This is a genomic window from Cognatishimia sp. MH4019 (genome assembly GCF_020177595.1).
Classification (GTDB): domain Bacteria; phylum Pseudomonadota; class Alphaproteobacteria; order Rhodobacterales; family Rhodobacteraceae; genus JAHTBL01.
Map to the genome: position 1 here is coordinate 112,607 of NZ_JAHTBL010000001.1, position 57,671 is coordinate 170,277.

Genomic DNA, 57,671 nt, shown 5'->3' on the forward strand with positions numbered 1-57,671 from the left:
GGTGTTGCCGGTGTCGAAAGTCGTTTTGACGAGTTCCTGCGCGATCCGGTCAATGAAGGCGCACCGCTGGAGCTGTCGATTGACATGACCGTGCAGGCCGCGGCCGAGCGTGTGCTGTCTGGCGGCATGAAGCTGCTCAACGCCAAAGGTGCTGCATCCGTGTTGATGGATGTGCATACGGGCGAGATCATCTCGATGGTCAGCCTGCCTGATTTCGACCCCAACATTCGCCCACGCCCGCCCACCGAAGGGGAGCCGGGCGATAGCCCGATTTTCAACCGCGCGGTGCAGGGTCTTTATGAGCTTGGATCGACTTTCAAGATTTTCACCTCCGCCCAGGCGCTGGAACTGGGCCTGGTCAATCCCGAGACCATGATCGACACCAAGGGGCCGATGGTTGTCGGGCGTCACCGGATTCGCGATTTCCGCAATTACGGACCGGAGTTGAGCGTCACCAATGTGATCGTCAAATCCTCCAATATCGGCACGGCGCATATGGCGCTTGATATCGGGGCCAAGCGGCAGCAGGACTTCCTGCGCAGCCTCGGCTTTTTTGAGCCGACCGCGGTCGAGCTGACCGAAGGCCCCGGCGCACAACCGCTTTTGCCCCGGCAGTGGAAAGATATCTCGACCATGACAATCTCCTACGGTCACGGTCTTTCGGCCAGCCCGCTGCATTTGGCGGCGGCCTATTCGTCGCTTCTGAACGGTGGCACCAAGATCACGCCGACGCTGCTCAAGCGCGTCACGCCGCAAAACGGCCCGCGCATCATCTCGGAACAGACCTCTAAACTGTCGGCCTCCATGTTGCGTCAGGTCGTCACCAAGGGCACAGCCAGCTTTGGTGAAGTGCCGGGCTATCACGTGGGTGGCAAGACCGGCACCGCCGACAAGCCGCTCACCAACGGGCGGGGGTATTATGACGACAAGGTCATTTCGACCTTTGCATCTGTCTTTCCGGCCCATGATCCAAAATATGTTCTGATCGTCGCGCTGGACGAGCCGACAGAAACCTCCGGTCCCAAACCGCGCCGCACGGCAGGGTGGACGGCTGTTCCAGTTGCCTCGGAAATGACGCGCCGCATGGCCCCGCTTTTGGGGCTCAGACCAGAGATTGCACCCGCAGCACCGGCTAAGGTAACACTGACCTCGAACTGACGCGTGAACCGGGGGCCGGGCATGGGCAAGACCACATCTTTGACCGAACTGGGGCTGACCGCACAAGCGGGCCGCGACGTGCGGGTCACCGGCCTGACCGTTGATAGCCGCGAGGTGAAGCCGGGTTTCTTGTTCGCAGCCTTGCCGGGGTCCAAGGTCCACGGGGCCGAGTTCATTCAGTATGCGTTGCGCATGGATGCCGGCGCGATCCTGACCGATGCCGAAGGGGCGCAGATTGCGCGCGATGTGCTTGACGGATCAGAGGCCGCATTGGTGATCACCGAAGACCCGCGTCAGGCCCTGGCCGGGGCTGCCGCCCTGTGGTTTGGTCGCCAGCCAGCGCATATGATCGGCGTGACGGGGACCAACGGGAAGACCTCTGTCACCACCTTCACGCGCCAGATCTGGGTTGAGCTGGGCTACGCCGCCGCCAATCTTGGCACGACCGGCATCGAAGGCGCATACACCGCGCCGCTTGCCCACACCACGCCAGAGCCGGTGCTGCTGCATCGCCATCTGGCCGAGATGGCCGAGGCCGGCATCACCCATTGCGCGATGGAGGCGTCGTCCCACGGGCTTGATCAGCGCCGTCTGGACGGTGTGCAACTCATGGCGGCAGGCTTTACGAATTTCAGTCAGGACCATCTGGATTATCACGGCACGTTTGATGCCTATTTCGCGGCTAAGGCGGGGCTTTTCGCGCGCGTTCTGTCTCAGGACGGGATCGCGGTGATCAACATCGACGATCCCAAAGGCGTCGAGATGGCCCGCATCGCCGAAGCCCGTGGCCAACGCTTGATCCGCGTGGGCCGCGCCCCCCGGGCCGAGCTGCGCCTCACCGGCCAGCGCTTTGACGCCACCGGGCAAGAGCTGCTCTTTGAATACGAGGGTGCGCCCAAATCCGTGCGCCTGAATCTGATCGGTGGCTTTCAGGCCGAAAACATCCTGCTGGCTTGCGGTCTTGTCATCGCCTGCGGTGCCGAACCCGCACGTGTTTTTGAGACGCTGCCGCATCTTGGCACGGTCCGGGGCCGGATGCAGCTTGCCGCGACGCGCGACAATGGCGCGACGGTCTTTGTCGATTACGCCCATACGCCCGATGCGGTTGAGACGGCGCTCAAAGCGCTGCGCCCCCATGTGATGGGCCGTCTCATTGCGATTGTTGGCGCGGGCGGCGACCGCGATGCGGGCAAACGCCCCCTGATGGGGCAAGCCGCCGCCAAGAACGCCGACCTTGTGATCGTGACCGACGACAACCCCCGCTCTGAGGACCCTGCCACGATCCGCGCTGCCGTGATGCAAGGCGCGCCGGATGCCACGAATGTCGGCGACCGGGCCGAGGCGATCCTGCGCGGCGTTGATGCTTTGGGCGCGGGCGACGCGTTGCTGATCTGTGGCAAAGGGCACGAAACCGGCCAGACTGTGGGCGATAACGTGTTCCCCTTTGATGACGTCGAACAAGCCAGCGTCGCGGTCGCCGCACTGGACGGCGCGCTATGACCGCGCTTTGGACCGCTGCCGAGGCCGCCGCTGCAACCGGTGGAGAGGCGCGGGGAGACTGGTCTTGCACAGGCGTTTCCATCGACACGCGCACGCTTGAGCCGGGCGATCTTTTTGTTGCCCTGAAAGACGCGCGTGACGGTCATGATTTTGTCGCCCAAGCCTTGGACAAAGGGGCAGGGGCCGCGCTGGTCTCGCGTATCCCTGAAGGCGTGGCAGAGGACGCGCCGCTGTTGATCGTTGAGGACGTGCTGACAGGCCTCGAAGCCTTGGGCCGCGCCGCACGTGCACGCACCAAGGCGCGCGTCGTGGGCGTCACTGGCTCTGTCGGCAAAACCTCTACCAAGGAAATGCTGCGCGATGTGTTGCGCTGCCAAGGGCGCACTCATGCCTCTGTCGCCAGCTATAACAATCATTGGGGCGTTCCGCTGACGCTGGCCCGAATGCCTGCGGACACGGAATTTGCGGTGATCGAAATGGGCATGAGCAATCCCGGCGAGATCGCACCCCTCTCGCAGATGGCCCGCCCCCATGTTGCGATGGTCACCACCGTCGCTGCGGCGCATCTGGAAGCATTTGAGAGTATCGACGGCATTGCGGTCGAAAAAGCCTCCATCATGGCGGGTCTCTTGCCAAATGGGGTGGTTGTGCTGAATGCCGATGTCCCGACCCGCCCGACGCTTGAACATGAAGCCGCCAAATACGGCTTCCCGCCGGTCTGGTTCGGCCAATCCTCGAACCAGTTCACGCTAAAAAGCGTAACACTTCAGGGTGACCGCACCATCGTCCAAGCAAGCTGTCATGGCCAGCCGGTCCTCTTCAAGCTCTCTACCGCAGGTCGCCATTTCGCGATGAACGGGCTTGGTGTGCTCGCCGTGGTCGAAGCGCTGGGCGCAGATATCGCCGTTGCCGCGTTGGACCTTGCCCTTTGGGTGCCGCCCGCCGGTCGTGGCGCGCGCCTGATGCTGCAACTGGACCCGGTTGAGGCCGACGCCACGGTCGAACTGATCGACGACGCTTATAACGCCAACCCGACGTCGATGTTTGCCGCCCTCGAAGTGCTGGCCGCAGCACAGGTCGTCGACAATGTCGGGCGCGTCTCAAAGGGGCGCCGTATCGCCGTGCTGGGCGACATGCTGGAACTGGGCGCAGAAGAGGCGCAAATGCACGCTGCCATGGCCGCCGATCCCAGCCTTGAGGCGGTCAGCAAGGTCCACTGCGTCGGCCCACGCATGCGCGCCATGTATGACGCGCTGCCTGATTTCAAACGGGGCCGCTGGGTGGAAACGGCAGATGAACTGGCCGTCGACGCGCATCGCCTTGTCGACCCCGGAGACGTTATTCTCGTAAAAGGCTCGCTTGGCTCCCGCGTGGGGCGCGTTGTTGACGCACTCAAGAAATTGGGGCATCCGGTGGAGCAACCACAAGACCGAGGGGCCTGAAGGCATGTTATATTGGTTAACCGCGCTGTCGGACGGAGGCGATTTCTTCAACCTCTTCCGCTATATCTCCTTCCGCGCGGGCGGGGCGTTTCTGACAGCGCTCGTCTTTGGCTTCATATTCGGTCGCCCGTTGATCAACGTGCTGCGCAAGAAGCAGGGCAAGGGCCAACCGATCCGCGATGACGGCCCCGAAGGCCATATCGCCAAGGCTGGCACGCCCACAATGGGCGGGCTCTTGATCGTCGGCGCGCTGCTGACCTCGACCCTGCTGTGGGCGCGGCTTGATAATCCTTTCGTGTGGCTTGTTTTGTTCGTGACAATGTCCTTCGCGGCCATCGGGTTTGCCGATGATTACGCCAAAGTGTCCAAGCAGAACACCGCTGGCGTGCCGGGCAAGGTCCGTCTTGGCTTGGGCTTTTTGATCGCCGCCATCGCAGGCTATTGGGCCGCGCAATACCACCCGGAAGAGTTGGTCAACCAGCTCGCTTTACCGTTCTTCAAAGATGTCTTGCTGAACCTTGGGCTGCTCTTCATCCCGTTCTCAATCATCGTGATCGTTGGGGCTGCAAACGCGGTCAATCTGACCGACGGCCTCGACGGTTTGGCGATCATGCCCGTGATGATTGCCGCGGGCACGCTTGGTGTGATCGCCTACGCCGTCGGTCGCGTCGACTTCACCGAATATCTTGACGTGCATTACGTCCCCGGCACCGGCGAGATCCTTGTCTTCTGCGCAGGTATTTTCGGCGGAGGGCTTGGCTTCTTATGGTATAACGCCCCCCCCGCCGCCGTCTTCATGGGCGACACTGGATCGCTGGCTTTGGGCGGCGCGCTGGGCGCAATCGCGGTGGCCACCAAGCACGAGATCGTGCTGGCTATTGTTGGTGGCCTCTTCGTGCTAGAAGCGCTGAGCGTCATCATTCAGGTGCTCTACTTCAAGCGCACGGGCAAGCGCGTGTTCCTGATGGCGCCAATCCACCACCACTACGAAAAGAAGGGCTGGGCCGAGCCGCAGATCGTGATCCGCTTCTGGATCATCTCGCTGATCCTCGCCATGATCGGTCTGGCCACCTTGAAAGTGCGCTAGCATGAAAACCGCGCTCATCACTGGCGGCAATCGCGGTATCGGACGGGCGATCGCCGAAGGGCTCGCCTCTGATCACCGCGTGGTCATCGGAGTGCGCGACCCTGAAGCGGGGCAAACCGCAGCGCGCGAAATGGGATGCGAGGCTGTCCCCCTCGATCTGACCCAACCCGAGAGTTTCGAGCTGGCTTTGGCCGAGATTGGTGGCGTCGATGTCCTGGTCAACAACGCAGGCGTTTTGATCGACAGCAACCTGATCAACGATCCTGAGGGGTTTGAAACCTCGATGCAGGTCATGGTGCGCGCGCCATACCATCTGATCCGGCTCTGCATGCCGCATATGGCGCAGCAAGGCTGGGGGCGGATCGTTAATCTATCGTCGGGCTGGGGCGCATTTGCCGAAGGTCTGGAAGGGCCGGGGGCGTATGGTCTGGCCAAAGCCGCGCTCAATGCGCTGACCCATGCGCTGCCACGCGATCTGCCCGAAGGTATCAAGGTGAATGCCATGTGTCCGGGTTGGGTGGCCACGCGCATGGGTGGCTCTTCAGCGCCGCTGACACCCGAACAAGGCGCGGACACCGCGCTCTGGTTGGCGCGTTTGCCCGATGATGGGCCCACAGGTGGGTTCTTCCGCCGCCGCGCACCGATCCCGTGGTAGGCCCGTGATCCCCGTTCAAGGATATGACGGTCGCCGCGTTGCCGTCCTCGGGCTGGGCCGCTCTGGTCTGGCCGCCGCCCACGCCTTGCGCGCCGGCGGAGCCGAACCGCTTTTGTGGGATGACAGCGCGCCTGCCCGCGAGAAAGCCGAAGGGGAGGGCTTCACCCTCCATGATCTGCGCAAGCAAGGCGCGTTCGAGGATGTCGCGGCGCTGATCATCTCTCCCGGCATCCCGCATCTGTATCCGACCCCCAACAAGGTGATTGCTGCGGCCTATGAGGCAGGCGTTCCGGTCGACAATGATATCGGGCTCTTCTTCCGCTCTTTTGCGACCGAAGAATGGACCGGCTTTGACACCACGCCGCGTGTGATCGCCGTAACGGGCAGCAATGGTAAATCCACCACCTCGGCCTTGATCCATCACATCCTGTCCGAGGCGGGACGCCCGACCCAACTGGCTGGAAATATCGGGCGGGGCGTTCTGGATATCGAACCGGCCCATGATGGCGAAGTGATCGTGCTCGAGCTGTCCAGCTATCAAACCGAAATCGCCCGCGCGCTGACGCCTGATATTGCCGTCTTTACCAATCTGTCGCCCGATCATCTGGATCGTCACGCCGGGATGGGTGGCTATTTTGCAGCCAAGCGGCGGCTCTTTTCCGAAGGTGGCCCGGACCGCGCTGTGATCGGTGTGGATGAAGTCGAAGGGCGTTACATTGCGAACCAACTGGCCGAAGGACCCGGCGATGATCGGGTGATTGCGGTCTCGGTAGAGCGCAAACTGACCGGGCCTGGCTGGCAGGTCTTTGCGCGCAAAGGGTTCCTGTCGGAATACCGCAAGGGGCGGCAGACCGGCGCGATTGATCTGCGTGGCATCGCTGGATTGCCGGGCGCGCATAACCACCAGAACGCCTGTTCCGCCTATGCCGCGTGCCGCGCGCTGGGCTTGGGGCCGAAGGTCATCGAGGCCGCATTTCACAGTTTCAAAGGCTTGCCGCATCGCTCCCAACAGGTCGCTGAGCGGGACGGCGTGCGTTTTGTCAACGACAGCAAAGCCACGAATGTGGACAGCGCGGTCAAGGCGCTTGCCGCGTTCGAAAACATCCGCTGGATTTGCGGCGGTCTGGAGAAAGAAGGCGGCTTGTCGGGGTTGAGCGAAGGCTTTGCCCAAGTGCGCAAGGCTTATGTGATCGGACGCGAGGCAGAAGCCTTTGCCCGTCAGCTTGACGGGATCGAGGCAGTTGTGTGCGAAACGATGGAACGGGCTGTCGCCGAGGCCGCACAGGACGCAGAACGGGGCGACACAATATTGCTGGCTCCCGCTGCGGCGAGCTTTGATCAATATGACAGTTTCGAGACGCGAGGCGAGGATTTCATCCGTCTGGTCCGCGCACTGGACTAGACACAGGGAAAGCTTCTGAAAAAGAGTTTTGTAAAAACTCTTTAGCCTCCGGCGGGGATATTTTGAAAAAGCGAAACGAGGCGCGCTTAGGCGGGGCGCTGTTGGATCGCCTGGCCTGCTGCCCAGCCTGATGACCAGGCCCATTGGAAGTTATAGCCGCCCAGCCAACCCGTCACGTCGACCACTTCGCCAATAAAGTAGAGGCCGGGGATGTCTTTCGCCTGCATCGTTTTTGATGACAGCGCGTCGGTGTTCACACCGCCCAGGGTAACCTCGGCTGTGCGGTAGCCTTCGGAGCCGTTGGGTTTCAGTGACCAGCCCGTGATCGTCGCGGCCAGATGATCCAGCGCGGTATCCGCCAGATCCGCGATATTGCCTGAGAGCCCCGAGATGCCAGCCAGATGTTGCGCCAACCGTGCGGGCAGCAGATCGCCCAGCACGGTGCTGACTTGGCGGCGGCCATTTTCCTGACGTTTGGCTTTGAGCGTGGTTTTGACGTCCATTTCCGGTGCGAGATTGACTGTTACCGCGTCACCTTCGCGCCAATAGCTTGAGATTTGCAGGATCGACGGACCAGAGAGCCCGCGATGGGTCATCAGCAGACCTTCCTCAAAGCTGGTCCCATTACAGCTGACCCGCGCCGGGGCAGAAAGCCCTGCGAGCGGTTTGAGATCAGCCATGATGTCTTCGCCAAAGGTCAGCGGCACAAGGGCAGGGCGCGTCTCGATCAAGGGTAGGCCGAACTGTCTGGCGATCTGGTAGCCAAATCCGGTCGCACCCATTTTCGGGATTGATTTGCCACCCGTCGCGATCACCACGTTTGCGCAGTTCAGCGTCTCGCGCGTGCCATCCTGCTCAATTTCAACCGAAAACCCGCTTTCGGTCTTTGCGACCGACAGCACCGAGGTGCGCAGCCGCAGCTCAGCCCCGACCTTCTCCATCTCCGCCAGCAGAAGCGCGATGATGTCCTTGGCCGAGCTGTCACAAAAGAGCTGACCCAGCGTCTTTTCGTGATAGGCAATCCCGTGCTGCGCCACCAGATCAATGAAATCCCATTGGGTATAGCGGCTCAGCGCGGATTTGCAGAAATGCGGGTTCTGGCTGAGGAAGTTCTCAGGGGCGGCATACATATTCGTGAAATTGCAGCGTCCCCCGCCCGAGATGCGGATCTTTTCGCCGGGCGCTTTGGCATGATCAATCACCAGAACGCCCGGACCTGCATGGGCTGCACACATCATGCCTGCGGCTCCTGCGCCCAATATGATCGTCTGATATGCCATGACCGCCTTTTGAGGATCGCGCGCGAAGGCGTCAATCCGCAAACGCGGCGCAGTTTTCCTAGCCAAATCGGAGCTGCCTTGATAAACTCACTTCCAGACCCCGCAAAGGGGCGTGATTGAGGCAAGTTGGCGGTATTTATCCATGACTGAGATGGTCTATGGCTCTCTCCCATCGCGGGACGGCGAGCCCATTCTTCCCAAATGGTGGCGCACAATTGATCGTTGGACATTGTCCGCGATCCTGGGGCTGTTTTGCATCGGTTTGATGCTGGGCTTTGCAGCCTCCCCGCCGCTGGCGGCCAAGAACGGGTTTGAGCCGTTTCACTATGTGATCCGGCAGACGGTGTTTGGCGGCATGGCGCTGGTGGTGCTGTTGCTGACGTCGATGATGTCGCCGGCGGTGGTGCGCCGATTGGCCGTTCTGGGCTTTATCGTTGCCTTTGCCGCATTGGCCTTTTTGCCGGTCTTCGGAACGGATTTCGGAAAAGGCGCTGTGCGCTGGTATTCGCTGGGATTTGCGTCGATCCAACCCTCTGAATTCCTGAAACCCGGTTTCGTCGTGATGGCCGCATGGATGCTGGCCGCAAGCCAGGAAATCAACGGCCCACCGGGTAAGACCTTGTCGTTCGCGCTGACGATTATCATCGTGTTCCTTCTGGCGATGCAGCCTGACTTTGGCCAGGCTTGCCTGATCCTGTTCGCGTGGGGTGTGATGTATTTCGTTGCGGGCGCGCCGATGGTTTTGTTGCTGGGTATGGCGGGAATGGTGCTGTTCGCAGGCACCATCGCCTATTCCAATTCCGAACACTTCGCGCGCCGCATTGACGGTTTCCTGTCGCCGGATGTCGATCCGACGACGCAGCTTGGCTACGCCACCAACGCGATCCGCGAAGGTGGTTTCTTTGGCGTGGGCGTGGGGGAGGGCCAGGTGAAGTGGTCCCTTCCTGACGCGCATACCGACTTCATCATCGCCGTCGCCGCCGAGGAATACGGCATGATCCTGGTCGGCATCATCATCGCGCTTTATGCCACGGTGGTCGTGCGCTCGCTGATGCGCCTGATGAAAGAGCGGGACCCGTTCATCCGCCTTGCAGGCACTGGCCTTGTTTGTGTCTTTGGCATTCAGGCGATGATTAACATGGGCGTCGCCGTGCGCCTTCTGCCCGCCAAGGGCATGACCCTGCCCTTTGTCAGCTACGGCGGGTCTTCGCTTATCGCAGGGGGGATCGCGGTTGGCATGTTGCTGGCCTTTACGCGTAAAAGACCCCAAGGCGAAATCGGAGATATTCTCCTCAGACGAGGCAGGTAAACATGAGCAACGCACCGCTTTTGGTGATCGCCGCAGGAGGCACGGGCGGGCATATGTTCCCCGCTCAGGCCCTGGCCGAGGCGATGCTGCGCAAGGGCTGGCGCGTCAAGCTCAGCACCGATGCGCGCGGCGCGCGCTATACGGGCGGCTTTCCCCATGTGGTCGAGATTGAACAGCTTGCCAGCGCCACCTTCGCGCGTGGCGGGCTGCTGGCCAAGGCACTGGTGCCTTTCCGAATTGCGAGCGGTGTGATCGGAGCAACGCTCAGGATGATGCGTGACAAGCCTGCCGTCGTCGTTGGTTTTGGCGGTTATCCAGCCATCCCTGCCATGGGCGCCGCCACGCTGCTGCGCCTGCCGCGCATGATCCATGAACAAAACGGCGTGCTGGGCCGCGTGAACCAGCTTTTCGCCAAGCGCGTGGACCGCGTCGCATGTGGCACTTGGCCGACCGAACTGCCGGACGGGATCGAAGGCGTTCCCGTCGGCAACCCTGTGCGCGCCGCCGTGATGGAGCGTGCTGGGGCCGCCTACATTCCCCCCGGCGATTACCCGATGTCGATCCTGGTGATGGGTGGCTCTCAAGGGGCCACGATCCTGTCGGATGTCGTGCCGCCCGCGATTGCTGCCCTTCCCATGGAGATGCTGAAAAACATCCGCGTCAGTCATCAGGCCCGTGACAGCGACCATGAGCGTGTCGTCGAGTTCTACGCCCAGAACGGTATCACCGCCGAGGTCGCGCCGTTTTTCACCGACATCCCCACGCGCATGTCCGAAGCCCAGCTTGTTATCAGTCGGGCAGGGGCCTCGTCGGTCGCCGATATCAGCGTGATTGGCCGTCCGTCGATCCTGATCCCGCTCGCTGCCGCCATCCGGGACGAGCAAACCGCAAACGCGCGCGGATTGGTCGATGCCAATGCCGCGATCCTCATTCCAGAGAGCGCGCTGACCGTCCACAGTTTGGCCCAACAGATCGAAGCGGTCTTGTCGGACGAACATGCCGCCTTGCAAATGGCGCTTGCGGCGTTAGGAACGGGCCGCCCGGACGCGACCGACCGACTCGTCGCCATGGTCGAGGATTTACAGAGCGCCTAAGCGCCGAAAACAAGGAGCAGCACGATGGACGGAGACCCCAGAATGAACGCAGCGACGAAACTTCCCGGCGACGTGGGGCCGATCCATTTCGTGGGCATCGGCGGCATCGGCATGTCGGGCATCGCCGAAGTGTTGCTGAACCACGGCTATACGGTGCAGGGGTCTGACCTGAAGGCGTCCAAGATCACCGACCGCTTGAAAAAGCTGGGGGCTGTGGTGTTCGAAGGACAACGCGCCGAGAACCTTGAAGGGGCTGAGGTGGTGGTGATTTCATCGGCCATCAAACCCGGCAATCCTGAGCTGGACGAGGCCCGCCGCCTTGGCCTGCCCGTCGTGCGCCGTGCCGAAATGCTGGCCGAATTGATGCGCCTGAAATCCAACATCGCCATCGCGGGCACTCACGGCAAGACGACCACCACCACGATGATGGCCGAGCTTCTGGTCGCCGGTGATCTGGACCCCACCGTCGTCAATGGCGGTATCATCCACGCTTATGGCTCCAACGCGCGGATGGGGCAGGGCGAATGGATGGTCGTGGAAGCCGACGAATCCGACGGCACCTTTAACCGCCTGCCTGCGACCATCGCCATCGTTACCAATATCGACCCCGAGCATATGGAGCATTGGGGTGATTTCGACACCCTGCGTCAGGGGTTCCTCGATTTCGTCTCCAACATCCCGTTCTACGGTCTGGCCGTCTGCTGCACCGACCATGCCGAGGTGCAATCGCTGGTCGGCAAGATCACCGACCGTCGCGTCGTGACCTATGGCTTCAACGCCCAAGCCGATGTGCGCGCGATGAACCTGACCTATAAAGGCGGTGTGGCGCATTTCGACATCGCCCTGCAGGCCGAGGATATCGTGATCGAAGATTGCAGCCTCCCTATGCCCGGTGATCACAACGTGTCCAACGCGTTGGCCGCCGTCGCCGTCGCCCGCCATCTGGGCATGAAAGCCGAGGAAATTCGCGCAGCCTTGGCCTCGTTCGGAGGCGTCAACCGCCGCTTCACCAAGGTCGGCGATGTGAACGGTGTCACCATCATCGACGATTACGGCCACCACCCCGTGGAAATCACCGCAGTCCTCAAAGCCGCCCGCCAAGCCACCGAAGGCCGCGTCATCGCGGTGCACCAACCCCACCGCTACTCGCGCCTGCACGATCTCTTCGAAGACTTCTGCGCCTGTTTCAACGATGCCGATGTGGTGGCCATTGCCGAGGTTTTCTCGGCTGGCGAAGACCCCATCGAAGGCGCCTCCCGCGATGATCTGGTCGCAGGCCTGATCCGCCACGGCCACCGCCACGCCCGCGCGATTGTCTCTGAGGATGATCTGGAGCGCCTCGTGCGCGAACAGGCCCGCCCGGGGGACATGGTCGTCTGCCTTGGCGCGGGCACAATCAGCACATGGGCCAACGGCCTGCCGGAGCGTCTGTCCAAGTGAAGAATTTTCAGAAAATTCTGCCTAGAAAATTCTGAATTTTCTGACCCCGACATGTAAGGCGCGCCCATGAGCCTCTCCCTCATCCTCGCCGCCCTCTGGGTGCTGGCCGCGACCGTCGTCGCCATGCTGCCCATGAAGCACCAGTACGCCCCCGGCGTGATCCTGCTGATCGCCGCCCCCTTCGGCATCGCCTTTATCGGCGCGCAACACGGCTGGCTCATCGCCGCCCTCGGCACAACCGCCTTCATCTCAATGTTCCGCAACCCCCTGCGCTACCTCTATAAACGCGCAAAAGGCGAACACCCCGAGATCCCCAAATGACGTACAGCCTCATCGCCGCCTGCCTCTGGCTCCTCATCGCCAACATCGCCGCGATGATCCCCAGCAAAGACAACCACTGGTCTCGCGCCTACGCCTTGATCGCCGTCGGCTTCCCGATCGTCGGCTGGGTCTGGTGGGAGGCTGGTATTTGGTGGGCTTTGGGTGTGCTGATCGCCGGAGGCTGGCTGCTGAAATGGCCGGTGATTTATGCGTGGCGGTGGGTGAAACGGACGTTGGGGCGGTAGTGGGTTGTTGGCCCGCTGATTGCGATGCAAAGTGCAGATATGGTTGAGATTAGCGAAATTGTTGATGAAGAGAGCCTTCTTCATTGGTTAATTGAGCATCCGAAAGACGCGTCGATCTTAATAGCGCTGCGTTCTGCACTTCGCTCTTTGCCTGTATTTTGGGCTTGGATCTTCGCATCAAACTTACAAGAGAAAGATCCGCTATCGTTGCGGGTGCTGCGGTCTGCGCTCGCTTCGGCGGTTTTTGCAGCATCTCCTGAAAACACATCGATCAAGAACCGAGCCTTTGAAGCCTCGAAGGAGGCAGGGCGGTTTATGATTGGTGGTGCCTTTTCCCGCGGTGATGAAGGAGCGGTCCTTGCTCTTGCCGCGCAGCACGCAGGCGCTGCTCGTTCCGCGGTTTGTTCGGCTTACAGTGTTTTCCAAGACCCCACAGCGGAAGGTGATCCGTTTGTTATTCAGGTTAGTGCAGCTTTGACCATCAGATCTTTCTCTGAAGCTACGGCGCTGAACGTTTGGAAAGCAGTTCGATTTGATTGCACGGTCCATAAAGGAGGGAATGGCTTTGCGGCACCTCTCTGGCCAATGTTTCAAGACCCATTGCATTGGTTAGACCTTAAGAAACGTCTGCTTGAAGACAGCCAAGTTGATTGGTCATTCTGGGTAGACTGGTATGATGAACTGATGCATGGCAAGGTTCGTTCCAATAGCGAATGGGAGATGCTGAAAGAGATCGTGTTGATCGACAACGAGGACTGGGAACAAGGCCCCGCGCATATCAACCCGATGATTGCGGAAATTGTTGAGCGGTATGCAACGAAGACGCAATCCTCAGGTTCAATCACCCCGCAAGAACTTCTGACCGCTGCGCTTTTCGACTTCTCCTATGACTCGCTCGAGAATGTCATGCGGGCCATACCAATGCCTGATGATTGGAAACATCTGGATGACGAGGAAGCTCTCAAACGGTTCCTAGGGGACGCTGAGGAAGTTGAAGACAGCCTTAAGACTCTGAGCCGCGCTTTAGAGGCAGAAGGCGGTGCTCTTCAAGGTGCCGGGGGCGTGCGTACCTATCTTGACGAGATATGCTCGGAACTTGCGCGCGCCGAAGACAAAGGCACTTTGCGGGTTGGTAAGCTGCTTGAGTATGGCAGGTTTGTTGAGGCCGCCGCACGCCGTGATGATATCGAAAGAGAGTTTGGCGTTCTGCATGAGCCGCTGAACTCGATTTCAAAGGACCTTCAAGAACTCATCCGCTCTCATTTCGCGAATACGCTTGCGCGCTTTGCGGTTCTGAGGGAGCTGCGAATGGAAGATGCTGCCGACCCATGGGACGTGTTGCGCGATTTCCGAATACTCGTGGATCGCGTCCGATCTGGTGACGAAGGGCAACTTCCAGCCTTAGTGCGCGAGGACGTTGCCGTTCTGGACGATGTGCTAGATGGCATCGACCGGCTGACGCGCGACATTGACGGGGCAGCTAGTGACGAGGCGAAAGACAGTCTGAAGCGCGAACGAGACTTTCAGATGGCGAAGGTCGGTGCGACCGTTCAGACATATAAGGATCAAGCAGTTCAAGTGAGCGGGAAGGCCGCTGATGCTGCGGATACGACCTTGAAGGCCGTGAAACGCTTCGATGGGCTGTCTGATTTGGCGAGACGGATTTGGGATGGTGTGACTGGCGGTGGCGCGTAATCTCCCTTGATCCAACTCGATCCCCAAACTACCACCCACCTCATGACCACTCTCTCAACCCCACGCGGCATGCTCACGCCGAACCGTCCGCTCAAGGACCTCACTTGGCTCCGTGTTGGTGGCCCTGCGGATTACCTGTTCCAGCCAGCGGACGTTAAGGAGCTCAAGGACTTCCTCAAAGCGCTGCCCGCCGACACCAAGGTTTTCCCCATGGGCGTGGGCTCGAACCTGATCGTCCGCGATGGCGGCATCCGCGCGGTCGTGATCCGGATGGGGCGGGGTTTCAACGGCATTGAAATCAACGACAACGAAGTCACCGCAGGCGTCGCGGCCCTCGACGCCCATGTGGCGCGCAAGGCCGCCGACCAAGGCCTCGACCTGACGTTCCTGCGCACCATTCCCGGGGCCATCGGCGGAGCCATAAGGATGAACGCGGGGTGCTATGGTTCCTATGTGGCGGATGTGTTCCAGTCGGCTCAAGCGATCACACGCGACGGCGAAGAGGTGACACTGACCGCAAAAGACCTCAACTTTGCCTACCGCCAAAGCGATCTGCCCGAGGGCTGGGTCCTCACCCAAGCGACCTTCCGCGCACCCAGGGGCGACCCTGATGCCCTGCACGCCCGCATGGAAGCCCAGCTGAAAAAGCGCGACGAAACCCAGCCCACAAAAGACCGCACCGCAGGCTCCACCTTCCGCAACCCCGCCGGATTTTCCTCGACCGGCCAAGCAGATGACAGTCACGAGCTGAAAGCGTGGAAGGTGATCGACAACGCCGGACTGCGTGGTGCAACCCTTGGCGGCGCGCAGATGTCGCCCAAGCATCCCAACTTTCTTGTCAACACCGGCACGGCGACAGCGGCCGATCTGGAAAACCTTGGCGAGCACGTACGCAAAAGGGTTTACGAAACCAGTGGGATAGAGCTACAGTGGGAAATTATGAGGGTCGGTGAACCGACCCCGACAGGCACGAACGAATAAACAAGAAACGGGTCGCACAAGACGACCTGCGGTAAAACTGAGGCGCACACGGGATGTCGAGCAGGACACCCCCGAAAGTGGCGGTATTGATGGGCGGACCTTCGGCTGAGCGCGAAGTGTCTTTGTCCACCGGGCGTGAATGCGCCGCCGCTTTACGGGACGAAGGATTCACTGTGATCGAGCTGGACGCGGGTCCGGACCTGATGACGCGTCTTTCGGACGCGGCCCCTGACGTTGTGTTCAACGCGTTGCATGGCCGCTGGGGCGAGGACGGCTGCGTGCAGGGCCTCCTTGAGTGGCTGCAAATCCCCTACACCCATTCCGGTGTGCTGGCCTCGGCGCTCGCGATGGACAAGCAGCGCTCCAAGGATGTCTATAAAACCCACGGTCTGCCCGTTGTGGAGAGCGTGATTGCGCTCGCCAAAGACGTCCAAGCCGCCCATGTCATGCCGCCGCCCTATGTAGTGAAGCCCAATAACGAAGGCTCCAGCGTCGGCGTCTATCTGGTACACGAGGACGACCAGCCCCCACGCCTGAACGCTGAAATGCCGGACGCGGTCATGGTCGAAGCCTTCGCGCCGGGTCGCGAACTCACCACCACGGTCATTGGCGACCGCCCCCTGACCGTCACGGATATCGTAACCGACGGCTGGTATGACTACGCCGCCAAATATGAAGAGGGCGGGTCGCACCACGTTGTCCCCGCCGACATCCCGCAAGACATCTTCGACGCCTGCATGGACTATGCTGTCCGCGCCCATAACGCGCTGGGCTGCCGCGGCGTGTCGCGCACCGATTTCCGCTGGGACGAAAGCAAAGGTCTCAAGGGCCTGATCCTGCTGGAGACCAACACGCAACCCGGAATGACGCCCACATCGCTCACCCCTGAGCAGGCGCAGAAAACCGGAATGTCTTTCGGCAAGCTCTGCCGCTGGATGGTTGAGGACGCGTCATGCAACCGATGACCGCCAGCCGTCCTGCCGCGCCCCGCCGCGATCCCGCACCGTCCCGTTGGGCCTATAGGATGCACCGGCTCTGGCTGACACCGCTCTTCCGCGCGCTGCTCCGCGTGGGGGTCCCGGCCTTTCTGCTCGTTTTCACCGCCGGTGCCTATTTCGCCAACCCCGACAACCGCGAAAAGGCGGGCCTGATGGTGGCCGATCTGCGCAACCAGATCGAAACGCGCCCCGAATTCATGGTTAAACTGATGGCCATCGACGGCGCGTCCGAGCCGCTCGCCGAAGACATTCGCCGCGTCTTCCCGGTGGAATTCCCGATCTCTTCCTTCGATCTGGATCTGGCGCAAATGCAGCGCGATATTGAAGAGCTTGCCGCTGTGGAAGACGCCGCCGTGCGCATCAAGCCCGGCGGCGTTCTGGAGTTGCAGATCACCGAACGTATCCCCGCCATCGTCTGGCGCTCCCCCGAAGGCGTCAAGCTGCTGGACCGTGAAGGCTATGTCGTCGCCGACATTCCCGCCCGTCTCAGCCGCCCTGACCTGCCGCTGATTTCCGGCGAAGGCGCTGCCGACCACGCCACCGAAGCGCTTGAACTCCTCGCCGTCTCCGCCCCCATCGCTGACCGCATCCGCGGTCTGGTGCGCATGGGCGAGCGCCGCTGGGACGTGGCCCTTGATCGCGACCAACGCATCCTGTTGCCCGAAGAGGGCGCCGTGGCCGCGTTGGAGCGTGTGATCGTTCTGGATCACGCCAAAGACATGTTGGCCCGCGACCTTGCGGTCGTGGACATCCGAAATGCCAGCCGGCCAACGATCCGGCTGAATACAACAGCAGTCGAAGAACTGCGTCGCATACGCGACATCCAGACCGGGCAAAATGGGGCAGAATAGAAGATGACCGACCTTTACCAGACCCAACGGGCCATGAGGAACATGCGGCAAGCCGCCATGCAGCGCGGTGTGATTGCGATCCTCGATATTGGCAGCAGCAAGATCGCCTGTCTGGTGCTGCGCTTTGATGGTCCGTCGCAGTTTTCCGACGCCGATGGCATCGGCTCGCTCGCCGGTCAGTCCAGCTTTCGGGTGATCGGCGCAGCCACGACCCGGTCGCGCGGTGTCCGCTTTGGTGAGATTGACGCCATGCAAGAGACCGAACGTGCGATCCGCACCGCTGTGCAAGCCGCCCAGAAGATGGCCAACACGCGCGTCGATCATGTGATCGCCTGTTTTGCCGGGGCCCGCCCGCGTTCCTACGGCCTTGATGGCATGGTCGAGTTGGACGAAAACATCGCGACCGAGCAGGACATCGCCCGTGTCATGGCCTCCTGCGATGTGCCCGATTTTGGTGACGGGCGCGAGGTGCTTCACGCTCAGCCCGTCAACTTCGCCATCGACCACCGCTCTGGCCTCAGCGATCCGCGCGGGCAGATGGGCAACGAACTGGCCGTCGATATGCACCTGCTCACGGTCGATGAAACGGTGATCCAGAACCTGCTTTATTGCATCAAGCGCTGTGATCTTGAACTCGCTGGGCTTGCGTCGTCGTCCTACGTCTCCGGCATCTCGTCGCTGGTGGAGGATGAACAGGAACTGGGCGCAGCCTGTATCGACCTCGGCGGCGGGGCCACCGGCCTGTCGATCTTTATGCGCAAGCACATGATCTATTCCGACGCCGTGCGTCTGGGTGGGGAGCATGTCACCTCAGACATCTCCATGGGCCTGCAAGTCCCACCCGCGACCGCCGAACGGATCAAAACCTTCTACGGCGGCGTTGTCGCCACCGGCATGGACGACCGCGAGATGATCGAAATCGGCGGTGATACCGGCGATTGGGAGCATGACCGCCGCACGGTCAGCCGCGCTGAACTGATCGGGATCATGCGCCCAAGGGTCGAGGAAATCCTCGAAGAGGTCCGCGTCCGTCTGGACGCCGCCGGGTTCGAGCATCTGCCCAGCCAGCAGATCGTTCTGACCGGCGGTGGCAGCCAGATCCCCGGCCTCGATGGTCTGGCCTCCAAGATCCTCGGCCAGCAGGTACGCCTGGGCCGCCCGCTGCGCGTGCAAGGTCTTCCACAAGCCGCAACTGGACCCGCTTTTGCGTCTTCCGTTGGCCTGTGCCTCTTTGCCGCAAACCCGCAAGACGAATGGTGGGACTTCGAAGTTCCCGCCGAAAAATACCCGGCGCGATCGCTGAAACGCGCGATCCGCTGGTTCAAGGACAACTGGTAGACGCTAAATCTGGGGTGTTGAGCGAAATACCGCTGAAAACCCTTAAGAAAACACGACATTTTGCGTCAAAATCGTGTTTTTTGGGTGACGTGATGGGAATGTCACGCTAGCATTGGCGCTAATTCGGGGGTCAACCCCCTCAAAATGGCAGATAACAGGCGGACACATTATGACTTTGACCCTTTCGATGCCCGGGCAGGAAGACTTGAAACCCCGTATCACCGTCTTCGGTGTCGGCGGCGCTGGCGGCAATGCCGTCAACAACATGATCGAGAAAGAGCTCGACGGGGTCGAGTTCGTCACAGCCAACACCGACGCGCAGGCGCTGCAGCAGTCGATGGCACAAGCCAAAATCCAGATGGGCGTGAAAGTCACCGAAGGTTTGGGGGCAGGGGCCCGCGCAACCGTTGGTGCCGCCGCCGCTGAAGAAAGCATCGAACAGATCGTCGATCACCTTGCCGGCGCGCATATGTGCTTCATCACCGCTGGCATGGGGGGCGGCACCGGGACGGGGGCTGCTCCGATCATCGCCCAAGCGGCGCGTGAGTTGGGCGTTCTGACCGTCGGTGTCGTGACCAAGCCTTTCCAGTTTGAAGGCGGCAAGCGTATGCGTCAGGCCGAAGACGGCGTGGAGGCGCTGCAAAAGGTCGTCGATACGCTGATCATCATCCCGAACCAGAACCTGTTCCGTCTCGCCAACGAAAAGACCACGTTCACCGAAGCCTTCTCGATGGCCGATGACGTGCTTTACCAAGGTGTCAAAGGCGTGACCGACCTGATGGTCCGTCCGGGCCTCATCAACCTCGACTTCGCAGACGTCCGCGCTGTGATGGACGAGATGGGCAAAGCCATGATGGGTACAGGCGAGGCCACGGGCGAAGATCGCGCGATCCAAGCCGCCGAGAAAGCCATCGCTAACCCGCTGCTCGATGAAATTTCACTGCGCGGCGCCAATGGCGTTCTGATCAACATCACCGGTGGCTACGACCTGACGTTGTTTGAACTGGACGAAGCCGCAAACCGCATCCGCGAAGAGGTTGACCCCGACGCCAACATCATCGTCGGCTCGACCCTCGACACTGGTATGGAAGGCACGATGCGCGTCAGCGTTGTTGCCACCGGCATTGACGCCACCGAAAGCAACGCTGAAACACCGTTGCCGCGCCGTTCGCTGGCCGAGCCGCTGAAGCCGGTCGAAGACGCGGCCGAAGACGTCGCCGAAGCCGTTGAGGAAACGCCCGCCTTCGCACCTGCCGCTGCCGCAGCCCCCGCTGCCGCAACCGCGACCATGCCCGAGCCGTCCTTGCTGGACCGTATGGAGCCTGAACAGCCTCAGGCCGCACCCGCTCAGCCCGTGTTCGAGCCGCGCTTTGAAGCCCGGGCAGAGCCTGAAGCGACAGACGATCTGCCGCCCCCGGCCTACCAACCCCAGCCCGCCGCGGCTGAGGTTGAAACACCCGAAGCCGCCGCCTTTGTGGCGCCCAAAGCACCTCAGCCCGGCGCACCGTCTCCCCAGGCGATGGCGCGTTTGCAGGCCGCTGTTCAGAAGGTTCCGACCCAACAGGCAGCAGCTCCCGCGCCACAGCCTCAGGCCGAAGCCGACAAGCCGCGTTTCGGGATCAACTCGCTGATCAATCGTATGACGGGCCATGGCACCGAAGGCGCAGAACGCGCGGCCCCCGCGCCGATGCGCCAGCAACCGCCAGTGCAATCCTATGATGACGAGCCGGAAGCCGACCCCGAACAGGAGCGGATCGAAATCCCCGCCTTCCTGCGTCGGCAAGCCAACTAGAATACGTCACATTTGAAACATTAAAGGCCACCTTCGGGTGGCCTTTTCTTTTTATTGTCAATGACTTGCCAGGTATCAGCAAAAATATGCCGACGTGATTCTACATGTTTCAGCTCGTTACAAAGAGTGAGTTGAGACCCACCCGACCCGTAGATAGGTATGTTCTGCACCAGCGAAAAAATGTGGTGTGTCGACTTGAGGCAAACGTGCAAAAAACGCTCAAAACATCGGTGACATTCGAAGGCGTGGGGCTCCATAGCGGGGAACCTGTGCGCGCGACTGTGCACCCGGCCTCTGCCCATCACGGCATCTGGTTCAAACGCACCGATGTGACCGGTGCGGATCCTTTCGTGCCTGCCAAGTGGAACGCGGTCGAACAGATCTCGCTCTGCACGCTGATCCGCAATGGTGACGGTGTCTCTGTCTCCACGCTTGAACACATCATGGCCGCGCTCGTTGGCTGCGGCATCCATAACGCGTTGGTCGAGCTGAACGGCCCCGAACTTCCGATCCTTGACGGCTCTGCTGCGGTTTTCGTGCAGCGCTTCCTGGCCGCGGGCCTGCAGGCACAAGATGAACCTGTCGCCGCGATCCGCGTGTTGCGCCGCGTTGAGGTGACTGACGGCTTGGCCTCGGCCCGTCTTGACCCCGCCGATCACCTGATCATGGACTTTCGTATCGACTTTGAGGATGCCGCCATTGGCGAGCAGACCAAGACGCTCAGCCTGTCCAACGGCACATTCGTGCGCGAGTTGTGCGACAGCCGCACCTTCTGCCGTCATTCGGACATCGAATTTATGCACGCCAACGGCATGGCGCTGGGTGGCACCCTGGACAACGCGGTCGTTGTGGATGGCGACGCGGTGCTCAGCCCCGGCGGTTTCCGCTACAAGGATGAAGCTGTCCGCCACAAGATGCTCGACGCTTTAGGCGATCTGGGCTTGGCGGGCGCGCCGCTTATGGCGCGTTATACCGGCAACCGTGCTGGTCATGCCCTGACGAACAAGCTGCTCCATGCGCTTTTTGCTGATCCAACCGCCTATATTGTCGAGCAATGCACAGACCGTGAAAGCCGTATTCTGCCCGGTGTTGGCGTCCGCAAAGCCGACCTTCCTGCGATTGCCTGACGTTTTCCGCGTCAAAGGCGTTTTGCCCTCGTTTTTTCTGTGCTAAACCGCGAAGAACACGGTGGGGGATTGCAGTATCCTTCTGTCAGAATGAACGGGAAAAACAGTCTCATGACAGGCGCTTACGGGAAACTTCGGGGAACAGTGGCATTGCTGGGTGTGGTCGTTCTGGCCGCATGCGGTGGCGGCGGCAATCGCGAACAACCCCTCGAAAACTACTCCGCGGAAGAGATTTACAACCGCGCAGAGTTCGAACTCGCTCAATCCGAGCCCGAAGAAGCCGCGCGTTTCTTTGGCGAGGTTGAGCGTCTTTACCCCTATTCCGAATGGGCGAAACGCGCGCTGATCATGCAGGCCTTCGCCCATCACAAGAATCAGGATTACGAGCAAAGCCGCTCTGCCGCGCAGCGCTACATCGACTTCTACCCCGCCGATGAAGACGCCGCCTATGCGCAATATCTGCTGGCGCTCAGCTATTACGATCAAATCGACGAAGTGGGCCGCGACCAAGGTCTGACCTTTCAGGCGCTGCAAGCTCTGCGCACGGTGATCGAGCGCTATCCCGACAGCGAATATGCGCGGTCTTCCATTCTCAAGTTTGATCTGGCCTTCGACCATCTCGCCGCAAAAGAGATGGAGATCGGACGCTACTACCTCAAGCGCGGCCACTACTCCGCAGCGATCAACCGCTTCCGCGTTGTGGTCGAGGAATTCCAGACCACAACCCACACGCCCGAGGCGCTGCACCGTCTGGTCGAAAGCTACCTTTCGCTGGGTCTGACCGACGAGGCCCAGACCGCTGGCGCGATCCTTGGTTTCAACTTCCAAGCCACCGATTGGTATGAGGACAGCTTCAAGCTGCTCACAGGCCGCGGACTCGAGCTGGAAGCGGCGGGCGACAGTTGGCTGCGGCAGGTCTATCGGCAGGTGGTGCAGGGCCGCTGGCTCTGACCTGACCCAAGGGGGTGAGCGCTGATGCTGCGAGGTCTCGACATTCGGGACATGCTGATCATTGACCGGTTGGAACTTGCGTTTCAGCCCGGCCTCAATGTGCTCACCGGCGAAACAGGCGCGGGCAAATCCATCCTTCTCGACAGTCTTGGGTTCGTGCTGGGCTGGCGCGGGCGTGCCGAACTGGTGCGCGCCGGGGCAGAGCAGGGGGAGGTGACCGCCTGGTTCGATCTGCCTGACGATCACCCAGCGCAAGCCGTTCTGGAAGAGGCAGGCTGGTCCCGCTCGGACGAGCTGATCTTGCGCCGCGTCAATACCCGCGATGGCCGCAAGACCGCTTATGTCAACGATCGCCGCGCCTCTGGTGAAGTGCTGCGCGCCTTGTCTGACACGCTGGTCGAGTTGCACGGCCAGCATGATGATCGCGGGCTTCTCAACCCGCGTGGCCACCGCGTTCTGCTGGACGAGTTTGGCGGCCTTTCTGCGCAGATCAATGCAACGCGCAAAGCCTGGCGCGCCTTGGCCGACGCCCGCAAAGCGCTGGCCGCGCTGCAAACCAAGCTCGATGAACTCGCTGCCGAGGAAGATTTCCTCCGCCATGCCGTGGCCGAGCTCGACGCGCTGGCCCCCGAACCCGGCGAAGACGAAAAGCTCGACGCTCTGCGCCGCCTCATGCAAGGCGCCGAACGTATCCGCGAGGATGTGGGCAAGGCTCATTCCGCTTTGGGCAATGATGGTGCCGAAGGCCGGATGGGTGACGCGATCCGCTGGCTGGAAGGCGCGGCAGAGCAAGCGGAAGGTCAGCTTGACGCCCCCATCGCCGCCCTAGAACGGGCGCTCGTAGAACTCGGTGAAGCGACCATCGGGATCGAGACCGCGCTGGATGCGCTGTCCTTCAACCCGTCCGAGCTGGAAGACACCGAAGAGCGTCTGTTCGCGATCCGCGCCTTGGCCCGCAAGCATGACGTCCAGCCCGATGATTTGAGCGCCTTTGCCGAAAACTTGCGCACGCGCCTTGCCACGCTGGACGCCAGCACTGGCGATCTGGCCGAGATGAAAAGCGCGGTGCAAGCCGCTGAAACTTCTTATGAAACGGCCGCCACACGCCTGTCTGAGGCGCGCCAGAAAGCCGCCGCCAAGCTCGACAAAGCCATGTCCGCGGAACTCGCCCCGCTCAAGATGGACCGCGCCGTTTTCACCACCGAAATCACGCTTGCCGATCCCGGTCCGGACGGCACAGACGCGGTGGCCTTTACGGTCGCCACCAACCCGGGCGCACCCTCAGGCCCGCTCAACAAGATCGCCTCGGGCGGTGAGCTGAGCCGCTTTTTGCTGGCCCTCAAAGTATGTCTGACCAAGGCGACCTCCGGTCTGACAATGATCTTTGACGAGATCGACCGCGGTGTCGGCGGAGCGACCGCAGATGCTGTGGGTCGCCGATTGGCCGCGCTTGCCTCTGACGCTCAAGTGCTGGTCGTGACCCACTCCCCGCAAGTGGCAGCACTTGGCGGCCATCACTGGCGCGTTGAAAAGCGGGTCGAAAAAGACATGACCACCTCAACAGTTGTCCCGCTCACCGATCCTGACCGTGTGGACGAGATTGCCCGCATGTTGTCTGGTGACACAATCACCGACGAGGCCCGTGGCGCGGCACGGGCTCTCTTGGCGGGCTAAAATTCTTAGTTCCCGCGCACCAGTTTGCCGGGGTTCAGGATATTCTGCGGGTCCATTGCACGCTTGATCTGGCCCATCACGTCCCAGCCGCCGCCATGCTCACGCTCCATATACTTCATCTTGCCCATGCCGACGCCATGCTCGCCTGTCACAGTGCCGCCCATGCGCAACGCCCGGTCAACCATCCGGTCCGACAGGCGTAGCGCCTCCTCCAGATCGCGGGCGTTGCCGTCCTCGATCAGCAGGGCCGAGTGGAAATTGCCGTCCCCCACATGCCCCACAATCGGTCCCGTCAGGAACGACGCCTCGATATCCGCGACAGTCTCGTTGATCGCCTCGGCGAGCATCGAAATCGGCACGCAAAGATCCGTCACGAGCGCCCGCGCACCCGGACGCGAGGCCAGGATCGCGTAATAGGCGTTGTGGCGCATCTTCCAAAGCGCCGTTCGGTCTTCAGCTTTTGTGGCCCAGTCAAAGCCTTTGCCGCCCATCTCGTCGGCAATTGCCCCGAACATCTCGGATTGTTCGGCCACTGCGGCGGGGGTGCCATGAAACTCCACCATCAAATGCGGCATCTCCGGCATCGTGGCCCCTGCATAGCTGTTGAAAGCCCGCGCTGTGGCCGCGTCCACCAATTCGATACGCGCCATGGGCAGGCCCATCTGGATTGTCTGCATCACCGTGTTCACCGCCGCATCGACCGTCTCAAACGCGCAGACGGCGGCACTCACGGCCTCTGGCTGGCCTTGCAGCTTCAGCGTTAATTCGGTGATCAGGCCCAGCGTGCCTTCCGAGCCCACGATCAGCTTCGTCAAATCATACCCGGCCGAGGATTTGCGCGCCCGCGTGCCGGTGCGGATGATCTCTCCCTGCGCGGTCACAACCTGCAAGCCCATCACATTGTCGGCCATCGTGCCGTAGCGCACTGCGGTCGTCCCCGACGCCCGTGTCGCCGCCATCCCGCCAAGCGAGGCATTGGCCCCCGGATCGACCGGAAAAAACAGCCCCGTCGCGCGCAGCTCGGTATTCAGATCCTCGCGCGTGACGCCCGGTTGCACGACCACGTCCATATCTTCCGGGTGCACAGCCAGCACTTTGTTCATCCGCGAAAAATCCACACAGATCCCACCGCGCACCGCCAGTGCATGCCCTTCCAGCGACGTACCGGTCCCCCAGGGAATGATTGGGCAGTCATGTGTTGCGCAGCGCTTGACCAGTTCCGCCACCTCTTCCACGCTCTCCGGATAGGCCACTGCATCGGGCGGCGTGGTCGCGAAATGCGATTCCGAACGGCCATGCAAATCCAGATCGGACTTGGACCGGGTGAGCCGATCGCCTAAGACTGGTTCTAACGCGGTCAAAGCGGTCTGAATGGTCATGATTTCGATCCTCTCCGTCGCGATCTTATATTGCAAAGCAAGCCCTTAGGAAACCGCATGGCGGAGCCTGCCAAATCCCTTCTCGCCCAGCAACTCGACGATGCGCTGTCGGCCTGCAAGGGTGGCTGGCAGGTGATGAAGCACCGTGGGCCAAGCCAGATCCAGTTCTGGTTCATCGCACTGGTGATCGGGATCGCCGCAGGGTTCGCAGCGCTGTTCTTCCGCAAAGGGATCATTTGGCTGCAAGGCACGCTTTACGGCACGGATGACCCCAGCCATATCCATAGTTTTGCGGTGAACCTGCCATGGTATTGGGTTCTGCTGATCCCTGTTTGCGGCGGTTTCGTGGTCGGGCTGATCCTGCACTGGTTCACACCTGACGGTCGGGTCAGGTCGGTTGCGGACGTGATCGAAGGCGCCGCCCTGAACGATGGGCGGGTTGAGAAGAAAGCCGGTCTGGCCTCGGCGCTGGCCTCTATGATCACGTTGTCATCGGGCGGTTCGTCCGGGCGGGAAGGGCCGGTGGTGCACCTCGCAGGCGTCATCTCCAGCTACATCTCGAATTTTATCCGCGCCGACGGGATCACCGGGCGCGACCTGCTGGGCTGTGCTGTCGCCGCTGCCGTATCGGCCTCGTTCAACGCCCCGATCGCGGGCGCGCTTTTCGCGCTTGAGGTGGTGCTGCGCCACTTCGCCGTGCATGCCTTTGCGCCCATCGTGATCGCCTCGGTTGCAGGCACGATCATCAACCGGTTGGAGTTCGGAGACGTCACCGAGTTCGTCCTGCCAGTCTCCAACAACCTTGATTTCTATATCGAATTGCCCGCCTTCCTGCTGCTTGGCCTCACCTGCGGCTTGATCGCCGTCGTGCTGATGCGGGCGATCTTCTGGACCGAGGATATGGGCAGCTACCTGCAAGACAAACTGTCCTTGCCGCGCTACCTGCGCCCGGCCTTTGCAGGGCTGTTGCTGGGCATCATGGCGATCTGGTTTCCACACATCATCGGGGTCGGCTACGAGACGACCTCCCTCGCGCTGACCGGCGAGCTGGTCTTTCACGAGGCGATGGTCTTTGCCATTCTGAAAGTTGCCGCCGTGGCGATCACCATGGGCGGGCGCATGGGCGGCGGGGTCTTCTCGCCCTCGCTCATGGTCGGTGCGTTAGGAGGGCTCGCCTTTGGGATCGTAGCCACGGGCATTTTCCCCGACATCTCCGGGTCCGAGACGCTTTATGCGCTGGCGGGGATGGGGGCCGTAGCGGCGGCTGTCTTGGGCGCGCCGATCTCGACCACGCTGATCGTGTTTGAGCTGACAGGCGACTGGCAGACGGGCCTTGCAGTGATGGTGGCGGTGTCTCTATCTACGGCGCTTTCCTCGCGCCTTGTGGATCGGTCGTTCTTTTTGACCCAGCTGGAGCGGCGCAACATCCATCTGGCCGCGGGTCCGCAGGCCTATCTGCTGGCGATGTTCACAGTGGCCAAGGTCATGCGCAAAAAAGACCACCCGCGCGCCGCAAAGGACGAGGCCTGTTGGGAGCTGGTCGAGCAAGGCATTTATATCGACGGCAACGCGACGCTGGAACAGGCGATGCCGATGTTTGATACCAACACCGTGCGCTTCATTCCGGTGGTGACGCTGGGCGGCGAAGACAGCCCGCCCGAGCTTTGGGGCGCGCTGTTTCATGTGGATGCGTTGAAAGCCTATAACAGGGCGTTGGCGGCGACGGCTGCGGAAGAGCATTCTTGAACCGAAGCTGGGCAAGCGTTTTCTTGAAAACGCGTCGGGCGACAGGTGAATTGCGCAAGCTTTCTCCAATTGGAGAACGCGCCGCCCGATAGGTGAGTTGCACAGCAATTCACCGTTAGGGAAGCAAATCACCGTAAGCGGCCAGCCCTCCGACCAAGACAGAGCTGGGGGGATTTCATCCCCCCAGACCCCCCTAGGATATTTTGAAAAAGCGAAAGCTCAGACTTGCTCCACCGTGACGCGGTCGGTGTAGAAGGCCAAGTGCCCTGCGATGCGCTCCATGCCGTCGATGGGGGTCTCGTAGGACCAGACGGCGTCTTTGATCGGGCCGCTTTTCGCCTCGATCGTGTAGTAGGTTGCCTTGCCTTTATGGGGGCAGGTGCTGGTGCGATCTGACGGCGACAGGAAGGCCATCGCGAAATCCTCGCGCGGGAAGTAGATCACGGGCGGGGCGGCCCCTTCATGCAGCTCCAGCGCATTGCCGCTTTCACCCAGAACAGCGCCGCCTGCGCGCACCACCCAGGTGCCGTCTGCTTTGTGAATCTTGATGTGATCGGCCATATGCGTTCCCCTACCTGTATCTCGGATGTCTATGTGTGCGAGCTGTGTGACAGCGATATGTCAAACTGGCGCGGTGGCCCGTTCTAGCCAATCGCGCGCCTCAGCGCCAACATTATCGGCGATCTTGTCGAAAACCGTTTGGTGATAGGCGTTTATCCATGCGCGCTCATCGGGTGAAAGCATATCGGCGACGATCAGGCGGCGGTCGATGGGCACGAAGGTCAACGTCTCGAAATCGAGCATCTCGCGGGCATCTGCGCCCTCTATGGCAGGGGCCTTGCGCACGGTGATCAGGTTCTCGATCCGGATGCCGAACGCGCCTTCGCGGTAATACCCGGGCTCGTTCGACAGGATCATACCGGGTTTCAGCGCGACGTCAGAGATGCGTGAAATGCGCTGCGGGCCTTCATGCACGCTGAGATAGACGCCGACGCCGTGGCCGGTGCCATGGTCATAATCCAGACCAGCCGTCCAAAGCGGGAAGCGGGCGAGCGCGTCCAGATCGCGACCTGCGAGGCCCTTGGGAAAGCGCGCGCGGCTGATGGCGATCATGCCTTGCAGCACGCGCGTAAAGCAGCTGCGGTGAATGTCCTCAGGCGGGCCGATGGGAACCGTGCGGGTGATATCGGTCGTGCCGTCGATATATTGCCCGCCGCTATCAACGAGCAGCAACTCGCCCGGTTTCACCACGCGGTCGGTGTCTTCCGTGACGCGGTAATGCACGATCGCAGCGTTGGGACCGGCGCCACTGATCGTCTCGAAACTGATGTCACGGAGCGCATTTGTGGCGCGGCGGCGGGCTTCAAGCTCTTTGACGACAGCGATTTCCGTCAAGCTGCCAGGGGCCTGCGCGTCAAGCCAAGCGAGGAATTCGACCATCGCGGCGGCGTCGCGGAGATGGGCGGTGCGCGCGCCTTCAATCTCCGTCGCGTTCTTGCAGGCTTTGGGCAGGATGCAAGGATCATCGGCGCGGGCAATCTCGGCGGTGATCTGGGTGAAGATGCGGGCGGGGGCCGTCGCGGGATCAACGCGGATCGTGCCTTTGAGGGCCGCGAGGGCCTCCTCAAACTCCGCGACCGGGTGGAGACGGATATCGTCACCCAGATGCGCGCCCAGATCGGCGGCTTTGTCGCCGTGGACATAAAGGTCGAGAGTGGCGTCCTTGTGCAGGATCGCGAAGGCGTGGGCGACGGGGTTCCGCTCGATATCGGTGCCGCGGATGTTGAGCAGCCAGGCGATGCTGTCGGGCAAGGTCAGAACGGCAGCGTCTTGGCCCGCATCCTCAATATCAGAGGCGATACGCGCGCGCTTGTCGGCATGGCTTTCACCCGCAAATTCAAGTGGATAGGCGATCATTTTGCCGGAAGGCGGGGCAGGTTGATCCTGCCAGATGCGATCCACCAGATTGCCTATTGGCGTGAGCGTAATCTCTTGCTGGGCCAGCGCCTCGCGCAGGCGATCCACCTCGGTTTGCGTATGCAGCCAATCGTCAAACCCCACGGTCGCGCCAGTGGGCAAGTGCTGGATCAGCCAGTCGGCGAGCTTGGTTTCAGGCCATGGAACCGGCGTGAAGACGTCCGCGACTTGCGATTTGACCTGAACGCGGTAACGCCCGTCGATAAAAACGCCCGCGTGATCGGCGAGTATCGCAGCGAAACCAGCGGAGCCGGTGAACCCCGTCAGCCACGCCAAGCGGGCATCGCGCGGGGCGACGTATTCGCCTTGATGCGCATCGGCGCGCGGCACCAGAAACCCGTCCACACCTTCGTTTTTCATCGCGGCCCGCAGCGCGGCAAGGCGCGGGGGGCCGTCGTCAGGTGACGTGCTGGCGGTGAAGGTCTGAAACATCAGCTGGCCTTCTTCAGCCCCATGAGTTTCGCGCGCGCGCGTGGGTCACTGTCAAAGAGCGCGGCCAGTTGTTCGGTCATGGCACCGGCAAGCTGTTCGACATCGGTGATGGTGACGGCGCGGTCGTAGTAGCGTGTCACGTCGTGGCCGATGCCGATTGCGATCAGTTCGACCGCTTTGCGCTTTTCGACCATCGCGATCACATCGCGCAGGTGTTTTTCGAGATAATTCGCAGGATTCACGGACAAGGTTGAGTCGTCCACCGGCGCGCCGTCGCTGATGACCATCAGGATTTTGCGCGCCTCGGGGCGGTTGACCATCCGGCGGTGCGCCCATTCCAGCGCCTCGCCGTCGATGTTTTCCTTCAGCAGGCCTTCCTTCATCATCAGCCCCAGATTGGGGCGCACACGCCGCCAGGGTGCGTCGGCGGATTTGTAGATGATGTGTCGCAGATCGTTCAGGCGACCGGGTTGCTGGGGGCGGCCTTCGGCGAGCCATTGTTCGCGGCAGAGACCGCCTTTCCACGCGCGGGTGGTGAAGCCGAGAATCTCGACCTTGACCTGACAGCGCTCCAGCGTGCGGGCCAGAACATCCGCACAGATCGCCGCGATAGAGATCGGGCGACCGCGCATGGAGCCGGAATTGTCGAGCAGAAGTGTCACGACCGTGTCGCGGAACTCCGTGTCTTTTTCGACCTTGAAGGACAGGGGCGTCGTCGGGTTGGCAATCACACGGGCCAACCGACCAGCGTCGAGCATGCCTTCCTCGCGGTCAAACTCCCACGAGCGGTTTTGCTGGGCTTGCAGACGGCGCTGCAGCTTGTTGGCAAGGCGCGAAACGGCACCTTTCAAGGGCTCCAACTGCTGGTCGAGATAGGCGCGCAGGCGTTCCAGCTCGGCGGGTTCGGCCAGCTCTTCGGCCATGATCTCTTCGTCATTATCGGTTTGAAAGACGTCATAATTCGGGTCAGCGTCCGAAATAGGCGCAGGCTGAGGCGGCTCCAGCGGGCTTTCGCCCTCGGGCATCTCGGCCTCTTCGCCCATCTCGGCTTCGGCCATATCATCCAAAGTGACCGAGGCTTGGGAGGCGTCCTGCTGTTCCTCTTGAGACTGCTCGGGGGAGGCTTCCATATCCTCGTCGTCATTGTCATCTGACCCGGTACTGTCCGGCTCGGATTCGTCTTGTGCGTCTTCCTCGGCGGTGTCCTGATCTTCCACGTCGGTGCTGTCGGGATCGTCGCCCAACTGATCGCCATAGCCCAGATCTTCGATGATGCGCCGGGTGAGTTTCGCAAAAGCCGTTTGATCGGCCAGCGTGGCTTCAAGGTCTTCGAGCGTGCCGCCCGCCTGATCCTCGATAAAGCCCTGCCACAGCTCCATCACGTTGCGTGCGCCGGGGGGCAGGTCGCGACCCGTGGCGAGGTGACGGATCAGATAGCCTGCGGCGGTGGCCAGCGGTGCCTCGGAGGCCTCCTTGATCTGGTCATAGCCCCGGCGTTGCGCCTCATTGGCGATTTTGGCGTCGATGTTGCCAGCGGTGCCGGGCATGGCGTGCGCGCCGACGGCCTCGCAGCGGGCGGTTTCCATGGCGTCATAAAGATCGCGGGCCATCTGGCCTTGGGGCGCATAGCGATTATAGGTTGCCGCATTGTGGAACTTGTGGCGCAGCGCATAGGCGTCGGCAGTGCCGCGGGCCAGCAAGACCTCCTCGCGGGTCATGCGACGGGTGACTTGCGGCAGACGCACGGAATCATTGGTCTGACCCGGAGGATCGACCGAATACGTAACCGACAATTCGGGATCATCCGCCATCACCTTGGTGGCTTCAGCGAGCGCCTTTTTGAAAGGATCGGCGGGGTTGTCATTTTGTTGCATGCGCAGCGTCCGAAAGCGAGGTGTTGGCGCATAACCTAGGTCAAACCCCTGCCGAGGGCCAATGGAAAAGCAGGGGGTGGTTTCGCGTGCGAAACCGGGTTTTCAGAGGGCTTTCATTGAAAACATTGGAGGTTTTTTCGCGCAACTTAACATAATACTTGAGGGGCTTGCAGCGTACTGTTTTTAAACGCATTTTTTACGTTTCGTAAGGTGCTGTAGCGGGGGAAGAGGCGCTATCCCAGCAAGAAGCGGTCGCATTCGCGCAAGAACGCGTCTGCGGCTTCGCGGGCTTTCGCCTTGATGACGGCATCGTCGTAGAAGTCAGCGCGCATCAGCAGGCGGGACTGGGCGAGCTTGGCGTGGATTTGCCAATTCATCGCTTGTGCCTGTGGCAGGCCGTAATCCACCGCGTCGGGGATGGTCGCGGTCAACAACGCCTCGAAATCGCCGCGCTGGGTTTCCAGTTGTTCCGGGACCTGCCCGCCGATGGTGCGCTGGTGATCGACGAAGGCAGAGAGCCGTCCGGCGCAGGTTGCAAACACCTGAACCCGTTCTGACGGTGAGGTCGGCCACGGTTGCGTGCTGCCCATAACGGGTCCCAGTCCGATAAGACCCAGTATGAGCGCTATAGTTATTTTTCTGCTCATGTTTTCAACTTTACTGCTGAAAACATGTCTAACAATTAGGCTATTTAAGAACGGTTAACAGGTGTGACTAAATTGTATGCAAAGGTCTACTGTCGGCCCAAGCCGTTCACATGTCCCTGTGTGCGGTGAGGTCGCTTAACCGAGGCTCATGCTCGCCGCGCTTTCGGGCAGTTCTTCGTCAAAGCAACGCTGATAGAACTCGGCGACCGTCTGGCGCTCTAGCTCATCGCATTTGTTGAGGAAGGACAGCCGGAAGGCGTAACCGACATTGCGGAAAATCTCGGCATTTTGGGCCCATGCGATCACGGTGCGCGGGCTCATCACTGTGCTGAGATCGCCGTTCATGAAGGCGGTCCGTGTCAGGTCAGCGACGGTGACCATGCGCTGGACAGTCGTGCGACCTTCGGCAGTATTATAATGGGGCGATTTGGCCAGAACGATGGCGGCCTCGGCCTCGACCGAGAGATAGTTGAGCGTCGCCACAAGGCTCCACCGGTCCATCTGGCCCTGGTTGATCTGCTGGGTGCCGTGATAGAGGCCGGTCGTATCGCCCAAACCAACCGTGTTGGCGGTCGCGAAGATGCGGAAATTGGGGTGCGGCTCAATGACCTGGTTCTGATCGAGCAGGGTCAGCTTGCCGTCGACTTCGAGCACACGCTGGATCACGAACATCACGTCAGCGCGGCCCGCATCATATTCGTCGAACACAATGGCGCAAGGATTGCGTAAGGCCCAGGGCAGAATTCCCTCTTGAAAATCAGTGACTTGCTTGCCGTCTTTCAGCTTGATGGCGTCTTTGCCAATCAGGTCGATCCGGCTGATATGGCTGTCGAGGTTCACACGCACCGTGGGCCAGTTCAGGCGGGCGGCGACCTGTTCGATATGGGTCGATTTGCCCGTGCCGTGATAGCCTTGGATCATCACACGGCGGTTGTGCGAAAACCCGGCCAGAATGGCGAGGGTCGTGTCAGGGTCGAACTTGTAGGTGCTGTCGATCTCAGGCACGCGGTCTGTGCGCTCGGCGAAGCCTTTGACGACCATGTTGGTGTCAATTCCGAAGACCTCGCGAACAGAAATCTCTTCGGTCGGTTTTGCGCTGATATCTATCGTGCCGTCTGCCATGTTAGGTCCTTCCTGCGTGCCCTTTTGGGCCTCGGCCCGTGGTGCAACATATCGCGGACAAGGGCAAGGGGAAGGGGGCCGGTTGCAGAAACGAAAAACCTCTGCTCGGGCGGGTGCGGTTCCCTATTTTTGCCACGATTGGTCCGTATCGCGCTTTTGATGAGAAATGTACTGAGTTCCCATGTGAAAGGGCTTTCGCGCCGGTTAAGCCCAGGCGAAAGCAAGCTCGTGGCAGCGTGCTTTGTGGGCGCTGTGTTTGGCATGTTCCTGTCCTGGTCCGCGTTGGACACGCTGTCATGGCGCACGTCCGTGGCGCAGAACGACTGGACAACGCAAGAGCGGTGGCTGGTTTTCACCGGCACGGTCGTGCTGGGCGGGCTGGTCTTTTTCATGCGAAAACATTTTGGCCATGGTGGCATTGTCGGGCTGCTGCGCACGGGCATTGCCGGGCTTTGGGTGCTGTTTTTGGCGGGCGTCATTACCGGCACATTGAATATGCCGCTTTGGGGGACGACCTTTGGCGTTATCATCATCGCGGGCACCATCGCGAAGTCACCACTGGTGGCACTCAGCGGGGTGGGGGCGCTGGCGCTGGTACATTGGCTGTGCAGGCCCTGGCAGATCGAGCGTCGGTCGATCTTTGGCTATGGCGAGATGGAGTTCTAGCAGAGCGCGCAGGCAAGGCCCCGGATCAGGTCCGGGGCGCTTGAGTTACTTGAAACTGCGGCTTTCCTTGATCTGATCCCAGGCCCAGACGACCTCCTGCAACTTCTCTTCATCCGAGCGATCTCCGCCGTTCATATCGGGGTGCAGGATCTTGATCAGCGCCTTGTAGCTTTTGCGGATTTCGGCCTTGGTCCAGTGGTCCTTGGCTTCAAGGATTTCAATCGCGCGCCGCTCGGTCGGGGGCAGCTTGCGCGTGCCGGTGATGGATTTGCCGGGGTTGCGCGTGGCGTTGGCGCCCAGCACCTCATGGGCGTCATTCACGCCGAGACGTGCCCAGGCGCGCTGTTCGTCGGTCTGCTTGCCAAACGGTTTTGTCTCACGCTCCCAGACGCGGTCCTTATCCATCTGCTCGTTGAAGGCCTCGTCCGAGGTGCCGTCGAAGAAGTTCCATTTCAGGTTATACTCGCGGACATGTTCTTTACAGAACCAGAAGAAATCATCGAGGATATCGGGCGATTTCGGGGCGCGGTATTTGCCCGCCTCCTGACAGCCGGGCTTGTCGCAAATCCGGGTCGAGGTTTCGAACGCGCCGGACATGCCGCGACGTCCGCGGGTGTTTTTCTTCTTGGCAGAAGAGACGGACATATCAAACCCGAAGGGATCGTCTTTGGACATATCTGGGACACCTTTTCGACTCGGAACAGGGAGTTTAGACTGTCCGGGCCGAGATTGAAGGGGGCGGGGCGAAAAAATGTCGAGAACAGAAGAAATCAGAACAGCACTTGAGGTGAGCTTTGCACCGCAATCTCTTGAAGTGATTGACGAAAGCGAAAGCCATAGGGGGCACGCAGGCTATCAGGAAGGTGGTGAAAGCCATTTCCGTGTGCGGATCAAAGCCGATGCCTTTGCCCCGATGAGCCGGATCGAGCGGCACCGCGCTGTGCACAAGGCGCTTGGCGCCGATCTGGTCGGGCGTATTCACGCATTGGCTTTGGACATCAGCTGATTACTCAGCCGCGACGCTGGAGCCATCCGTGGGTTTGTCGGTGTTCACAGCAGGACCAACAGGCGGAGCTTTGCCCGGCTCTTCGGCTTGCTTGATCAGCTTGGCGGCCTCGGGTTCCGATTTGGGGGAAGGGACAGGCGTGATCACCGCGTCGTCGCTTTCAAGGGCGCGGCGAAAGACAAGCACGTTCTGAAAGACTGTGGTTTTTGAGGTGAGACCGCTGCGCTCTTCCGAGGGGAGCGTGTCTGCGCGCTGATATTCCCAGCCTTGCGCGCCCATCTCGTTCATCAGGGTTTCGAGCGTATGCGCGAACCGCGCATCACCGGCCTTGATGCCTTTGATCTTCTCGCCGCGCTTGGGCGCAGGCACGACTTTATATTCGAACATCGTCATCGAGAACTCCCATTCCAGTGGGCCGCACGCTAGCAAATTCAGCGCAAAAGGCCAAGAAATTAAGGGGTTAGCACCGTCCACAATGGGTGGTGGCACGGCCCCGATACAGTGCGAGATATAGGGTCAACAGCGCAGGCTGCAAGTTGGCGGGCGCGGATGCGCGTTAGTCCGCCAGCTTCTTTGCGACGATTTCGTTGACCGCCTTGGGGTTTGCCTTGCCGCCGGTGGCTTTCATGACCTGACCCACGAACCAACCTGCAAGCTTGGGGTTTTCCTTGGCCTTGGCAACCTGCGCGGGGTTGTCGGCGATCACCTGATCGACAGCGGCTTCAATCGCGCCGGTGTCGGTGACCTGCTTCATGCCGCGCGCCTCGACGATTTCCGCCGGGTCGCCGCCTTCGGTATAGACGATCTCAAAGAGGTCCTTGGCGATCTTGCCGCTGATATCGCCCTTGGTGATGAGCGTGATAATCCCGCCCAACTGGTCAGGCGAGACGGGGCTTTCCGTGATCTCTTTCTCGTCCTTTTTCAGACGACCGAAAAGTTCGTTGATGACCCAGTTCGCGGCTAGCTTGCCATCGCGCCCTTCGGCCACTTTTTCGAAGAAAGCGGCGGCGGCGGTTTCGGCGGTCAGCACGGATGCGTCATAATCCGACAGGCCGAAGTCACTGATGAAGCGGGCCTTCTTTTCGTCGGGCAGTTCAGGCAGATCGTTCGCGATGTCATCGACCCAGCCTTGTTCAATCTCTAAAGGCAGCAGATCGGGGCAGGGGAAATAGCGGTAGTCATGCGCTTCTTCTTTCGAGCGCATGGATCGCGTTTCGCCTTTGTCCGGATCATAGAGACGGGTTTCCTGCACAACCTCGCCGCCGTCTTCGATGATGGCGATCTGGCGGCGTGCCTCGACCTCGATCGCTTGCTGGATAAAGCGCATGGAGTTCATGTTCTTGATCTCGCAGCGGGTGCCGAGGTGGCTGAAATCCTGCGTTTCCTGATACTTCTCGTAATCGCCCGGACGGCAGACCGAGACATTGACGTCCGCGCGCAGATTGCCGTTTTGCATATTGCCGTCGCAGGTGCCCAGATATTGCATGATCTGGCGCAGTTTCACGACATAGGCGGCGGCCTCTTCCGGGCCTCGGATATCGGGGCGCGAGACGATCTCCATCAGGGCGACGCCTGTGCGGTTGAGGTCCACGAAGGACATGTTCGGGTCCATGTCGTGGATGGATTTGCCCGCGTCCTGCTCAAGGTGGATGCGTTCCACCCGCACCAGACGGGCGGTGCCGTCGCCCAGTTCAACCAGCACTTCGCCTTCGCCCACGATGGGGTGATAGAGCTGCGAAATCTGGTAGCCCTGCGGCAGGTCGGGGTAGAAATAGTTCTTGCGGTCAAAGGCCGACCACAGGTTGATGTCGGCTTTCAGGCCAAGCCCTGTGCGCACCGCTTGGGCCACGCAAAACTCGTTGATGACAGGCAGCATACCCGGCATGGCGGCGTCCACGAACGCCACGTTGCTGTTAGGCTCTGCGCCGAATGTGGTGGAGGCACCTGAAAAGAGCTTGGCGTTGGAGGCCACCTGCGCGTGGACCTCAAGGCCGATCACCAGCTCCCAGTCATGCTTGGCGCCAGCAATGACTTTGGGCTTCGGGGTCTCATAGGTCAGATCAAGCATGGGGCAGGTCCTGTTCGTGGGTTGATTGCGTTTTAGGCCGCGCGGCGAAGAGGGACAAGAGGGGGATTTGCGCCGACAGTCGCGCGGATTTCGGCGGGTTGTTCGCGTAGGCGAAACGATGTGGCAGCGCGGCCCTTGCCAGCGTGTCTGTGGCTGGGGCAGTCTTTCGGAATGAAAGTGATTGCTGCCTTTATTCTGAGTGCTTTAGCTGCGTTGCCTTTGGCAGCGGACCCGTCGCAAATTCGACCCGTCTCGCGGGCCACGGCGATGGATCGGCTGGTGGATACATCCGTGCAATTGCCCACCCCCCGCGTATCGGCTGACGTGCGGCCCATCGCGCGGGACGAGGGCTTTCCCCGCATGCGCTGGGATCATCGGGGTGAACACGCGCTTTGGACGCGCGCGGCTATGAAGGCGGTTCAAGGGCATGGTGCGCCTTTGGTGCAGATGGTGCCTAAGGACATTGTAGAGTGGTGCCCGGCATACCCCTATAACGGGCCAGAGGCCCGGGCGGCGTTTTGGGTCGGCTTTATGTCGGCGCTGTCCAAACATGAAAGCACCTATAAACCGCGCGCGGTGGGCGGGGGCGGCAAGTGGTATGGCTTGTTGCAAATCCTGCCTGCAACGGCACGCGGATACGGGTGCCGCGCTGGCACGGGCGAGGCGCTGAAAAGCGGGCCTGCGAACCTGAGTTGCGCCGCGCGGATCATGGCGACAACGGTGCAGCGCGACGGTGTGATCCATGCGCGCCAACCGCGGTGGAGCGGTGTGTCTGCGGATTGGGGGCCGATGCGCAGCCCGAGCAAACGGGCGGATATGGCCAATTGGCTGAAGCGGCAAAGCTATTGCAAGCCGTTGAAATCATTGCGCCCTCAAGCGCGCAATTTCAACTAGATCGGATTGTGGATAATGTTGAAGCGCGCCAGTTGCGTGCGCAGCTTGTGGCTGACCGGATAGCTTTCCCGAGGCAGGCTCACCCGTTCGCCGTCGGTCAAATGAACCAAGACCAGATCGGGTCCATCCGTTTCGTAGATGATCTCAACCCGGGCGATATCGGCAAGTTCGATTGAGCCTGCGATGCCGTCGCCGTAATAGTGAAGGCCCCCCGCATCCAGAGTCAGACCGGATTTCGGATTGGTATAGGTGCGCCAGACCAGCAGGATTGCCGACAGGCCCCAGATCGCCAGGATCCACCAAGGCGCGTCCATCATCACAGCACCCGCGACCATCGCGACACCGATCAGGGTCATGATGATAAAGAAGGGGTCTCGCCCGGTGACATGATGCTCAAATGGCTCCATGACATAGGCCTATTTGCCAAATTGGGCGGGAATTTGACGCAGGTTAGCCTTTTGCGTCACGGATACGTGTCAGCATTTCGGTGCTGTCGCGCGACAGACCCTCTTGCGCCAGGATGCGGTCGATCTGAGCCAAGATCTTGGCTTGCCGGTCTTCGTCATAGCGCGGCCAAGTCTCGAACGCGGAACACATGCGGGCCGTGGTTTGCGGGTTCAGGGGATCAAGTTTGATCAGCCAATCCGCCAGCACCCGGTAACCTTCGCCAGAGGCATGATGAAAACCCGCAGGTGTCATCGCCAGCGCGCCGAGGGTGGCGCGGAAGCGGTTGGGGTTTTGCATCGTGAAATCAGGATGTTGCGTGAGTTTCTCGGCCACTTGCGCCACATCGCGCGGTGCGGCAAGAGCCACCTGAAGCCCGAACCATTTGTCGATGACCAGACGGTCCTCGCGCCATTGATTGTAGAAATCCGCGACCGCGCCGTCGCCTTTGCCAGCCTTGATCAGGCAGGCCAGCGCGGCAAGCTGTTGGGTCATGTTGGTGGCTGCCTCGTATTGCGCGCCCGCCTGCACACCGCCGTCGATGCGGGTGAGGTAGGATAGCGCCGCGTTCGCCAATGCGCGCTTGCCGGATTGTTCGGCGTTGGGGGCGTATGCATCTGCGATTTGGTGCGCGGCATAGAGGCGCGGAAGTGTGTCTTGCAGGTGCTCGGCAATCATCTGGCGCAGGGTTTGCGCGGCGTCATAGATCGCCTCTGGATCGGGCGTTTCGCCCGCATCTACAAGGGCTTGTGCAATTTCATCTTGACTGGGAAGGCCAAGGCAAAGCGCACGGAACGCCGGATCGCGGGCCTCGTCGCGGGCCATTGTGGCCAGCGCGTCAAGATAGGCGGTTTGCGGGGGCGTGCCGTCGCGGACCATTGCCAGCAGCGTATCGCGGGCCAGCGCGCGCCCGGCTTCCCATGCGTTGAACGGGTCGGTGTCATGGGCCAGCAGGAAGGCGCGCTCGGACGCGGTTGTGTCGCGCGTCAGGATGACGGGCGCCGAAAAGCCGCGCAGGATCGAAGGAATTGGCTTGGCGGTCAGCCCGTCGAAGGTGAAACTTTGGCTCGCCTCTGTCATCTCTAGGATGGTCGTGGGCACGATCTCGGTGCCGTCTTCGGCCAGCAGGCCGACTGCGATGGGCAACACTTGGGGCTGCTTGTCGTCCTGTCCGGGGGTGGGCGGCGTGGTCTGTGTGAATCTGAGCGTATAAGTGCCATCGGCAAAGCTGTCGGTGACGCTCAGGCGGGGCGTTCCTGCCTGCGCATACCAGCGCTTGAACTGGCTCAGATCGCGGCCTGTGGTGTCTTCGAACACCTGCAACCAATCCTCGATCGTGCAGGCCTGACCGTCATGGCGGTCGAAATAGAGATCACAGCCTTTGCGATACGCCTCGGCCCCGATGAGGGTGCGCAGCATGCGGATCACCTCGGCGCCTTTCTCATAGACGGTGGCGGTATAGAAATTGTTGATCTCGACGAAACTTTCAGGGCGCACGGGATGGGCCAGCGGGCCGTTATCCTCGCGGAATTGGCGGCCGCGTAGGGCGATCACGTCGCTGATGCGCGCGACCGCTTCCGAGCGCATGTCGGCGGTGAATTGTTGGTCCCGAAAGACGGTCAAACCTTCCTTGAGGCACAGCTGAAACCAGTCGCGGCATGTGATGCGGTTGCCGGTCCAATTGTGAAAATACTCATGGGCGATGATTGCCTCAATACGTTCGAAATTCGCATCAGTAGAGGTCTCAGGCGATGCGAGAACGGCAGAAGAGTTGAAAATGTTCAAGCCTTTGTTCTCCATCGCGCCCATGTTGAAGTCGTCAACAGCCACGATATTGAAGAGATCAAGGTCGTATTCGCGTCCGTATGCCTGTTCATCCCAGCGCATGGATTGCTTCAGCGCCTCCATCCCGAACGCGCACTTTCCGATGTCGTTTTTACGGACGTAGATGTTCAGATCAACGTCGCGACCCGAGGCTGTGGTGAAGCTGCCCGAATGGGCAACCAGATCGCCCGCAACAAGCGCGAACAGATAGGCCGGTTTCGGCCACGGGTCGTGCCATTCGGCCCAGCCGTCACCTGTGGCGGTGGGGTTACCGTTGGACAGCATCACGGGCAGGTCGCCTTCGATCCGGACGGTGAAAACGGACATGACATCGGGGCGGTCAGGGTAGTAGGTGATCTTGCGAAACCCCTCGGCCTCGCACTGTGTGCAATACATGCCGTTCGACATGTAAAGCCCTTCGAGCGCGGTGTTCGTCTCGGGGCTGATCTCGACCTCGGCCTCCCATGTAAAGGGCGCGTCGGGGGCGTCGCAGCGCAGGCCATCGTCGGACAGAACCGGCGCAACCTCGGCCCCGTCGATCTTGGCCCATTTCAGGTCCAGTTGTTCGCCATGCAGAAAGAACTCGCGCGATGCGGCCTCGGGATTGGGCGCAAATCGGATGTGGCTGATGACGCGGGTGGAGGTCGGCGCGAGGCGGAAGGTCAGGTGGACCTCTTCGACCAGATAGGCGGGGGGCGTGTAATCGGACAGATAGATCGTCTGGGGGGCGGCGTCGCGCATGGGTGTCTCCTTGGTTAATGGGAAGGGTAGCGGCGCAGGGTCCGGCTGCAAGGCGAAACCTCCTGACACCACGCTGTCAGGAGGGGTGTGCCAGAAGGGGACATCTGATAAAGGAGAGATGAAATGAGCTATACCCCCGCAAACCCCGTCGTCTGGACCGAAATCCCGGTGCGTGATCTGGAGAAAGCCTCGACGTTCTATGCCGCCGTGACCGGCATGGAGATGCAGTTGAACAAGGACGGGCCGCAGCCGATTGTGTTTTTTAACGCCGATAAGGGGGTGTCCGGGCATCTCTATGAAGGGGCACCCGCGACGAAAGGTGGCCCGACCGTGCATCTGGCTGCTGAAGGCACAGTTGAGCAGATGAAAGCCCGCGTTTGGGATGCGGGAGGGAAGGTTGTCTCGGACCCGATCTCGATCCCGGCGGGGCAGTTCATCTATTGCCTTGATCTGGACGGCAACTCTTTCGGCCTGTTCGAGGTCGCCTGATGCGCCGCGCCGACCGTCTGTTTCAGATCGTACAATATCTGCGGGGCGGTCGGCTGACCACGGCGGCGCAGTTGTCAGAAAAGCTGGAGGTCAGCGAGCGCACGATCTACCGCGATATCGCTGATCTGCAATCCACGGGCGTGCCGATCGATGGCGAGGCGGGCGTGGGGTATGTGATGGCCGAGGGCTACGACATCCCGCCGCTGATGTTCACCAGCGCCGAGATTACGGCGTTGGTTGCTGGTGCACGCTTGATCCGCGCTTGGGGCGGGTCCGAGATGGCGGCGGCGGCGGAAGAGGCGTTGATCAAGGTCGATGCGGTGCTGCCAGAGGAGGCACGGGCGAAGGCGCGTGCGGTGTCGATCCATTCGCTAGGTGTGCAGATGGACGACGCGCTGCGGTTGCGATTGGATGAGATTGTGGCGGCGGTGGATCGCTCGGAGCGGTTGGAGTTTGCCTATCGGGACAAGGACGGGGTGGCGACGTCTCGCGTGATCCGGCCCTTGGGGCAGTGGTTCTTTGCAGGCGTCTGGACATGTGTCGGATGGTGCGAATTGCGCGAGGATTTCCGCATGTTTCGGATCGACCGGATGGCAGACTTGTCTGTTGGTGCCGCGTTCAAACCCGAGCGCGGCAAGACGCTTCGGGATTTTTATCGGACTGAGGATGCTGGCGGCAGGTGCATGCCGGGGGGTGGTGGTCTGCTGGGCTGATCTGCCTTCCGCCAGGATATTTTTGCCAGAATGAAACAGCGGTTTATCTGATGTTTCATGACGACACTTGTTTGGTTCAAACGCGATTTGCGGACCACCGATCATGCGGTGCTGGCGGAAGCTGCAGCGCGCGGACCGGTGTTGCCGCTCTATATTGTCGAACCGGAGTTATGGGCGCTGCCTGATGCAAGCGGGCGGCAATGGGCGTTTGTGGCAGAATGTTTGGAGGCGTTGCAGCAGGAACTGGCCGCGTTGGGCATGCCGCTGGTTGTGCGGATCGGCGACGCGGTGGAGGTGCTGTCGGAGCTGGTCCCCACGCAGAATATCGATCTGATCCTGAGCCATGAAGAGACCGGGAACGCCTGGACATATGCGCGGGATTTGCGTGTGGCGGAATGGGCGCGTTCGGCGGGGGTGACCTGGCGCGAGACGCAGAGTGCGGGCGTCGTGCGGCGGTTGAAAACCCGCGATGGCTGGGCCGCCCGGCGTGAGGCGCGGATGCGGCAGCCGCAGGTTGAGGCACCTGCGGTGTTGGCCCCTTTGGCGATTGAGGCAGGGACCATCCCGTCTGCGAAGGATCTGAAATTAAGCGATCAGTGCCCGGAGCGCCAGAAGGGCGGGCGGAACGAGGCTCTGTCTTTGTTGGGGTCGTTTCTGACATCGCGCGGGCAGACGTACCGCAAGGCGATGTCTTCGCCCTTGGACGGGGAATGGGCCTGTTCGCGGCTGTCGCCTCATCTGGCATTCGGGACGCTGTCGTCGCGCGAGGCGGTGCAAGCGTCGGCCGCGCGCAAAGCGGAGGTTAAGGGCACGCGCGCGGGTTGGACGGGGGCGATGCAGTCATTTCAGGCGCGGCTCGCGTGGCGGGATCACTTTATGCAGAAGCTGGAAGATGAGCCGAGGATCGAGACGCATGCGCTTCATTCTGCTTACGAAACGCTGAGGCCTCGGGAACCGGATCCCGTGCGGCTCGCGGCGTGGGAGGCGGGGGAAACAGGGTTGCCTTTCGTGGATGCCTGCATGCGTTACCTCACGGCGACAGGGTGGCTGAACTTTCGCATGCGTTCGATGCTGATGGCGGTGGCAAGCTATCATTTGTGGCTTGATTGGCGGGCGACCGGAGCGGTGTTGGCACGCAGATTTACGGATTATGAGCCGGGGATTCACTGGTCACAAAGCCAGATGCAATCCGGCACGACCGGGATGAACACCGTGCGGATCTATAACCCGGTCAAGCAGGGGCATGATCAGGATCCAACAGGGGTGTTCACGCGGCGCTGGGTGCCGGAACTGAACGCTGTTCCGGGCGAGTTTCTACAAGAGCCTTGGCGCTGGGACGAGGCAGGCTCGATCCTTGGACGCGGCTATCCGGAGCCGGTTGTGGATGTGAAAGCCGCCGCGAAAGTGGCGCGCGAAAAGGTGTGGGCGGTGCGCAGGGGCGATGCGTTCCGCACGGAGGCGGCGGAGGTTGTGCGCAAACATGCCTCGCGCAAGGACGGGCCGCGGCATTTCGTAAATGACCGAGAGCCGAAGCGGACGCGGCGCAAGCCCAATTCTCAGTTGAGCCTTGATCTGTAACCATGCCACGCACCCGCAAGAAATCTGATCTGCCGCAGAAAACTTGCGAAACCTGCAAACGCCCGTTTTCATGGCGTAAAAAGTGGGAAAAGGTCTGGGATGAGGTCAAATACTGCTCGGATCGGTGCCGGCGGGACCGTAAGTCAGTTAAATAAAACTGATTTGAAGCGCAGTATTTCTATCCTGATCTGAGTGGTGCTCTTCTTGCTTAACGGTCCGCCGCGCTTTAGAATGTATACAGCCGTATGCCAATTCAAGAGGATCCCATGGTCAATCGCGTTGAACGCGCCGGGCTTGCCGTCGCCACTGAGCTTGCCACTTTCATCGAAACCGAGGCGCTGCCGGGGACGGGTGTCTCTGTGGATCGGTTCTGGGGTGGATTTGCCGGGATTGTAAACGATCTGGGGCCGAAAAACCGCGCGCTGCTGGCGGAGCGGGCGAAGATGCAGGCGCAGATCGATGATTGGCATCGGGCGCGTATGGGCCAGCCTCATGATGCGGCGGCCTATGAGCTTTTTCTGCGCGAGATTGGGTATCTGGTGCCGGAAGGCGCTGATTTCGCGATTGAGACGACCGGCGTTGACAATGAGATCGCGACGATCCCCGGACCTCAACTGGTGGTGCCGATCCTCAATGCACGCTTTGCGTTGAACGCGGCGAATGCGCGGTGGGGATCGCTTTATGACGCGCTCTACGGCACGGATGCGCTGGGCGATCTGCCTGTCGGCAAAGGCTATGACGCAGAGCGCGGCGCGCGAGTGATCGCGTGGGCGCGCGGGCACCTGGACGACGCAGCGCCATTAGAGCAGGCGTCTTGGGCGGATGTGATCCGGCTGGATACCGTCGAAGGCGCTTTGGAGATTGTCACCAAAGACGGCATGGTAGAACTGGCGGACCCCGCGCAATATGTGGGCTACCAGACAGATAGCAGCCAAAACCTGTCGGGCGTGATCTTGCGCTGCAACGGGCTGCATTTGCAGATCGTGATCGACCCGTCGCATCGCATTGGGCAGGTCGATCCGGCAGGCATCGCGGATGTGCGTCTGGAATCGGCGATGTCCACGATCATGGACTGCGAAGACAGCGTTGCAGCGGTTGATGCCGATGACAAGGTGGTCGCCTATTCCAACTGGTTGGGCCTGATGAAAGGCAATCTGGAAGAGACACTTGAGAAGGGTGGCAAGACAATCACCCGGCGCTTGAACGATGATCTGCGCTTTACAGCGGCGGGCGGCCAGCCGGACGCACTGAAGGGCCGTGCGCTGATGCTGGTGCGCAATGTGGGCCATCTGATGACGAACCCCGCCGTACTGGACGCCGAAGGGCGCGAGGTGGGCGAGGGGCTGATGGACGCGATGTGCACTGTGCTGATCGCGATGCATGATCTGCGCAAGGATGGCGGGATGAGGAACTCTGTCCAAGGCTCTGTTTACATTGTGAAACCCAAGATGCACGGGCCGGTTGAAGTGGCCTTTGCAGATGAAATTTTCAGCCGGGTTGAGGCTGCGCTGGGATTGCCTGCAAACACCGTGAAAATGGGGATCATGGACGAGGAACGGCGCACCAGCGCGAACCTTGAAGAATGCATTCGCGCGGCGAAATCGCGGGTCGCGTTTATCAATACCGGCTTTCTGGATCGGACAGGTGATGAAATCCACACCTCGATGGAAGCGGGGCCAATGCTGCCGAAAGGCGAGATGAAATCGACGCCCTGGATTGCCTCTTACGAGGATCGCAATGTCGATATCGGGTTGGCTTGCGGCTTGCAGGGCAAAGCGCAGATCGGCAAGGGGATGTGGGCGATGCCCGACCGCATGGCCGAGATGCTTGAGGCCAAGATCGATCATCCGAAGGCGGGGGCAAATTGCGCTTGGGTGCCAAGCCCAACGGCGGCCACGCTGCATGCCACGCATTATCACAAGGTCGATGTTTTCGCGGTGCAGGATGCGCTTGCCAAAGGTGGGCCGCGCGGGACGCTGGATGACTTGCTGACGATCCCTGTGATGGGCAACAGGCCTTTATCAGCGGGCGAGATCACCGCTGAGATCGAGAATAACGCCCAAGGCATTCTTGGCTATGTTGTGCGCTGGGTGGACCACGGGGTCGGCTGCTCGAAAGTGCCGGATATCCATGACGTGGCGCTGATGGAGGATCGCGCGACCTGCCGTATCTCGGCGCAGGCACTGGCCAATTGGCTGCATCACGGGGTGATCTCCGAGGCGCAGGTCATGGACGGGATGCGTAAGATGGCGGCCGTTGTGGATCGCCAGAATGCGGATGACCCGAGCTATCGGCCAATGGCGCCGGGCTTTGAAGGAATTGCGTTTCAAGCGGCCTGCGACCTGGTCTTCAAGGGCCGCGAGCAGCCCTCCGGCTATACCGAGCCGGTGCTGCACGCGCGCCGTCTTGAGCTAAAATCCAACATGAATATCGCCGCATAAGGAACTGATATGGCTGAGATTACTTTGCGCAAAGCGCGCAGTATCATTCGTGCGACCCTCGCCAAGGGCCGCGAGCTGGACCTGAAGCCCCTGTCGGTTGTTGTGCTGGATGCAGGCGGGCATGTGAAAGCGTTCGAGCGCGAGGATAAGGCCGCGCCGGGTCGCTTTGCGATTGCCCACGGCAAAGCCTATGGCGCGATCATGCTGGGGATGGCAGGCACGGCGCAGATGGCACGGGCCGAGCAGCAGGCATACTTTATGGCGGCTGTGAATGGCGTTTATGGCGGTCAGGTTGTACCGGTGCCGGGCGGCGTGCTGGTGCGCGACAAGAAGGGTGATGTGATCGGGGCTGTCGGGGTCACGGGTGACACGTCCGATAATGATGCGGCGGCAGCGTCTCATGCCATTGAAGCGGCGGGTTTGACCGCCGAAATCTAAGCATTAGCGCACAAAACCAGCAAATGATGTGCGGTTTCGCGCCTTTTTATATGGGAAGCCTTGTTTTATTCAGAGGCATTCCAGAAAGAGGCAGTCATGCACAGACCCATCGTCGGCATCATCGGCAATTCATATCTGATTAACGATGAATATCCTGCCCATGCGGGCGGGACGATGAACTCGCAAGCGGTGGCGGATGTCTCTGGCGCAATGCCGCTTTTGATCCCGGCTGACCCGCGGTTCGTGTCGGTCGAGGAGTTGATGGAAAGCTGTGACGGCTTTGTTTTTACGGGCGGTCGCCCGAACGTGCATCCTGAGCATTACGGCGAAGAGGCGACCGAAGCGCATGGCGCGTTTGATGAGGCGCGCGATGCGGTGGCCTTGCCGCTGATCCGCGCACTGGTGGAGCGTGGGCAGCCGTTTCTGGGCATTTGCCGGGGCTTTCAGGAGGTCAACGTCGCGATGGGTGGCACGCTATATCCCGAGATCCGCGATCTTCCGGGGCGCGACAATCACCGGATGCCGCCAGACGGCACCTTGGAAGAGAAGTTCGAGCTGCGTCATACGGTGACGTTTTCGGACGGGGGTGTGTTTCACCGTCTGATGGGTGCGCGAGAGGTGTTTACGAACACGCTGCACGGGCAAGGGATCAAGGCCCCCGGGACGCGGGTGGTGATTGATGGGCATGCACCCGATGGGACGCCGGAGGCGATCTATATCGAAGGTGCGCCGGGCTTCACGCTATCGGTTCAGTGGCATCCCGAATGGAATGCGGCGAATGATCCGGTCTCACGACCGTTGTTTGAGGCGTTTGGTCGGGCGGTGCGGGCTTGGAAAGACGGTGCGCAGCCCTTGGCGTTGAGCGCCTGATCTGAGGGATTGCGCCGCGCTTTGCGCGTCGCCCCGCTGGGGGTTTCACCCCCAGACCCCCAAGGTATTTATGGACAAAAGAAGGGGCCGCGCGGGTTTTGCACGCAGCCCCGTTTGGTTTCAGAGACCTCCGAGCGTCAGGAAATGCGTCTCGCCGGAGCTGTCATCGACGCCATCATTATCGGTGACGGCGAAGGCATTGCCAGCAACATCCACCGTGAAGCCTTCGATTTTGTCGACCACATAGCCGTTGGGCGCCTGCAGATCGGGGAGGAAGTCGCGGACAATCTCTTTTTGGGCCAGTGGCAAGTCTGAACCGAGGGGGGCGGCGGTGAGGCCGTCAAGGCTGACCTTCGTGAGTTGCTTGACCTTCGCAGCCGTGCCGATCTGGTTGTCCCGCTCGACGATCCAGAGCGCGCCGTCATGGGCGGTGATCTCAGACAGGCCGACCCAGCCGGTCTCGGCCGGTTCTGTCGGGTAATGCACAGCACCCCATTCGCCGGTCTCGATGGTGTAGCTGATTAGTTTGACGGTGTTTTCCGGGTCATCAGCCCAGCTGCGCTGGATCGCGATCCAGAGCGTGCCGTCGATCAGGGTCACCCCTTCGGAGCCGAAACGGCGTTCGACGTCCAGCAGCTCTTTCGGGAAGGGGATGCTTTCTTCGATCTCGCCATCGCTATTCACGTGGTAAAGCCCGTGGGGGATCATCCGGTCGGTGCGGCCTTCAGAGGCGAGCCAGAAGCCGCCCTCGCCATCGGCTGAAATGCTCTCAAGATCAAGGAGTTGCGCAGGCGCACCGCCGCGGGTGACGGGGATGCGGTTGGTGATGACAGCAGGGCTTTGCGTGGCGTCGATCCGGAAAATCGAGGGTTGCATCGCGTAAAAGCTGTCATTGACGGCATAGAGGATCCCGGGCTCAGCAGGATCAGCGGTCAGGCCAGACAGCGCACCCCAGCCGAGGGGGCGGTCGCCTTCCATCACCGAACGGATCGTGGGATAGGCGGGGGCTGCGTCTTGCAACTCGTAGATCATCACATGGGCGCGGTTGCCGCCATCTTCGATCAGATCGACCTCATTGGCGGTGATGAAGAGGTTGCGTTCGGGGATCGCAACAGCGCCTTCGGGACCGACGCCAGAGGGCAGGGCCTGCACAAATTCAGGATCGCCGCCCGTGTCGCGGTAGACGCCGACGAGGCTGGAGCGTTCGAGCAGGATGAACATGTAGGTGGCGTCGGCGAAGGTCCCAATCTCCATCCCTTCAGGCTCGACGCCTTTGTTGCCAGAGCGGCGTTCGGGATAGTGGCCCAGCATCGCGGCCTCGTATTCCAGTTGCAGACCGCTTTCAAAAAGCTCGGTGCCGTCCTTGTTGAAGATCGTGAAGCCGCGCGAGCCGCCTTTCCAGTCACCCTCATTGGCGATCACAAGGCGGTCATTGTCGAGCCACTGGACTGCATCGGGTTCGCGGGGGACATCGGTGAGCGTGCCGTCGAAGGTCAGCGCGCGCTCTTCATCGACATCGACATTTTGCAGATCAACGCTGCCTGCGGAGAAATGCGAAGCGACAGAGCCATCGGCGTTCAGCACGACGATGTGGTTGTTTTCCTGCAGCGTCACAGCGATCTGGCCTGCGGCGTTGACGTCGACAAATTCAGGCTCGGGGTCTTCACCGGCGACATCTGCCAAGCCAGTGACGTTTGCGGTGATAATACCCGCGCAATCCATCGCGCCGTCCGAGACGGGGATGATTTGCACAGCGCCACCGGGAGCTTGGGGCAGGCCGCCATCGCCGAGGTCTTCGTCACGCTCATTCTCAATCGCAATGACGACGAAACTGCCATCGGGGGCGGTTGCGGTGCTGTCGGGTTGGCCAGCCAGATCGCAGGAGCCTGTGATCTCGGACGAGGCGCTGTCGATGGAAACGATCTTGCCCGACGGCGTGGTGTAGCTTTCGGAGGTGTTCACACCGGCAAAGATCGTGCTGCCGATGACGGAGACGGCCGTAGGCTCGCCGTCCATTGCGATGGTGCCTTTACCCAAGGGGGTCGCGGGATCGGTGATGTCTATCATGCCGATCACGCCCAGCGGACTGTCGGAGTAGACCAGTGTCATACCGTCTGCAGTGGCCGAGATAATCTCGGGCGAGGTCTCGGCAGTGGCCCCGGCTTCGGAGTTATCCGAGACCGGATAGCTTGCGATCCGGTTGAAAACGTCAGCGCTCGCCGTTGTGGCCAGCGCAGTCAGAGCGGTCGTGGCAAGTAATGTTTTGAATGTCATTGCAGCATCCCCCTTGGTTTATCGCGCCAAGGGGTAGGGGCTGCTTGCGACAGATATGTGACAGTCAGGCGATTGTGTAAGTCGCGCTAATCGTGACGGGAAAATTGACAGAGCGCGCGATGAAGCAAACCTCGTGGATGCGGGCGTGGATCGCGTCGGCTTGCGCTTCGGTGCCCTTTTCAAGGGTGATCCGGGGCCGCAGCGCGGCGCTCAGGAAACGGCCTGCGCCCGAAGGTTCGCTTTCGCCAATGCCTTCGGGGCTGTCCGTGTAGGCGGTCACGATCAGGCCCGCGTCGCTGGCCAAGTGCAAAAACCACAGCATGTGACAGGCAGAAAGCGCGTTGAGCAGCATGTCTTCGGGATTGTGCAGGCTCGGATCGCCTCCCAGCGCCGGATCGTTGGAGCAGTGGATTTCCGGCTTGCCGGTTGTGCGCACAGACCACGTTCGATCATAGGCGCGGTAGGCCGAAGTTCCGGTGCCGCGATTGCCGGTCCAGGCGATTTGGGTGGTGAATGTGCTCATGGGCGTTACTCCGGGGCGAGGCCTTCGGCGCGGAACTGGATAAAACCAGCGGGCAAACGCGAGACGTCGATCCCGGTAAGTTGATCGGCGATTGTGTCCAACTCGGCTTGGGTACAGACGCCGCGGAAGGGACCTGCTTCTATATCAGCGCGGGCCAGTGCACGGCGCAGGTTTGTGGCGCGCAGGCGGGTATATTCACGCGTGTCGGCGGCATAGACCGTGTAGGCCCCGCGCGGAAAGCGCATCGTCGGGTCCATCTCGCAGATCAGTAGATGTTCATTAGGTTGCAGGGTCGCGCGCACCGGAGACAGGATGTCGGCAATCGGCACGCCGTGGCGCAAGAATGGATCGAGGGCGAGTTGCTCGGCCGGGCGCAGGGGGCCACCGAAAGCAAAGGTCAGCGCGGCGGCGGCGAGCAGCGCCAGCATGTCTCGGCGCAGGATCAGCGCGAGCACGCAGGCGAGGGCCGCAGATTGCAAAGGCGTGATGACGATCATGTAGCGGGCGTGCACCTCGTGGGTGCCGAAGATCATCACAGCGGTGAAGATCAGCGCCACGGCTGTGAGCGCCCAAAGCAGTTTATCGCGCGTCAGCAAGGGAAGCGCGATGAGCGCGGCGGTGCCTGTCAGGCGCAGCCAGGGGTCATCTGCCAGAACCAGCGCGTGCACATCTGCAAGTGTTAGCCCTGTGATGCGGTCAAGCGAGGGGAAGAACCGCTCGAACATCTCATTCTCGACGCTGCCTTGCACGGCGTCTTCGCCGGGAAAGCGCAGACCCATATAGAGCTGCCAGGCGAAGGCGAGGATCAGCGAGACGAAGAACCACAAAGCGAAGCGGCGGTTGTAGGCGATGCGGCGCAGCGCGGCCCGGTTGGCGATGGCCAGTCCGATCAGCGCGAAGACCAGAAACGCCAGCGCGATAGGGCCTTTCTGCATCCCGCCCAAAAAGACGGTGCCTGCGAAAACCGGCCAGTAACGCGGATCGCGAAAGGCGGCGATCATGGCCGCCAAGCCAAGCGTCACGAACAGGGCCGAGCCGGTTTCCAGCATGGCCGACGTGCCCTCGTTCCAGAGATTTTGCGAACTGGCCAGCAACAGCACCGCGCCCAGCATAATCCAAGGGCGACCGGGCAGGATCACACGCACCAGCAGCGCCGTGGCGCCGAGGCAGGCGGCGGTAAAGATCAGCGACGGCAGGCGCAGTGCGATCACATCGCGCAAGCCAAGCTCGAAAAAGCCGCCCGACATCCAATATTGCATCGGCGGTTTCTTAAGCGTCGGTTTGTTGCTGGAATAAACCGCCCACCAATCGTTGAGCCGGGCAAAGCTGATGCTGCGCTCGTAGGTGTAGTATTCATCAAAGCGGTGGATCATGCCGAGGCCAAGAAACGGCAGATACCACAGAAAGAGGCCGAAAATGACGAGCATGACGCTGAGGATCGGCGCGTAGCGCGCCAGAACGGTGCCAAAGCTGTTTGGATGCTGCGGAGAAGAGTTTGAAACCATCCCGAAACCTCAATCGGTGCGCGCTCAGATGCGGACTTGGTAGCACTTTATTCGCGTGAGCTGGCCGTGCAACAACGCCGTCGTGTCAGGACTCGGTTTTGAGGCCCGATGCCGTCCAATGCAGATATCCCCCAGGAAGGGTTTCGGTAAAAAGGTCGCTCAGCATCGGTGAGAGCGTCTCCATTTCCGTTGGAGAACAAACGCCGCGCAGGGGACCGACAACGTAGCCCCAGTCATCAAGCGCGTCGAGCAGATCGTTTTCGCGCAGTCGAATATAGCGTTGCGTGCCGGCAGCATAAACGGTGTAGGCACCAGGCGGGATCCGCATGGGCCTGTCCCAAGCGCAGACAATAAACGTCTCTTCGTCGCGCCGGGCGGCGCCGACAGGGGTCAGTACCTCTTGAAATGTAGCACCGTTGCGCGTGGCGGTTTGCAGGCCAAGTTGGCTCTGTGGGATGAAGGGCCCGCCGATGGCGACTGACAAGGCAATCGCTGCAAGCGCGCCAAGGTAATCCTTGCGCAAAACGGTTGCGAAAAGCCCGGCGGTTCCGACCGCAAGAAGTGGGGTCAATAGCAGCATATAGCGCCCATAGACGTTACCCGATGCCATCCACATGACCAGCACAAAGATGACCGCGATGCCGCTCAGTCCCAGCAAAAGAGGCCGCTTGAGCGTGAACGGAATGACCAGCAGACCAAGAAACCCGATCAGCCGAGGGATCGGTTCTTTACCCAGAATGAGGCTGCTGATGGTTGTCCACGATCGGGTAGCTTCGTCCCCGACACCGGGCACGAAGCGGTTAATCATCTCTTTCTCGACACTGCCACTGATCGCATCATCCTGCGCAAATCGCAGATCCTGCAATAGCTGCCATGAGAATGCCAGAACAAGCGCCACAAAGGCCGAGATCCAAAACCACCGATTGTTCACGCGCGTGCGAAGTGGGATGTCTTGCAGCCGGGCGGTGACTGCAAGGCTCAGCACGGCGAAGAGCAAAAAGCCTAATGCGACGGGGCCCTTCTGTAACCCACCCAGAAAAACGACGAATGCAAAGAGGGGCCAAAGCTTGGGCCGCTCGAATGCGAGCAACATTGCGACAAGCCCGAGCGTGACAAAGAACGCGGCCCCCTGATCGAGCATGGCCGAGGTCGCATGGTTCCAGAACGCTTGCGAGCTGGCGACGATCAACACAGCGCTGGCTGTAGCCCAAGGGTACTGCGGCAACACGAGGCGCGCCAAAAGAGCTGTCGCGCCCAGTGTCAGGCCTGCGAACAACAACGATGGTGCACGCAGGGCGACAACATCTGACACGCCCAGTTCCATCAACCCGGCAATCATCCAGTACTGCAAAGGCGGCTTCTTGAGCGTGGGTTCATTTCGGCTGTAGACCGCCCACCAATCCTCCATGCGGGCAAAGCTAACACTACGCTCAAAAGTGTAAAACTCATCAAAATGTGCAATCATACCGACGCCGATATACTGCGTATACCAGCCAACCAGCACGACGATCAGCACCATCGCGACGAGATAAGGCGCACGATCGGCAAAGGATCTTGTGGGTGCAGGCGATGTCATAGCAGAATTTCCGGATCAGAACGCTCAGGCCGCTTTCTATCCTAATTGGCGGTCAGTTCAACGGGCCGCTTGTGTTGTGCTTTGGTTCTTGCACCCTAACCAAAGATCAGCACAGTGTCGGGCATGAAGATGATCGACATTCCGCCCGTCTGGTTGCTGCTGTGTCTCGGCATCGCCTGGGCGCAATCGACCTATTATCCGGTGCTGAGCCTCGATCATCCGGTGACAGACTTTCTGGGCGGTGTGCTAATCGGTAGCGGGCTAATCCTGATTGCCATGGCGGTGGTGGAGTTTCGTAAGTGGAAAACCACGATCATTCCGCATCAAGAGGCCAACGCGCTGCTGACGACGGGCATCTTTTCGAAATCGCGCAATCCGATTTATCTGGCGGATGCGCTGATCCTGCTGGGCTTTATCCTGCGCTGGGATGCTGTGCTGTGTTTGCCGCTGGTGCCGATCTTCATTTGGTGGATCGAGCGGCATTTCATCTTGGATGAGGAACGCCGGTTGCGGTCGAAGTTCGGCGTGGCGTTTCACCGGTACACCGAAAAGACCCGCCGCTGGCTGTGACTAGCGCCGCATGGCGCGCTGGGCGATCATGATCAGGACGCGTCCTGCGATCCAAGGCACCCAGCCGAACATCAGCATCGCGAAAAGGGCCTGAAACGCCGAGCCGCCCTCGGCCACCCAGCCGGTATAAAGCAGAAACCCACACCATGGCAGGCTCGCCCAGATCAAGAGCCGTCCGGCTGTTTGCATCGTCGATCCTCCCGCTCCATTCTGTCGGTAAAACGCGACGCTAACCCGACGATCCCGCGCAAGCAAACGAGCTATTCTGACGCTGTTAGCGCAACAATTGGAAAGGTCAGTTGAACCCAGACCCGCCATTGGGTAGATGACAAATCCTGAAATCGCGCCATCTAAGCGAAAACAAGACCTTTTAGAGGGGGATGGGAACAGTGAAAATCGGAACACCCGCAGAAGTGTTCGAGGGGGAAGCGCGTGTCGCGATGACCCCGGACTCGGCACAGCAATTACAAAAGCTGGGCCATGAATGCTTCATCGAAAGCGGTGCAGGCGAAAAGGCTGGCTTCTCGGATGCGGCCTACAAGGAGGCCGGCGTCGAGGTCATCAAGGGTGCCGCCGCTTTGTGGAAATCGGTCGATGTGATCGCCAAGGTTCGCCCCCCAAGCGATACCGAGGTCAAGCGCCTGACCAAGGGTAAGACACTGATTTCGTTCTTCTATCCTGGCTCGAATGAGGCGTTGATGGAGGCGGCTTCCAAGAAGGGCGCCAATATTATCGCGATGGATATGGTGCCTCGCATCAGCCGTGCGCAGAAGATGGATGCGCTTAGCTCCATGGCCAATATCGCAGGCTATCGCGCCGTGATCGAGGCGGGTAACAACTTTGGCCGCTTCTTCACCGGTCAGGTGACAGCCGCTGGCAAGGTTCCCCCCGCGAAGGTTCTGGTTGTGGGCGCTGGCGTCGCCGGTCTGGCTGCAATCGGCACGTCCACGTCGCTGGGGGCCATCACTTATGCCTTCGATGTGCGCCCTGAAGTGGCCGAACAGATCGAATCGATGGGTGCCGAGTTTGTCTTCCTTGAGTTCGAAGACAGCGAATTGCCCGACGGCGCGGAGACGGGCGGCTATGCGCCGCCCTCCAGCCCCGAATTCCAGGCCAAGCAGCTTGAGAAATTCCGCGAGATCGCGCCGGATATGGATATCGTGATCACCACCGCACTGATCCCGAACCGCCCTGCACCTGTCCTCTGGACCAAAGACATGGTCGAGATGATGAAGCCCGGCTCGGTCATCGTGGACCTTGCGGCAGAGCGTGGCGGCAACTGCGAGCTGACCGAGAAGGACGAGAAGATCGTCACCGATAACGGTGTCACGATCATCGGCTACACGGACTTCCCCAGCCGGATGGCCGCGCAGTCCTCGACGCTGTATTCGACGAATATCCGCCACATGATGGCTGATCTGACGCCAGAGAAAGACGGTGCGGTCAATCACAACATGGACGACGACGTGATCCGGGGCGCGACCATCGCCTTTGAAGGCGATGTGACCTTCCCGCCGCCGCCACCGAAAGTGCAGGCGATTGCGGCACAGAAGAAAGAAGCGCCGAAAGAGCTGACGGCAGAAGAGAAACGCGCGCAGGAAGTGGCCGCGTTCAAGAAGCAGACCACGCAGCAAGTGATCTTGCTGGGCGTCGGCGCGGCACTGGTTCTGGGCATCGGAATGATCCCGGGCATGCCTGCCAGCTTCATGCAGCATTTCATCGTGTTCGTGTTGTCGGTGTTCATCGGCTTCCAGGTGATCTGGAACGTCGCGCATTCGCTGCACACACCGCTTATGGCGGTGACGAACGCGATCTCCTCGATCATCATTCTGGGGGCTCTGATCCAGATCGGATCGTCGAGTTTGCTCATCTCGGTGCTTGCGGCATTGGGTATTTTCATGGCGGCCGTAAACATTTTCGGCGGCTTCCTCGTGACACGGCGCATGCTCGCCATGTTCCAGAAATCGTAAGGAGCAGGGGTCATGGAAAACGCATTCACCATCGCGGCCTATGTGGTCGCAGGCATTCTTTTCATCCTCTCGCTGGGCGGCTTGTCTGGGCAGGAAAGCGCGAAACGGGCGGTCTGGTATGGCATCGTGGGTATGGCAATCGCCGTCTTCGCGACCATCGTCGGACCGGGCTCTGGCATGTGGTTCATCTCGCTTGTGTTGATCGCAGGCGGGGCGGCTGTGGGCTATCAACTGGCCACCAAGGTCGAGATGACACAGATGCCCGAACTTGTGGCAATCATGCACTCACTTGTGGGTCTGGCTGCCGTGTTTGTGGGCTTCAACGCCGACATCATGATCAACTACATTGGCAACATCTATGAAGCCGAAGGTCTTGTCATGGGGGCCGTCGGCGACGATGGCATCACCGCGATTGGCTTGCCGAAAGAGATCTATGACGGCCTGTCCGCTTTTGGTCAGTTGATCGCCAAGAAATCCTCGGTTGAGATTGGCATTCTGCGGGTTGAGCTGGTGCTGGGTATCTGGATCGGTGCTGTGACCTTCACAGGCTCGGTCATCGCCTATGCCAAGCTGGCGGGTGGCTCGTCAATGCTGCCATTCAACGTGGACACTGGCGCGAACCAACTGCCCGGCGGTCACATGCTGAACGCGGCTGCTGCAGTTGGCTCTGTTATTCTGCTGGCAATGTATCTCGGCGGCTCGGGTAGCTGGACGCTGGTTTTGCTGACGCTTCTGGCGCTCTTCATCGGGTATCACCTGATCATGGGTATCGGCGGCGCGGACATGCCGGTCGTCGTGTCGATGCTGAACAGCTATTCCGGTTGGGCGGCTGCGGCCATCGGTTTCTCGCTTGGCAATGATCTTCTGATCGTGGTGGGCGCGCTGGTCGGCTCCTCGGGTGCGATCCTGTCCTACATCATGTGCAAAGCCATGAACCGGTCGTTCGTCAGTGTGATCCTGGGCGGCTTCGGTGGCGCTGCGAAAGGTGAGCAGATGGCCGTCGATGGCGAGCAGGTCGCGATTGATGCCGACGGTGTGGCCAACGCACTGAACGAGGCTGACAGCATCATCATCATCCCGGGCTACGGTATGGCGGTGGCTCAGGCCCAGCAGGCTGTGTCTGAACTGGTGCGCAAGCTGCGCGCCAAGGGCAAGAACGTCCGCTTTGCGATCCACCCTGTTGCGGGACGTCTGCCCGGTCACATGAACGTGCTGCTGGCGGAGGCCAAAGTGCCCTACGACATCGTGATGGAGATGGACGAGATCAACGAGGACTTCCCCGAGACGGACGTCGCCATTGTCATCGGCTCGAACGATATCGTGAACCCTGCGGCACAAGACGATCCCAACAGCCCCATCGCCGGTATGCCGGTGCTGGAATGCTGGAAAGCCAAGCAGGTGTTTGTGTCGAAACGTGGTCAGGGCACTGGCTATTCGGGCATCGAGAACCCGCTGTTCTTCAAGGACAACACGCGGATGTTCTACGGTGATGCGAAAGCCTCGCTGGATGCTTTGCTGCCCAAGATCGACTGACCGGGCTTCATATCCCTTTGCAAACGCCCCG

51 protein-coding genes (1 of these 51 cut by a window edge) are annotated in these 57,671 nt (G+C 60.8%); 34 read left to right on the forward strand and 17 right to left on the reverse strand.

What is annotated here, in order from left to right; all coding sequences use genetic code 11:
* The 6 genes in view from KUW67_RS00510 to murD are tightly spaced (at most 21 nt apart) and all read left to right on the forward strand, a layout consistent with a single transcriptional unit that may run on beyond the window.
* Positions 1–1,158: the 3' portion of a penicillin-binding protein 2 gene (locus KUW67_RS00510; protein ID WP_224823310.1), read on the forward strand. 627 nt of this gene lie to the left of the window's left edge; the window shows 1,158 of its 1,785 coding nt (coding positions 628–1,785); the start codon falls outside the window, past its left edge; its stop codon occupies positions 1,156–1,158.
* A 21-nt stretch (positions 1,159–1,179) separates the two neighbouring features.
* Positions 1,180–2,658 (forward strand): UDP-N-acetylmuramoyl-L-alanyl-D-glutamate--2,6-diaminopimelate ligase, encoded by a 1,479-nt coding sequence (locus KUW67_RS00515; protein WP_224823311.1) that lies wholly within the window; start codon positions 1,180–1,182, stop codon positions 2,656–2,658.
* On the forward strand, positions 2,655–4,100 hold the full coding sequence (gene murF / locus KUW67_RS00520) for a UDP-N-acetylmuramoyl-tripeptide--D-alanyl-D-alanine ligase (protein ID WP_224823312.1): 1,446 nt from the start codon (positions 2,655–2,657) through the stop codon (positions 4,098–4,100). Before KUW67_RS00515 ends, murF begins: the two co-directional genes overlap by 4 nt.
* Positions 4,101–4,104: 4 nt before the next feature.
* On the forward strand, positions 4,105–5,187 hold the full coding sequence (gene mraY / locus KUW67_RS00525; protein ID WP_224823313.1) for a phospho-N-acetylmuramoyl-pentapeptide-transferase: 1,083 nt from the start codon (positions 4,105–4,107) through the stop codon (positions 5,185–5,187).
* Position 5,188: 1 nt separating this feature from the next.
* Positions 5,189–5,842: an SDR family NAD(P)-dependent oxidoreductase gene (locus tag KUW67_RS00530; RefSeq protein WP_224823314.1), complete on the forward strand. Its 654-nt coding sequence runs from the start codon at positions 5,189–5,191 to the stop codon at positions 5,840–5,842.
* Between the two features lie 4 nt (positions 5,843–5,846).
* Entirely contained in the window at positions 5,847–7,244 is a 1,398-nt protein-coding gene (gene murD / locus KUW67_RS00535) for a UDP-N-acetylmuramoyl-L-alanine--D-glutamate ligase (protein ID WP_224823315.1), read from the forward strand.
* Positions 7,245–7,330: 86 nt separating this feature from the next.
* Here the strand turns inward: murD and KUW67_RS00540 are convergent, their stop codons facing one another.
* Complete coding sequence (locus KUW67_RS00540) at positions 7,331–8,524, reverse strand: NAD(P)/FAD-dependent oxidoreductase (RefSeq protein WP_224823316.1); 1,194 nt, start codon at positions 8,522–8,524, stop codon at positions 7,331–7,333.
* 142 nt (positions 8,525–8,666) lie between these two features.
* Here KUW67_RS00540 and ftsW point away from each other — a divergent pair, with 142 nt between their 5' ends.
* The 14 genes from ftsW to recN all read left to right on the forward strand — a co-directional run bounded on the left by ftsW (position 8,667) and on the right by recN (position 24,340).
* A complete protein-coding gene (gene ftsW / locus KUW67_RS00545) occupies positions 8,667–9,833 on the forward strand; it encodes a putative lipid II flippase FtsW (protein WP_224823317.1) in 1,167 nt (388 codons plus the stop codon).
* Between the two features lie 2 nt (positions 9,834–9,835).
* Positions 9,836–10,927, forward strand: coding sequence for a UDP-N-acetylglucosamine--N-acetylmuramyl-(pentapeptide) pyrophosphoryl-undecaprenol N-acetylglucosamine transferase (locus tag KUW67_RS00550; protein WP_224823318.1), 1,092 nt, complete (start codon positions 9,836–9,838; stop codon positions 10,925–10,927).
* A 42-nt stretch (positions 10,928–10,969) separates the two neighbouring features.
* Positions 10,970–12,367, forward strand: coding sequence for a UDP-N-acetylmuramate--L-alanine ligase (gene murC, locus KUW67_RS00555; RefSeq protein WP_224823795.1), 1,398 nt, complete (start codon positions 10,970–10,972; stop codon positions 12,365–12,367).
* A 66-nt stretch (positions 12,368–12,433) separates the two neighbouring features.
* Positions 12,434–12,688, forward strand: coding sequence for a DUF2484 family protein (locus KUW67_RS00560; protein WP_224823319.1), 255 nt, complete (start codon positions 12,434–12,436; stop codon positions 12,686–12,688).
* Entirely contained in the window at positions 12,685–12,933 is a 249-nt protein-coding gene (locus tag KUW67_RS00565; protein WP_224823320.1) for a DUF2484 family protein, read from the forward strand. Before KUW67_RS00560 ends, KUW67_RS00565 begins: the two co-directional genes overlap by 4 nt.
* A 39-nt stretch (positions 12,934–12,972) precedes the next feature.
* Entirely contained in the window at positions 12,973–14,628 is a 1,656-nt protein-coding gene (locus KUW67_RS00570; protein ID WP_224823321.1) for a hypothetical protein, read from the forward strand.
* A gap of 42 nt (positions 14,629–14,670) precedes the next feature.
* Entirely contained in the window at positions 14,671–15,609 is a 939-nt protein-coding gene (murB, locus tag KUW67_RS00575; RefSeq protein WP_224823322.1) for a UDP-N-acetylmuramate dehydrogenase, read from the forward strand.
* A gap of 53 nt (positions 15,610–15,662) precedes the next feature.
* Positions 15,663–16,574: a D-alanine--D-alanine ligase gene (locus KUW67_RS00580; protein WP_224823323.1), complete on the forward strand. Its 912-nt coding sequence runs from the start codon at positions 15,663–15,665 to the stop codon at positions 16,572–16,574.
* Positions 16,562–17,458 carry a cell division protein FtsQ/DivIB gene (locus KUW67_RS00585; RefSeq protein WP_224823324.1) on the forward strand — a complete coding sequence of 299 codons (897 nt, stop codon included), beginning with the start codon at positions 16,562–16,564 and terminating at the stop codon, positions 17,456–17,458. Before KUW67_RS00580 ends, KUW67_RS00585 begins: the two co-directional genes overlap by 13 nt.
* A gap of 3 nt (positions 17,459–17,461) precedes the next feature.
* A complete protein-coding gene (gene ftsA / locus KUW67_RS00590) occupies positions 17,462–18,796 on the forward strand; it encodes a cell division protein FtsA (RefSeq protein ID WP_224823325.1) in 1,335 nt (444 codons plus the stop codon).
* A gap of 169 nt (positions 18,797–18,965) precedes the next feature.
* On the forward strand, positions 18,966–20,588 hold the full coding sequence (gene ftsZ / locus KUW67_RS00595; protein WP_224823326.1) for a cell division protein FtsZ: 1,623 nt from the start codon (positions 18,966–18,968) through the stop codon (positions 20,586–20,588).
* A 206-nt stretch (positions 20,589–20,794) separates the two neighbouring features.
* The gene (gene lpxC / locus KUW67_RS00600; protein ID WP_224823327.1) at positions 20,795–21,715 is read left to right on the forward strand and encodes a UDP-3-O-acyl-N-acetylglucosamine deacetylase; all 921 of its coding nucleotides are present in this window, start codon (positions 20,795–20,797) and stop codon (positions 21,713–21,715) included.
* Positions 21,716–21,826: 111 nt separating this feature from the next.
* On the forward strand, positions 21,827–22,666 hold the full coding sequence (locus KUW67_RS00605) for an outer membrane protein assembly factor BamD (protein ID WP_224823328.1): 840 nt from the start codon (positions 21,827–21,829) through the stop codon (positions 22,664–22,666).
* Between the two features lie 24 nt (positions 22,667–22,690).
* Positions 22,691–24,340 (forward strand): DNA repair protein RecN, encoded by a 1,650-nt coding sequence (gene recN, locus KUW67_RS00610; RefSeq protein WP_224823329.1) that lies wholly within the window; start codon positions 22,691–22,693, stop codon positions 24,338–24,340.
* Positions 24,341–24,345: 5 nt separating this feature from the next.
* Here recN and KUW67_RS00615 read toward each other — a convergent pair whose 3' ends face one another.
* A complete protein-coding gene (locus KUW67_RS00615) occupies positions 24,346–25,719 on the reverse strand; it encodes an FAD-linked oxidase C-terminal domain-containing protein (protein ID WP_224823330.1) in 1,374 nt (457 codons plus the stop codon).
* 57 nt (positions 25,720–25,776) lie between these two features.
* On the opposite strand from KUW67_RS00615, the gene KUW67_RS00620 reads away from it, so the two are divergent.
* Positions 25,777–27,465 (forward strand): chloride channel protein, encoded by a 1,689-nt coding sequence (locus KUW67_RS00620; RefSeq protein ID WP_224823331.1) that lies wholly within the window; start codon positions 25,777–25,779, stop codon positions 27,463–27,465.
* A gap of 219 nt (positions 27,466–27,684) precedes the next feature.
* Here KUW67_RS00620 and KUW67_RS00625 read toward each other — a convergent pair whose 3' ends face one another.
* The 5 genes from KUW67_RS00625 to cobS form a co-directional block, all read right to left on the reverse strand.
* Positions 27,685–28,026, reverse strand: coding sequence for a DUF427 domain-containing protein (locus tag KUW67_RS00625; RefSeq protein ID WP_224823332.1), 342 nt, complete (start codon positions 28,024–28,026; stop codon positions 27,685–27,687).
* A gap of 60 nt (positions 28,027–28,086) precedes the next feature.
* Positions 28,087–29,874: an aminopeptidase P family protein gene (locus KUW67_RS00630; RefSeq protein WP_224823333.1), complete on the reverse strand. Its 1,788-nt coding sequence runs from the start codon at positions 29,872–29,874 to the stop codon at positions 28,087–28,089.
* Positions 29,874–31,748 carry a cobaltochelatase subunit CobT gene (cobT, locus tag KUW67_RS00635; RefSeq protein ID WP_224823334.1) on the reverse strand — a complete coding sequence of 625 codons (1,875 nt, stop codon included), beginning with the start codon at positions 31,746–31,748 and terminating at the stop codon, positions 29,874–29,876. Before cobT ends, KUW67_RS00630 begins: the two co-directional genes overlap by 1 nt.
* A gap of 233 nt (positions 31,749–31,981) precedes the next feature.
* Positions 31,982–32,338 carry a hypothetical protein gene (locus KUW67_RS00640; protein WP_224823335.1) on the reverse strand — a complete coding sequence of 119 codons (357 nt, stop codon included), beginning with the start codon at positions 32,336–32,338 and terminating at the stop codon, positions 31,982–31,984.
* A gap of 192 nt (positions 32,339–32,530) precedes the next feature.
* Positions 32,531–33,517, reverse strand: a complete 987-nt coding sequence (gene cobS, locus KUW67_RS00645; RefSeq protein WP_224823336.1) for a cobaltochelatase subunit CobS — start codon at positions 33,515–33,517, stop codon at positions 32,531–32,533.
* 159 nt (positions 33,518–33,676) lie between these two features.
* On the opposite strand from cobS, the gene KUW67_RS00650 reads away from it, so the two are divergent.
* Positions 33,677–34,183, forward strand: a complete 507-nt coding sequence (locus tag KUW67_RS00650) for a hypothetical protein (RefSeq protein ID WP_224823337.1) — start codon at positions 33,677–33,679, stop codon at positions 34,181–34,183.
* A gap of 45 nt (positions 34,184–34,228) precedes the next feature.
* On the opposite strand, the gene KUW67_RS00655 is transcribed toward KUW67_RS00650, so the two are convergent.
* Positions 34,229–34,858, reverse strand: a complete 630-nt coding sequence (locus KUW67_RS00655; protein ID WP_224823338.1) for a DnaJ domain-containing protein — start codon at positions 34,856–34,858, stop codon at positions 34,229–34,231.
* A gap of 76 nt (positions 34,859–34,934) precedes the next feature.
* Here KUW67_RS00655 and KUW67_RS00660 point away from each other — a divergent pair, with 76 nt between their 5' ends.
* Entirely contained in the window at positions 34,935–35,189 is a 255-nt protein-coding gene (locus KUW67_RS00660; RefSeq protein ID WP_224823339.1) for a BolA family transcriptional regulator, read from the forward strand.
* On the opposite strand, the gene KUW67_RS00665 is transcribed toward KUW67_RS00660, so the two are convergent.
* Both KUW67_RS00665 and gatB read right to left on the reverse strand, forming a co-directional pair.
* Complete coding sequence (locus tag KUW67_RS00665) at positions 35,190–35,582, reverse strand: DUF4177 domain-containing protein (protein ID WP_224823340.1); 393 nt, start codon at positions 35,580–35,582, stop codon at positions 35,190–35,192.
* 163 nt (positions 35,583–35,745) lie between these two features.
* Entirely contained in the window at positions 35,746–37,257 is a 1,512-nt protein-coding gene (gene gatB / locus KUW67_RS00670) for an Asp-tRNA(Asn)/Glu-tRNA(Gln) amidotransferase subunit GatB (protein WP_224823341.1), read from the reverse strand.
* Positions 37,258–37,428: 171 nt separating this feature from the next.
* Here gatB and KUW67_RS00675 point away from each other — a divergent pair, with 171 nt between their 5' ends.
* Entirely contained in the window at positions 37,429–38,151 is a 723-nt protein-coding gene (locus tag KUW67_RS00675) for a transglycosylase SLT domain-containing protein (protein ID WP_224823342.1), read from the forward strand.
* On the opposite strand, the gene KUW67_RS00680 is transcribed toward KUW67_RS00675, so the two are convergent.
* The gene (locus tag KUW67_RS00680) at positions 38,148–38,558 is read right to left on the reverse strand and encodes a hypothetical protein (RefSeq protein WP_224823343.1); all 411 of its coding nucleotides are present in this window, start codon (positions 38,556–38,558) and stop codon (positions 38,148–38,150) included. The genes KUW67_RS00675 and KUW67_RS00680 overlap by 4 nt on opposite strands.
* 43 nt (positions 38,559–38,601) lie before the next feature.
* Positions 38,602–41,160 carry an aminopeptidase N gene (gene pepN / locus KUW67_RS00685; protein ID WP_224823344.1) on the reverse strand — a complete coding sequence of 853 codons (2,559 nt, stop codon included), beginning with the start codon at positions 41,158–41,160 and terminating at the stop codon, positions 38,602–38,604.
* A gap of 123 nt (positions 41,161–41,283) precedes the next feature.
* Here pepN and KUW67_RS00690 point away from each other — a divergent pair, with 123 nt between their 5' ends.
* The 7 genes from KUW67_RS00690 (at position 41,284) to KUW67_RS00720 (ending at position 47,689) form a co-directional block, all read left to right on the forward strand.
* Complete coding sequence (locus KUW67_RS00690; RefSeq protein ID WP_224823345.1) at positions 41,284–41,649, forward strand: VOC family protein; 366 nt, start codon at positions 41,284–41,286, stop codon at positions 41,647–41,649.
* Positions 41,649–42,362: a YafY family protein gene (locus KUW67_RS00695; protein WP_224823346.1), complete on the forward strand. Its 714-nt coding sequence runs from the start codon at positions 41,649–41,651 to the stop codon at positions 42,360–42,362. Before KUW67_RS00690 ends, KUW67_RS00695 begins: the two co-directional genes overlap by 1 nt.
* A 57-nt stretch (positions 42,363–42,419) precedes the next feature.
* A complete protein-coding gene (locus KUW67_RS00700; protein WP_224823347.1) occupies positions 42,420–43,940 on the forward strand; it encodes a deoxyribodipyrimidine photo-lyase in 1,521 nt (506 codons plus the stop codon).
* 2 nt (positions 43,941–43,942) lie between these two features.
* Positions 43,943–44,095, forward strand: a complete 153-nt coding sequence (locus tag KUW67_RS00705) for a DUF2256 domain-containing protein (RefSeq protein WP_224823348.1) — start codon at positions 43,943–43,945, stop codon at positions 44,093–44,095.
* Positions 44,096–44,206: 111 nt separating this feature from the next.
* Complete coding sequence (locus tag KUW67_RS00710) at positions 44,207–46,381, forward strand: malate synthase G (protein ID WP_224823349.1); 2,175 nt, start codon at positions 44,207–44,209, stop codon at positions 46,379–46,381.
* A gap of 9 nt (positions 46,382–46,390) precedes the next feature.
* Positions 46,391–46,819, forward strand: coding sequence for a heme-binding protein (locus KUW67_RS00715; RefSeq protein WP_224823350.1), 429 nt, complete (start codon positions 46,391–46,393; stop codon positions 46,817–46,819).
* 96 nt (positions 46,820–46,915) lie between these two features.
* Positions 46,916–47,689 (forward strand): gamma-glutamyl-gamma-aminobutyrate hydrolase family protein, encoded by a 774-nt coding sequence (locus KUW67_RS00720; RefSeq protein ID WP_224823351.1) that lies wholly within the window; start codon positions 46,916–46,918, stop codon positions 47,687–47,689.
* Between the two features lie 120 nt (positions 47,690–47,809).
* Here the strand turns inward: KUW67_RS00720 and KUW67_RS00725 are convergent, their stop codons facing one another.
* The 4 genes from KUW67_RS00725 to KUW67_RS00740 form a co-directional block, all read right to left on the reverse strand.
* Positions 47,810–49,963 (reverse strand): esterase-like activity of phytase family protein, encoded by a 2,154-nt coding sequence (locus KUW67_RS00725; RefSeq protein WP_224823352.1) that lies wholly within the window; start codon positions 49,961–49,963, stop codon positions 47,810–47,812.
* 64 nt (positions 49,964–50,027) lie between these two features.
* A complete protein-coding gene (locus KUW67_RS00730; RefSeq protein WP_224823353.1) occupies positions 50,028–50,486 on the reverse strand; it encodes an OsmC family protein in 459 nt (152 codons plus the stop codon).
* A gap of 5 nt (positions 50,487–50,491) precedes the next feature.
* Entirely contained in the window at positions 50,492–51,991 is a 1,500-nt protein-coding gene (locus KUW67_RS00735) for a glycosyltransferase family 39 protein (RefSeq protein ID WP_224823354.1), read from the reverse strand.
* An 85-nt stretch (positions 51,992–52,076) separates the two neighbouring features.
* Positions 52,077–53,567, reverse strand: coding sequence for a glycosyltransferase family 39 protein (locus tag KUW67_RS00740; RefSeq protein ID WP_224823355.1), 1,491 nt, complete (start codon positions 53,565–53,567; stop codon positions 52,077–52,079).
* 123 nt (positions 53,568–53,690) lie between these two features.
* On the opposite strand from KUW67_RS00740, the gene KUW67_RS00745 reads away from it, so the two are divergent.
* Positions 53,691–54,137, forward strand: coding sequence for an isoprenylcysteine carboxylmethyltransferase family protein (locus KUW67_RS00745; protein ID WP_224823796.1), 447 nt, complete (start codon positions 53,691–53,693; stop codon positions 54,135–54,137).
* Here the strand turns inward: KUW67_RS00745 and KUW67_RS00750 are convergent, their stop codons facing one another.
* Positions 54,138–54,326, reverse strand: a complete 189-nt coding sequence (locus KUW67_RS00750) for a hypothetical protein (protein ID WP_224823356.1) — start codon at positions 54,324–54,326, stop codon at positions 54,138–54,140.
* A gap of 200 nt (positions 54,327–54,526) precedes the next feature.
* On the opposite strand from KUW67_RS00750, the gene KUW67_RS00755 reads away from it, so the two are divergent.
* Both KUW67_RS00755 and KUW67_RS00760 read left to right on the forward strand, forming a co-directional pair.
* Positions 54,527–56,107 (forward strand): Re/Si-specific NAD(P)(+) transhydrogenase subunit alpha, encoded by a 1,581-nt coding sequence (locus KUW67_RS00755; RefSeq protein ID WP_224823357.1) that lies wholly within the window; start codon positions 54,527–54,529, stop codon positions 56,105–56,107.
* Between the two features lie 12 nt (positions 56,108–56,119).
* Positions 56,120–57,640: an NAD(P)(+) transhydrogenase (Re/Si-specific) subunit beta gene (locus tag KUW67_RS00760; RefSeq protein ID WP_224823358.1), complete on the forward strand. Its 1,521-nt coding sequence runs from the start codon at positions 56,120–56,122 to the stop codon at positions 57,638–57,640.
* The last annotated feature ends 31 nt before the right edge of the window (positions 57,641–57,671 follow it).

Coding starts and splice junctions, on each gene's coding strand:
- KUW67_RS00605 (WP_224823328.1), top strand. CDS start 21,827: ATGACAGGCGCTTACGGGAAACTTCGGGGAACAGTGGCATTGCTGGGT.
- ftsA (WP_224823325.1), top strand. CDS start 17,462: ATGACCGACCTTTACCAGACCCAACGGGCCATGAGGAACATGCGGCAA.
- KUW67_RS00750 (WP_224823356.1), bottom strand. CDS start 54,326: ATGCAAACAGCCGGACGGCTCTTGATCTGGGCGAGCCTGCCATGGTGT.
- KUW67_RS00550 (WP_224823318.1), top strand. CDS start 9,836: ATGAGCAACGCACCGCTTTTGGTGATCGCCGCAGGAGGCACGGGCGGG.
- KUW67_RS00690 (WP_224823345.1), top strand. CDS start 41,284: ATGAGCTATACCCCCGCAAACCCCGTCGTCTGGACCGAAATCCCGGTG.
- ftsZ (WP_224823326.1), top strand. CDS start 18,966: ATGACTTTGACCCTTTCGATGCCCGGGCAGGAAGACTTGAAACCCCGT.
- mraY (WP_224823313.1), top strand. CDS start 4,105: ATGTTATATTGGTTAACCGCGCTGTCGGACGGAGGCGATTTCTTCAAC.
- KUW67_RS00650 (WP_224823337.1), top strand. CDS start 33,677: ATGAGAAATGTACTGAGTTCCCATGTGAAAGGGCTTTCGCGCCGGTTA.
- KUW67_RS00710 (WP_224823349.1), top strand. CDS start 44,207: ATGGTCAATCGCGTTGAACGCGCCGGGCTTGCCGTCGCCACTGAGCTT.
- KUW67_RS00720 (WP_224823351.1), top strand. CDS start 46,916: ATGCACAGACCCATCGTCGGCATCATCGGCAATTCATATCTGATTAAC.
- KUW67_RS00585 (WP_224823324.1), top strand. CDS start 16,562: ATGCAACCGATGACCGCCAGCCGTCCTGCCGCGCCCCGCCGCGATCCC.
- KUW67_RS00745 (WP_224823796.1), top strand. CDS start 53,691: ATGAAGATGATCGACATTCCGCCCGTCTGGTTGCTGCTGTGTCTCGGC.
- KUW67_RS00560 (WP_224823319.1), top strand. CDS start 12,434: ATGAGCCTCTCCCTCATCCTCGCCGCCCTCTGGGTGCTGGCCGCGACC.
- KUW67_RS00620 (WP_224823331.1), top strand. CDS start 25,777: ATGGCGGAGCCTGCCAAATCCCTTCTCGCCCAGCAACTCGACGATGCG.
- KUW67_RS00695 (WP_224823346.1), top strand. CDS start 41,649: ATGCGCCGCGCCGACCGTCTGTTTCAGATCGTACAATATCTGCGGGGC.
- KUW67_RS00660 (WP_224823339.1), top strand. CDS start 34,935: ATGTCGAGAACAGAAGAAATCAGAACAGCACTTGAGGTGAGCTTTGCA.
- KUW67_RS00565 (WP_224823320.1), top strand. CDS start 12,685: ATGACGTACAGCCTCATCGCCGCCTGCCTCTGGCTCCTCATCGCCAAC.
- murF (WP_224823312.1), top strand. CDS start 2,655: ATGACCGCGCTTTGGACCGCTGCCGAGGCCGCCGCTGCAACCGGTGGA.
- KUW67_RS00740 (WP_224823355.1), bottom strand. CDS start 53,567: ATGACATCGCCTGCACCCACAAGATCCTTTGCCGATCGTGCGCCTTAT.
- KUW67_RS00665 (WP_224823340.1), bottom strand. CDS start 35,582: ATGACGATGTTCGAATATAAAGTCGTGCCTGCGCCCAAGCGCGGCGAG.
- gatB (WP_224823341.1), bottom strand. CDS start 37,257: ATGCTTGATCTGACCTATGAGACCCCGAAGCCCAAAGTCATTGCTGGC.
- KUW67_RS00625 (WP_224823332.1), bottom strand. CDS start 28,026: ATGGCCGATCACATCAAGATTCACAAAGCAGACGGCACCTGGGTGGTG.
- KUW67_RS00630 (WP_224823333.1), bottom strand. CDS start 29,874: ATGTTTCAGACCTTCACCGCCAGCACGTCACCTGACGACGGCCCCCCG.
- KUW67_RS00530 (WP_224823314.1), top strand. CDS start 5,189: ATGAAAACCGCGCTCATCACTGGCGGCAATCGCGGTATCGGACGGGCG.
- KUW67_RS00570 (WP_224823321.1), top strand. CDS start 12,973: ATGGTTGAGATTAGCGAAATTGTTGATGAAGAGAGCCTTCTTCATTGG.
- murC (WP_224823795.1), top strand. CDS start 10,970: ATGAACGCAGCGACGAAACTTCCCGGCGACGTGGGGCCGATCCATTTC.
- KUW67_RS00580 (WP_224823323.1), top strand. CDS start 15,663: ATGTCGAGCAGGACACCCCCGAAAGTGGCGGTATTGATGGGCGGACCT.
- KUW67_RS00705 (WP_224823348.1), top strand. CDS start 43,943: ATGCCACGCACCCGCAAGAAATCTGATCTGCCGCAGAAAACTTGCGAA.
- pepN (WP_224823344.1), bottom strand. CDS start 41,160: ATGCGCGACGCCGCCCCCCAGACGATCTATCTGTCCGATTACACGCCC.
- KUW67_RS00515 (WP_224823311.1), top strand. CDS start 1,180: ATGGGCAAGACCACATCTTTGACCGAACTGGGGCTGACCGCACAAGCG.
- KUW67_RS00680 (WP_224823343.1), bottom strand. CDS start 38,558: ATGGAGCCATTTGAGCATCATGTCACCGGGCGAGACCCCTTCTTTATC.
- KUW67_RS00675 (WP_224823342.1), top strand. CDS start 37,429: ATGAAAGTGATTGCTGCCTTTATTCTGAGTGCTTTAGCTGCGTTGCCT.
- ftsW (WP_224823317.1), top strand. CDS start 8,667: ATGACTGAGATGGTCTATGGCTCTCTCCCATCGCGGGACGGCGAGCCC.
- KUW67_RS00730 (WP_224823353.1), bottom strand. CDS start 50,486: ATGAGCACATTCACCACCCAAATCGCCTGGACCGGCAATCGCGGCACC.
- KUW67_RS00735 (WP_224823354.1), bottom strand. CDS start 51,991: ATGGTTTCAAACTCTTCTCCGCAGCATCCAAACAGCTTTGGCACCGTT.
- KUW67_RS00725 (WP_224823352.1), bottom strand. CDS start 49,963: ATGACATTCAAAACATTACTTGCCACGACCGCTCTGACTGCGCTGGCC.
- KUW67_RS00700 (WP_224823347.1), top strand. CDS start 42,420: ATGACGACACTTGTTTGGTTCAAACGCGATTTGCGGACCACCGATCAT.
- KUW67_RS00640 (WP_224823335.1), bottom strand. CDS start 32,338: ATGGGCAGCACGCAACCGTGGCCGACCTCACCGTCAGAACGGGTTCAG.
- cobT (WP_224823334.1), bottom strand. CDS start 31,748: ATGCAACAAAATGACAACCCCGCCGATCCTTTCAAAAAGGCGCTCGCT.
- KUW67_RS00615 (WP_224823330.1), bottom strand. CDS start 25,719: ATGACCATTCAGACCGCTTTGACCGCGTTAGAACCAGTCTTAGGCGAT.
- KUW67_RS00655 (WP_224823338.1), bottom strand. CDS start 34,858: ATGTCCAAAGACGATCCCTTCGGGTTTGATATGTCCGTCTCTTCTGCC.
- murB (WP_224823322.1), top strand. CDS start 14,671: ATGACCACTCTCTCAACCCCACGCGGCATGCTCACGCCGAACCGTCCG.
- KUW67_RS00760 (WP_224823358.1), top strand. CDS start 56,120: ATGGAAAACGCATTCACCATCGCGGCCTATGTGGTCGCAGGCATTCTT.
- cobS (WP_224823336.1), bottom strand. CDS start 33,517: ATGGCAGACGGCACGATAGATATCAGCGCAAAACCGACCGAAGAGATT.
- KUW67_RS00540 (WP_224823316.1), bottom strand. CDS start 8,524: ATGGCATATCAGACGATCATATTGGGCGCAGGAGCCGCAGGCATGATG.
- KUW67_RS00715 (WP_224823350.1), top strand. CDS start 46,391: ATGGCTGAGATTACTTTGCGCAAAGCGCGCAGTATCATTCGTGCGACC.
- recN (WP_224823329.1), top strand. CDS start 22,691: ATGCTGCGAGGTCTCGACATTCGGGACATGCTGATCATTGACCGGTTG.